General features: G+C 54.7%; 51 protein-coding genes, 1 other RNA gene and 1 pseudogene (1 of these 53 running past the window's edge). 26 read left to right on the top strand and 27 right to left on the bottom strand.

Annotated features, from left to right (window positions below):
* Together H6G52_RS15215 and menA are read right to left on the bottom strand one after the other, a co-directional pair.
* Positions 1-447, bottom strand: partial view of an o-succinylbenzoate synthase gene (locus tag H6G52_RS15215; protein WP_370567718.1) — the beginning only. The gene continues 531 nt to the left of window position 1, outside the view; 447 of the gene's 978 nt are visible here — the first part of the coding sequence; its start codon is at positions 445-447; the stop codon falls past the left edge of the window.
* 36 nt (positions 448-483) lie between these two features.
* A complete protein-coding gene (menA, locus tag H6G52_RS15210) occupies positions 484-1,422 on the bottom strand; it encodes a 2-carboxy-1,4-naphthoquinone phytyltransferase (protein WP_190529419.1) in 939 nt (312 codons plus the stop codon).
* A 289-nt stretch (positions 1,423-1,711) separates the two neighbouring features.
* On the opposite strand from menA, the gene H6G52_RS15205 reads away from it, so the two are divergent.
* Together H6G52_RS15205 and H6G52_RS15200 are read left to right on the top strand one after the other, a co-directional pair.
* On the top strand, positions 1,712-3,181 hold the full coding sequence (locus H6G52_RS15205; protein WP_190529417.1) for an isochorismate synthase MenF: 1,470 nt from the start codon (positions 1,712-1,714) through the stop codon (positions 3,179-3,181).
* Positions 3,182-3,698: 517 nt separating this feature from the next.
* Positions 3,699-3,983, top strand: coding sequence for a DUF1816 domain-containing protein (locus H6G52_RS15200; RefSeq protein ID WP_099533216.1), 285 nt, complete (start codon positions 3,699-3,701; stop codon positions 3,981-3,983).
* Positions 3,984-4,405: 422 nt separating this feature from the next.
* Here H6G52_RS15200 and H6G52_RS15195 read toward each other — a convergent pair whose 3' ends face one another.
* Positions 4,406-6,991, bottom strand: a complete 2,586-nt coding sequence (locus tag H6G52_RS15195) for a CHAT domain-containing protein (RefSeq protein WP_190529415.1) — start codon at positions 6,989-6,991, stop codon at positions 4,406-4,408.
* A 229-nt stretch (positions 6,992-7,220) separates the two neighbouring features.
* On the opposite strand from H6G52_RS15195, the gene H6G52_RS15190 reads away from it, so the two are divergent.
* Positions 7,221-7,811, top strand: coding sequence for a thioredoxin family protein (locus H6G52_RS15190; RefSeq protein ID WP_190529413.1), 591 nt, complete (start codon positions 7,221-7,223; stop codon positions 7,809-7,811).
* A 262-nt stretch (positions 7,812-8,073) separates the two neighbouring features.
* Positions 8,074-8,925 carry a DUF2927 domain-containing protein gene (locus H6G52_RS15185; protein ID WP_190529411.1) on the top strand — a complete coding sequence of 284 codons (852 nt, stop codon included), beginning with the start codon at positions 8,074-8,076 and terminating at the stop codon, positions 8,923-8,925.
* An 88-nt stretch (positions 8,926-9,013) separates the two neighbouring features.
* On the opposite strand, the gene H6G52_RS15180 is transcribed toward H6G52_RS15185, so the two are convergent.
* Positions 9,014-12,709: an AAA-like domain-containing protein gene (locus H6G52_RS15180; protein WP_190529410.1), complete on the bottom strand. Its 3,696-nt coding sequence runs from the start codon at positions 12,707-12,709 to the stop codon at positions 9,014-9,016.
* Between the two features lies 1 nt (position 12,710).
* On the bottom strand, positions 12,711-14,012 hold the full coding sequence (locus H6G52_RS15175) for an AAA-like domain-containing protein (RefSeq protein ID WP_242026420.1): 1,302 nt from the start codon (positions 14,010-14,012) through the stop codon (positions 12,711-12,713).
* Positions 14,013-14,841: 829 nt separating this feature from the next.
* Between H6G52_RS15175 and H6G52_RS15170 the strand changes: the two genes are divergently transcribed.
* Positions 14,842-17,049 carry an ATP-binding protein gene (locus tag H6G52_RS15170; protein ID WP_190529406.1) on the top strand — a complete coding sequence of 736 codons (2,208 nt, stop codon included), beginning with the start codon at positions 14,842-14,844 and terminating at the stop codon, positions 17,047-17,049.
* 95 nt (positions 17,050-17,144) lie between these two features.
* On the opposite strand, the gene H6G52_RS15165 is transcribed toward H6G52_RS15170, so the two are convergent.
* The 3 genes from H6G52_RS15165 to dnaG all read right to left on the bottom strand — a co-directional run bounded on the left by H6G52_RS15165 (position 17,145) and on the right by dnaG (position 21,480).
* On the bottom strand, positions 17,145-18,761 hold the full coding sequence (locus tag H6G52_RS15165; RefSeq protein WP_199312456.1) for a sensor histidine kinase: 1,617 nt from the start codon (positions 18,759-18,761) through the stop codon (positions 17,145-17,147).
* A 33-nt stretch (positions 18,762-18,794) separates the two neighbouring features.
* Positions 18,795-18,926 (bottom strand): hypothetical protein, encoded by a 132-nt coding sequence (locus tag H6G52_RS18835; protein ID WP_255508542.1) that lies wholly within the window; start codon positions 18,924-18,926, stop codon positions 18,795-18,797.
* Positions 18,927-19,368: 442 nt separating this feature from the next.
* Complete coding sequence (dnaG, locus tag H6G52_RS15160; RefSeq protein ID WP_370567721.1) at positions 19,369-21,480, bottom strand: DNA primase; 2,112 nt, start codon at positions 21,478-21,480, stop codon at positions 19,369-19,371.
* Here dnaG and H6G52_RS18830 point away from each other — a divergent pair.
* On the top strand, positions 21,466-21,600 hold the full coding sequence (locus H6G52_RS18830) for a hypothetical protein (RefSeq protein ID WP_255508545.1): 135 nt from the start codon (positions 21,466-21,468) through the stop codon (positions 21,598-21,600). The genes dnaG and H6G52_RS18830 overlap by 15 nt on opposite strands.
* A 44-nt stretch (positions 21,601-21,644) precedes the next feature.
* Here H6G52_RS18830 and H6G52_RS19180 read toward each other — a convergent pair whose 3' ends face one another.
* Entirely contained in the window at positions 21,645-21,803 is a 159-nt protein-coding gene (locus H6G52_RS19180; RefSeq protein ID WP_190529462.1) for a UPF0175 family protein, read from the bottom strand.
* 62 nt (positions 21,804-21,865) lie between these two features.
* On the opposite strand from H6G52_RS19180, the gene H6G52_RS15150 reads away from it, so the two are divergent.
* Entirely contained in the window at positions 21,866-22,090 is a 225-nt protein-coding gene (locus H6G52_RS15150; protein WP_190529402.1) for a DUF433 domain-containing protein, read from the top strand.
* A 113-nt stretch (positions 22,091-22,203) separates the two neighbouring features.
* Here the strand turns inward: H6G52_RS15150 and H6G52_RS15145 are convergent, their stop codons facing one another.
* The 3 genes from H6G52_RS15145 to H6G52_RS15135 all read right to left on the bottom strand — a co-directional run bounded on the left by H6G52_RS15145 (position 22,204) and on the right by H6G52_RS15135 (position 24,396).
* Complete coding sequence (locus H6G52_RS15145; RefSeq protein WP_190529400.1) at positions 22,204-22,692, bottom strand: DUF3368 domain-containing protein; 489 nt, start codon at positions 22,690-22,692, stop codon at positions 22,204-22,206.
* Positions 22,689-22,940 (bottom strand): UPF0175 family protein, encoded by a 252-nt coding sequence (locus H6G52_RS15140; protein ID WP_190529399.1) that lies wholly within the window; start codon positions 22,938-22,940, stop codon positions 22,689-22,691. The genes H6G52_RS15145 and H6G52_RS15140 overlap by 4 nt, the downstream gene beginning before the upstream one ends.
* 223 nt (positions 22,941-23,163) lie before the next feature.
* Positions 23,164-24,396: an NYN domain-containing protein gene (locus H6G52_RS15135; RefSeq protein ID WP_199312454.1), complete on the bottom strand. Its 1,233-nt coding sequence runs from the start codon at positions 24,394-24,396 to the stop codon at positions 23,164-23,166.
* 512 nt (positions 24,397-24,908) lie between these two features.
* Here H6G52_RS15135 and H6G52_RS15130 point away from each other — a divergent pair.
* Complete coding sequence (locus H6G52_RS15130; protein ID WP_190355015.1) at positions 24,909-25,943, top strand: Npun_R2821/Npun_R2822 family protein; 1,035 nt, start codon at positions 24,909-24,911, stop codon at positions 25,941-25,943.
* 9 nt (positions 25,944-25,952) lie between these two features.
* Here the strand turns inward: H6G52_RS15130 and rnc are convergent, their stop codons facing one another.
* Positions 25,953-26,789 carry a ribonuclease III gene (rnc, locus tag H6G52_RS15125; protein WP_190355014.1) on the bottom strand — a complete coding sequence of 279 codons (837 nt, stop codon included), beginning with the start codon at positions 26,787-26,789 and terminating at the stop codon, positions 25,953-25,955.
* A 24-nt stretch (positions 26,790-26,813) separates the two neighbouring features.
* Positions 26,814-27,338: RNase P RNA component class A (gene rnpB / locus H6G52_RS15120), an RNA gene on the bottom strand.
* Between the two features lie 261 nt (positions 27,339-27,599).
* Here rnpB and H6G52_RS15115 point away from each other — a divergent pair.
* The 4 genes and pseudogenes from H6G52_RS15115 to H6G52_RS15100 form a co-directional block, all read left to right on the top strand.
* Positions 27,600-28,424, top strand: a pseudogene (locus H6G52_RS15115) (Npun_R2479 family HD domain-containing metalloprotein); the annotation flags it as partial.
* 370 nt (positions 28,425-28,794) lie between these two features.
* Entirely contained in the window at positions 28,795-29,040 is a 246-nt protein-coding gene (locus tag H6G52_RS15110) for a hypothetical protein (protein ID WP_190529397.1), read from the top strand.
* A gap of 17 nt (positions 29,041-29,057) precedes the next feature.
* Positions 29,058-29,687 carry a Holliday junction branch migration protein RuvA gene (gene ruvA, locus H6G52_RS15105; RefSeq protein ID WP_099533227.1) on the top strand — a complete coding sequence of 210 codons (630 nt, stop codon included), beginning with the start codon at positions 29,058-29,060 and terminating at the stop codon, positions 29,685-29,687.
* 196 nt (positions 29,688-29,883) lie between these two features.
* A complete protein-coding gene (locus tag H6G52_RS15100; RefSeq protein WP_190529395.1) occupies positions 29,884-31,311 on the top strand; it encodes a WGR domain-containing protein in 1,428 nt (475 codons plus the stop codon).
* Positions 31,312-31,517: 206 nt separating this feature from the next.
* Here the strand turns inward: H6G52_RS15100 and rpmA are convergent, their stop codons facing one another.
* Both rpmA and rplU read right to left on the bottom strand, forming a co-directional pair.
* Complete coding sequence (rpmA, locus tag H6G52_RS15095) at positions 31,518-31,790, bottom strand: 50S ribosomal protein L27 (RefSeq protein WP_099533229.1); 273 nt, start codon at positions 31,788-31,790, stop codon at positions 31,518-31,520.
* A 124-nt stretch (positions 31,791-31,914) separates the two neighbouring features.
* Complete coding sequence (rplU, locus tag H6G52_RS15090) at positions 31,915-32,253, bottom strand: 50S ribosomal protein L21 (protein WP_099533282.1); 339 nt, start codon at positions 32,251-32,253, stop codon at positions 31,915-31,917.
* A gap of 535 nt (positions 32,254-32,788) precedes the next feature.
* Here rplU and H6G52_RS18620 point away from each other — a divergent pair.
* A complete protein-coding gene (locus tag H6G52_RS18620) occupies positions 32,789-34,501 on the top strand; it encodes an adenylate/guanylate cyclase domain-containing protein (RefSeq protein ID WP_242026419.1) in 1,713 nt (570 codons plus the stop codon).
* Complete coding sequence (locus H6G52_RS15080) at positions 34,498-36,051, top strand: serine/threonine-protein kinase (RefSeq protein WP_190529393.1); 1,554 nt, start codon at positions 34,498-34,500, stop codon at positions 36,049-36,051. Before H6G52_RS18620 ends, H6G52_RS15080 begins: the two co-directional genes overlap by 4 nt.
* A 130-nt stretch (positions 36,052-36,181) precedes the next feature.
* Here H6G52_RS15080 and H6G52_RS15075 read toward each other — a convergent pair whose 3' ends face one another.
* Positions 36,182-36,643 (bottom strand): DM13 domain-containing protein, encoded by a 462-nt coding sequence (locus H6G52_RS15075; protein WP_099533232.1) that lies wholly within the window; start codon positions 36,641-36,643, stop codon positions 36,182-36,184.
* Positions 36,644-36,936: 293 nt separating this feature from the next.
* Positions 36,937-38,115, bottom strand: a complete 1,179-nt coding sequence (locus tag H6G52_RS15070) for an acyltransferase family protein (RefSeq protein WP_190355008.1) — start codon at positions 38,113-38,115, stop codon at positions 36,937-36,939.
* Between the two features lie 354 nt (positions 38,116-38,469).
* Between H6G52_RS15070 and sipA the strand changes: the two genes are divergently transcribed.
* The 3 genes from sipA to H6G52_RS15055 all read left to right on the top strand — a co-directional run bounded on the left by sipA (position 38,470) and on the right by H6G52_RS15055 (position 39,957).
* Positions 38,470-38,715, top strand: coding sequence for a regulatory protein SipA (gene sipA / locus H6G52_RS15065; protein WP_099533234.1), 246 nt, complete (start codon positions 38,470-38,472; stop codon positions 38,713-38,715).
* 79 nt (positions 38,716-38,794) lie between these two features.
* Complete coding sequence (gene coaD / locus H6G52_RS15060; protein WP_099533235.1) at positions 38,795-39,304, top strand: pantetheine-phosphate adenylyltransferase; 510 nt, start codon at positions 38,795-38,797, stop codon at positions 39,302-39,304.
* On the top strand, positions 39,262-39,957 hold the full coding sequence (locus H6G52_RS15055) for a DivIVA domain-containing protein (protein WP_190355007.1): 696 nt from the start codon (positions 39,262-39,264) through the stop codon (positions 39,955-39,957). Before coaD ends, H6G52_RS15055 begins: the two co-directional genes overlap by 43 nt.
* Before the next feature lie 62 nt (positions 39,958-40,019).
* Here the strand turns inward: H6G52_RS15055 and H6G52_RS15050 are convergent, their stop codons facing one another.
* Together H6G52_RS15050 and H6G52_RS15045 are read right to left on the bottom strand one after the other, a co-directional pair.
* A complete protein-coding gene (locus tag H6G52_RS15050; RefSeq protein WP_347343148.1) occupies positions 40,020-40,661 on the bottom strand; it encodes an ABC transporter ATP-binding protein in 642 nt (213 codons plus the stop codon).
* A gap of 956 nt (positions 40,662-41,617) precedes the next feature.
* On the bottom strand, positions 41,618-42,859 hold the full coding sequence (locus tag H6G52_RS15045; protein WP_190529389.1) for an FtsX-like permease family protein: 1,242 nt from the start codon (positions 42,857-42,859) through the stop codon (positions 41,618-41,620).
* Positions 42,860-42,989: 130 nt separating this feature from the next.
* Between H6G52_RS15045 and H6G52_RS15040 the strand changes: the two genes are divergently transcribed.
* Positions 42,990-43,526 carry a hypothetical protein gene (locus H6G52_RS15040; protein ID WP_242026418.1) on the top strand — a complete coding sequence of 179 codons (537 nt, stop codon included), beginning with the start codon at positions 42,990-42,992 and terminating at the stop codon, positions 43,524-43,526.
* A 69-nt stretch (positions 43,527-43,595) separates the two neighbouring features.
* On the opposite strand, the gene H6G52_RS15035 is transcribed toward H6G52_RS15040, so the two are convergent.
* Positions 43,596-43,967 (bottom strand): hypothetical protein, encoded by a 372-nt coding sequence (locus H6G52_RS15035; RefSeq protein WP_190529387.1) that lies wholly within the window; start codon positions 43,965-43,967, stop codon positions 43,596-43,598.
* A 438-nt stretch (positions 43,968-44,405) separates the two neighbouring features.
* On the opposite strand from H6G52_RS15035, the gene H6G52_RS15030 reads away from it, so the two are divergent.
* The gene (locus H6G52_RS15030; protein WP_099533240.1) at positions 44,406-45,182 is read left to right on the top strand and encodes a hypothetical protein; all 777 of its coding nucleotides are present in this window, start codon (positions 44,406-44,408) and stop codon (positions 45,180-45,182) included.
* A 42-nt stretch (positions 45,183-45,224) separates the two neighbouring features.
* The gene (ruvX, locus tag H6G52_RS15025) at positions 45,225-45,683 is read left to right on the top strand and encodes a Holliday junction resolvase RuvX (protein WP_190529385.1); all 459 of its coding nucleotides are present in this window, start codon (positions 45,225-45,227) and stop codon (positions 45,681-45,683) included.
* A 78-nt stretch (positions 45,684-45,761) separates the two neighbouring features.
* Here ruvX and H6G52_RS15020 read toward each other — a convergent pair whose 3' ends face one another.
* From H6G52_RS15020 to H6G52_RS15010, 3 genes are all read right to left on the bottom strand, one after another.
* A complete protein-coding gene (locus tag H6G52_RS15020) occupies positions 45,762-46,808 on the bottom strand; it encodes a hypothetical protein (RefSeq protein WP_190529383.1) in 1,047 nt (348 codons plus the stop codon).
* Positions 46,786-47,757, bottom strand: coding sequence for a 2OG-Fe(II) oxygenase (locus H6G52_RS19175; protein WP_199291524.1), 972 nt, complete (start codon positions 47,755-47,757; stop codon positions 46,786-46,788). The genes H6G52_RS15020 and H6G52_RS19175 overlap by 23 nt, the downstream gene beginning before the upstream one ends.
* A gap of 221 nt (positions 47,758-47,978) precedes the next feature.
* On the bottom strand, positions 47,979-48,623 hold the full coding sequence (locus H6G52_RS15010; RefSeq protein ID WP_099533244.1) for a histidine phosphatase family protein: 645 nt from the start codon (positions 48,621-48,623) through the stop codon (positions 47,979-47,981).
* 178 nt (positions 48,624-48,801) lie between these two features.
* On the opposite strand from H6G52_RS15010, the gene H6G52_RS15005 reads away from it, so the two are divergent.
* Positions 48,802-49,173, top strand: coding sequence for a DUF1818 family protein (locus H6G52_RS15005; protein ID WP_099533245.1), 372 nt, complete (start codon positions 48,802-48,804; stop codon positions 49,171-49,173).
* Positions 49,174-49,441: 268 nt separating this feature from the next.
* Here H6G52_RS15005 and H6G52_RS15000 read toward each other — a convergent pair whose 3' ends face one another.
* On the bottom strand, positions 49,442-49,897 hold the full coding sequence (locus tag H6G52_RS15000) for a VOC family protein (protein WP_099533246.1): 456 nt from the start codon (positions 49,895-49,897) through the stop codon (positions 49,442-49,444).
* A gap of 25 nt (positions 49,898-49,922) precedes the next feature.
* Positions 49,923-50,429 carry a TIGR02652 family protein gene (locus tag H6G52_RS14995; RefSeq protein WP_099533247.1) on the bottom strand — a complete coding sequence of 169 codons (507 nt, stop codon included), beginning with the start codon at positions 50,427-50,429 and terminating at the stop codon, positions 49,923-49,925.
* A 139-nt stretch (positions 50,430-50,568) separates the two neighbouring features.
* Between H6G52_RS14995 and H6G52_RS14990 the strand changes: the two genes are divergently transcribed.
* The 4 genes from H6G52_RS14990 to H6G52_RS14975 all read left to right on the top strand — a co-directional run bounded on the left by H6G52_RS14990 (position 50,569) and on the right by H6G52_RS14975 (position 54,745).
* Entirely contained in the window at positions 50,569-51,123 is a 555-nt protein-coding gene (locus tag H6G52_RS14990) for a gamma carbonic anhydrase family protein (RefSeq protein ID WP_190529381.1), read from the top strand.
* A 147-nt stretch (positions 51,124-51,270) separates the two neighbouring features.
* Entirely contained in the window at positions 51,271-51,384 is a 114-nt protein-coding gene (locus tag H6G52_RS14985) for a photosystem II protein Y (RefSeq protein WP_099533248.1), read from the top strand.
* A gap of 365 nt (positions 51,385-51,749) precedes the next feature.
* A complete protein-coding gene (locus H6G52_RS14980; protein ID WP_190529456.1) occupies positions 51,750-52,973 on the top strand; it encodes a folylpolyglutamate synthase/dihydrofolate synthase family protein in 1,224 nt (407 codons plus the stop codon).
* Between the two features lie 347 nt (positions 52,974-53,320).
* Positions 53,321-54,745 (top strand): type IV pilus twitching motility protein PilT, encoded by a 1,425-nt coding sequence (locus H6G52_RS14975; protein WP_234406928.1) that lies wholly within the window; start codon positions 53,321-53,323, stop codon positions 54,743-54,745.
* Positions 54,746-54,879: 134 nt separating this feature from the next.
* Here H6G52_RS14975 and hflX read toward each other — a convergent pair whose 3' ends face one another.
* Positions 54,880-56,670 (bottom strand): GTPase HflX, encoded by a 1,791-nt coding sequence (hflX, locus tag H6G52_RS14970; protein ID WP_370567720.1) that lies wholly within the window; start codon positions 56,668-56,670, stop codon positions 54,880-54,882.
* Positions 56,671-56,951: 281 nt separating this feature from the next.
* Here hflX and H6G52_RS14965 point away from each other — a divergent pair, with 281 nt between their 5' ends.
* Positions 56,952-57,545, top strand: coding sequence for an AAA family ATPase (locus H6G52_RS14965; RefSeq protein ID WP_190529377.1), 594 nt, complete (start codon positions 56,952-56,954; stop codon positions 57,543-57,545).
* The last annotated feature ends 126 nt before the right edge of the window (positions 57,546-57,671 follow it).

Genomic DNA, 57,671 nt, shown 5'->3' with positions numbered 1-57,671 from the left:
AAAAACGCCAATTTTCCACTTGAAGGTGCGATGGCCGGCTGTCCAGGGAGTTTGCCAACTGCTCAACACCCGTTCACCGGCCGGTAACAGGGCCGCCAAGCGATCGGGCGGGAGGGTAAAGGGGGCCGGTTCCCGATCGTTGGCCAGGCTTTTGAAGGCCGATTCCAGGGCAAATTGACAACAGGGCAAAGTGTCTGGAATTTGCCACAGTTGAGCCGGTGAAATTTCCCCATCCAGCGATCGTAAAAAGGCGATCGCCTGCTCCAGGGTTTCAGTGCCAAACCAAGGCAAGGGCGCGATTTCTCCCCAACCGAATCGATCGGCTTCATCTCGCAGCCGCACCACAATTCCTTCGCGCTTGGCCCAACTGCCATAGCTGGTTTGTAACGGACGCACAAAGTTGCGTTCGTAATATCGAAATTGCACATTCAAGCGATTCGATCGCACCAATTTCCTCCTGATTTTAGGCCGGGGGGTTGGCCACTACTGTAACCAAGCCCCCAACAGAAAACCGCCACTGAGGGCTAAACCGCTCCAAAAATGAAATTTGACGGCGATGAATTTGCTGTTGCTGACCCGATCGGGCTGGTCGTGGTGTTGCCCCACATGCCGACACAAATGCAGGGCGATCGGTAGGCTCAAACCCGTGAGCAACGTCCAAAGGGGGAAAGCCCCCCACAGGACTCCCGCCACCACCACCCCAAAGGCTGTGCCACAAAACCAGGGCAGCAGGGCGGCCGATCGAGCCGTGCCCAGCCGGGCCACGGGCGATCGTTTGCCCGCCCGCAAATCATCCGCCACCTGATGGAAATGGGAACAGAACAAAATGAGGCTGGTGGTGATGCCCATAAAGACGGACGCGCCCCAATTCAACAGCGACCAACTTTGGGTTTGGCTATAGTAAGCAGCGGTCAGGGCCATGGGCCCAAAGGTGACAAAACAGATGGGTTCTCCCAACCCTAAATAGCCAAAGCGAAAGGGTGGCCCTTGATAGCTATAGCCCAAAACACAACTGGCTAAAATGATTGCCAAAACCGTCCAATCCTGTTGGAGCCAAGCGATCGCCCCAATGGATGCAATTCCAGCCACTAAGAATAGATTGGCGATCGCAAAAACCAGCGATCGGTTACCGGTTAAATTCACCACGGAATGGGCTTTATTCACATCAATGCCCGTATCAGAATCAAACACATCATTGGTTAGATTCAACCAAGCAATAATGGCAATGGCCGCCCCTAAAAACAGGGCCAAAATTCCCCCATTCAGCCGTTTGGTTTCAAAGGCGGCGATGGCGGATCCCAACAGAATCGGCATCACTGCCACGGTATACATGGGCAGTTTAATCGCCGCCTTCCAAAGTTGACGGCGGGAGGGCGCTTCGGGCGGGCTGTTGGGTGGGGCAGAAAGACTGGGAGCAGTCATAGGGCGATCACGACAGTCAACGGTGGTAGATGGTGGCTTGGGCAGCCGACAGGCCCAGAGCGGCCTCACCAATGCCCAAGGGGGTTCAGGCAGGATTCAGGCGTGGTTCAAGCAGGGCGATCGGGCAGAGCGATCGGGTGACTGCTGAATCATGCCAAATTTACCAGATGCGCCTTAGGGGGCGGGTATTATTCAGGAAACTCGATTAAGATAACCAGTAGTCGAAGCATTGCGGCAGTTCGGACGATAATTAATTTTTTTTACAGCCTTTAATCAAATCTGAATTCTAATGTTAAGCGCACTGGGTCAGCAAACAGATTTGCTCTCACCAACGCGCCTCTATTGCATACTTGAGGCAGCTCGGGACGAGTTCTTGCGATCGTTTCGATCGCAAATTGTGCGTTTAACTTTTGAAATTCCGGCGCTCGATCCCCTGGAAGTTTTTGCTGAGTTTTCCCAGGCGGATTGCCTCAGTTTTTATTTTGAAAAACCCGATCGTCGATCGGCAATTGCTGCCTTTGATCGCACGGTGGCCTTGGCGGTGGCCGGGAGCGATCGGTTCACAAAAACCAAGGCCTTTGCTCGAAAGATTCACGGCCTGTTGCGAGCGAGCGAACGGGCCTATGGCATGGCCGAGGGCGATCGCCCGGCCTCGACCCGATCGATTCCGTCGCTGCTTTGTGCATTTCCCTTCCTTGATGAACCGCGCGACCTGGGCAGTCCCTTTGGGGAGGCGTTGATTTTTTTACCCCGCTGGCAAGTGGTTCGCCGCACCACCGCCCAGGGCCCCATCACCACATTCACGGCCAATGCTTGGGTGGATGGTTGCACCGATTTGGATCAGCTCTGTGGGGAACTGTGGCAACCGCTCGATCGACTGTTGCAGTGGCGCAGCAGCAACACCAGCTTGACCGCTAGAACAGCCCGTTACCAGTCCGGTGGGTGGGAGCTGGCCGCGCCGGATGATCCGGCCTTTTTGGCGGCGGCCCGATCGGCCCTGAAAGATATTGCCGATCGGCAGTTTTGCAAGGTGGTGCTGGCCCGAGCGATCGACTGGCAAGCCCCGGAACCCTTGGATCCGGCCCTGTTGCTCCATAACCTGCGCCACCGTCACCCCGGTTGCTACACCTTTGCGGTGGGGAACGATCGGGGGCAAACCTTCTTGGGAGCCAGCCCTGAATGCTTGGTGGCCATTGATCACGGCCGGATTGCCACGGAAGCCCTGGCTGGGTCGGCTCCGCGCGGCACCACACCGGAACTCGATCGAGCCTGGGGCGATCGCCTGCTCAACAACCCCAAGGAACTGCACGAACACCGGTTGGTGGCGGATTTCATTGCCGATCGCCTCGCCCAGTTGGGGGCCCATCCCAAGGTGGCCGTCAAGCCTGGCCTGCGCAAATTGAGCAATATTCAACACCTGCAAACGCCAATCTGTGGCCGGTTGCCACGCAATGTGGATCCATTGGATGTGGTGGCGGCCTTGCACCCCACCCCGGCCGTGGCGGGTTTGTCCCGATCAGCCGCCATTGCCGCCATCGATCGCTACGAACCCTTTGAGCGATCGCTCTATACCGGGGCAATCGGTTGGCTCGATCCAATGGGGAATGCGGAATTTGCGGTGGGGATTCGCTCGGCCCTAATCCAGGGCGATCGGGCCCGGCTGTTTGCGGGCGCGGGCATCGTGGCCGGATCCGACCCCGAGCGCGAGCTAGCCGAAATTCAACTCAAGCTCCAAGCCCTCTGGGCCGCCTTAATTTGAGCATTGGCCACGCTAAGAGGTTGCAATTTTGTGGATCCAATTACCCAGCGCCACCGGACATCCGGGCGATCGCCCCCCATGGATCCCGCTTCAACCCAGCCTCTAACTCAGCCTTTAACCCAATCAAGAAGGACGAAGCGCCAAACCCAGTTTTTGATCAGTACCAAAAATCTTTGCTACGCTGCAGGAGCTTAGCAACCGGAGTCATCACCGGATCAGCCGGGATCGCCCTCCAGTCTTTACTGATCCCCATTTCCTTGACGAATCGCCATAACTTTCCTTCGGACAGTGCTTGGAAAAATGGGCTAAGCAGAGTATAACGAAGTGTAAAGATCTCGATCGAGAGACCAACCGTTTCGATGTGACTGCCCCCATCGAGCGTGATTCTGTATCCTATTGCGCTTTCCTCAAAGCCACATTCCTCCACACTGACCGGAGTGTCGTCTGTTGCAGTCCGCGTCTTTCCCGTACATCCATAGCAATTGACTTTGAATAGCGCCCGCAAGCCACAGCGCCTATGAAAGACTTCTCTGCCCGTTTAATGAATGCCCTGGGCCTGGCCTATTGGGTCGAAATCACGACCCAGGTTCCTCGGTGTACCTACTACTTTGGTCCCTTTAGCTTGGAGTCCACAGCCAAAGCATCGGTGGCCGGTTATGTGGAAGATTTGGAAATCGAAGGAGCACAGGGCATTGCGGTGAAGGTAGCCCGCTGCAAACCCACGGATTTGACCATTTTCGATGAAGCAGAGGAGGCGGCCCCGAGCGATCGCCCTTTCTCGATGGTCAGTAGCCAGGCTTAGGGCCCCTGCGATTCTCGGAAAACTCCTCGCGCGATCGCCCGGCAGCCCTCGGTGATGGGGATGATCCCAACGGGCGATCGGGAGGTGAAGAATCGAGCGACCTGGCTACTCAATTTGACTCTGAATTGAGGGATGACGTTAACATCCTTCCCGCCATCAATGGGCGGAATTTCGGCTCTAGGCAAACAGCTTCGGTTGTTTGCCTGGGCCATGGGTTAGGAGTTCATTTTCAATTTCAATCCCCTTCAATTTCAATCCCCAGCAACCTGGATCCATAGACTAGTGCGATGACGAGTTTTTGCCCAGAAGACCGTTAAGCCCGTCAGCTTGCTGCTCCGTTAACTTGCCTTGTGGTCTGCCTTGCAGCCCTAAGTTTCAGCCCTAAGTTTCTCGTTCCATTCAGTTTGTTTTGCCAATCTGGCTTACCAAGGACTGCCGATCGCCACGAAGGCAGCCCAGTAGTAGGGATGAGCCAGGGATCCGGAATTGTCGGGCAGCGACGGCAACGGGATCGGCCCCCGGGCGCTGGATGTGAGGCCGCTCCCTTCAACGCGGACTCGTCCTTCAATCATGGCCATTTGGGCCTGACGCAGGGCTTGGGACTTTGTGGGGGTGATCGAGAGTTGTCGATAAAACTCGCTCATGAGGGCTAGGGTTCCTTCGTCGCTCACATACCAAAGACTGGCGAGGGCAGATTTCACACCCGCCTGTACGGCCAGCCCTGCAAACCCCAACTCCGCATTCGCATCACCCAAGGCCGTGCGACAGGCACTCAGCACCAGCAACTCCACGGGGGGATTGTTCAAACTCAGTTCCCGCAGTCGATCGAGCGTCAGGCGCTCCTGATTCCAGAACTGAATGTAGGAATTCACCGGTTGACCGGGTTTGAATTCACCGTGGGTGGCCAGGTGCAAAATGGGGGCCGGTTGCCGTTGGCGCTGGGTTTGCAGGTTGGCGATCGTGAAGGCTTCGTTCAAGAAGGTGGTGGTTTGGGCCCGTTCCTGGGCAATGGTTTGCAGTTCCATGGGGACGGCAGGCAGGGGATTCAACCCCGCTGGAAATTCAGAAGCTCCCATGGCCAAAATGGGCGCATTTCGAAGGCTGACGTAGCGGGCATCGGTTAGGTTAACGCTGGGGGTCATGCCCAAGGCAAACCGCTGCACCAAAAATTGTTGACCATCATGCAGGGCGGCCCAGGGGAGCGATCGCAGGCCCACATCGGGGGAGATCAGCAGGGTATCGATCTTTTGGGCGGCCAGTTCTGGGGCGATTGGGGCGATCAGCCAGCGATCGAGCTGTTCTGCTGCCGTGCGGTAGGCGTTGCCCCGGCGCAACACAGGATTGGTGATCGCTTGGCGCAGGCGATCGGCGGCGGCCAACACTTCGGCCCGGCCCACGCCCGATCGTCGGTAGATCGGTTCCCCGCTGCTGGTAATCACCACCAGATCCGTTTGTTGTTCCTGCAACATCACGTAGATCAAGGCAGTTTGGCTGTTGGTCTGTTGTCGAATGTCGCTCAACAGTTCCCGTAAAGAGGCACTGCTGACGGGGTTATTGGAAATTGAACTACCCAAATAGGTCTCAATTTGCTGCGTCCAGGTGTTTTCCAGTTGATCCAAGCCCAGGTCAAAATTTCCCTGAACGAAGGTGTCGCCTAGGCTGGCATCCAGGGCTAAATCACTGGCCTCAATGTCAGCCAGCATGGCGAGACTTTCGGGGCCCAGTTTGCTGGGGTCAAATTTGCCATCGGGCCCCAACTCTCCAGGTTCTGGGCCAAATTCTCCATCGGGTCCCAGAGGGAAATCGGGGCCGAATTCCCCCGGATCAAAGGCTAGATTCCCCTCTCCCCAAGGGCCACCGGGGCCAAAGTCAGGATCGCCAAACTCCCCTTGCAGGCCGGGCGGGTCAAACTTTCCGGCTTCAAAGTCGCTGGCAATATCTTGGGCGTTGTTAGGGGGTAGCCGATCGCCCAGTTCATCGAGAGATCCGGGACGATTGGGAACGCTTGGCAGCAAAGGGAACGGCGATTGATCGCGCAACACTTGCAAACCCGCGCCCCCCTCTTGGCCATTAACCGACCCCGTCACCAAGGCCGCGCCCGGCTCCAGAGTCACCGTTGCGCCAGTACGGGTGAGTTGCACGGTTCCATCGTCCCCCACGGCAATGCTGGTGGCAACGTTTTCAGCGGGGCCGCTCAGCAGCTCTGGCAGGGTGAGGGGTGCAAAGAATCCCGTATCAGCGGGCCGAATGGGGCTGTTGTTGGGGCTGCTGAGGCCGGGAATGCCAATGTCGAAGCTGAGAATGTTGCCGATCGCCTGGATGCGCACCACCCGATCGCCCTCCACGGCGGCCACCGTGACGGCGTTGGCCCCTGAGGCGATCGATCCCGTAGAAAGCACGGTTCCCCCCAGGAGAGCCACCTGTTGATTCGCTTGAATGGTTCCATCGTGAACGATCGACCCCGCCAGGAACGGCGAAAAGGCAAAGGCCGTAGGCGTGCCGTTCAATCCCCGCAAGTCATTGCCCTCAAAGACGTTGAACCACTGGAGACCAAATTGCACAGCGTTGGCGCTGGTGGCATAAAAGCTGCCGGGTACGTTCACTTGGGCCGTGCTGCCAAAGACGATGCCCGCCGGATTCAAAAGATAAAGATTGGCGGAACCGCCGCTCATTTGCACCAGACCATCAATCACCGAGGGCTCGCCACTGGTAATGCGGCCAAAGATGTTCTGGATGCTGGGATCGATGATGAAGGTGGCTCTGTCGCCCGGTTCCAGGTCAAATTGCTCAAACCCATGGAAGAGGTTGGTTCCACTGCTCGATCGACTGCCACCCGTGATGTTGAACTGTTGATCATTGGGGCGATCCACAAGGGTTCCCAATCCGTCATCAGCCGGAACCACGTCGGCCAGCGCTGGGCCGCCGATCCAGACTGGGCCGAGGGCGATCGTGAATCCCAACCAAACTCTCAACCAGGGCCAAACTTGCGAGAGCACGCGAAAGGACATGAGGCGATCCTGAGGTAGGGGAGTGGAAATGATGGTTGGCAATCGGGCAATTTCTCGGGACTGGATGAAGCGCCTATTATTCTAGGCTTCGTCCCCTCTTCGTTCGCGGGTTGACCAAAGCCGGTTAACCCAAGCCGGTTAACTCAAGCTGGTTAACCCAAGCTGGTTAACCCAAGCTGGTTAGCCCAAGCTGGTTAATCAATTGCCTATTTCAGGAGACTAAGCCGTTATGGTGCTAACCGCTTCAATGATGTTGGAATTGGGTACTCTGGCTCCAGATTTTGCCCTGCCGGAGGTGACCACGGGCGAGACCATTTCCCTAGCAACGGTGGCCGATCGCCCGTTGCTGTTGGTGATGTTTCTTTGCCGCCATTGTCCCTATGTCAAGCATATTCAGGCGGAGTTGGCCCGGTTGGGTCGAGATTGGGGCGATCGCGCCGGGATCATTGCCATCAGCGCTAACGATGCGGTGGCCTATCCCGATGATGCGCCCGATCGGCTGGCGGACTGGGCCCGGGACTGCGGATTCAACTTCCCTCTGTGCTATGACGAAACTCAGGCGGTGGCCCAGGCCTACTCGGCCGCCTGCACCCCAGATTTCTTTGTGTTTAATCGCGATCGCGCTTTGGTCTATCGTGGCCAGCTCGATCGCAGCCGCCCCGGCAACCCAGAACCCAATGATGGAGCAGATTTGCGGGCTGCTTTGGCGGCCGTTTGGGCGGGGGAACCGGTTCCGAAACCCCAAATCCCCAGCTTGGGTTGCAACATCAAGTGGAAACCCGGCAATGAGCCGACCTATTTTGGTCTCAGTGCAGTTTAGGGGGCAGTTTTGGGGGCGGTTTAGGGGATTGCCGGTTGGTCGGATGCTGCCGCCGCCATGCGTTTGGGTCTCGGCCTGGGTTTCAATCTAGGTCTCAATAATGGGCACAAGAAGTTAGCCAACAGCTATGAGCGATCGTCCCCGTTCTCGAAAGAGTCAATCCAAGAGTGGATCCAAGAGTCGATCCAAGATTCAACCCAAGCGTCGATCAACGGGTCGATCAATCCCCCGAAATACCCTATGGGGGGCGATCGGGTTGGCGATGTTGTTGTGGGGGGTGGGTTCTTGGGGCCGCACAACCGTTGATCCGGTTTCGGGGCGATCGGTCTTGGCGAGTAATCAGCTCATTGGTAATCCGCTTAATGACCAGTTTGCTGATCAGTTTGTTGGCCGATTTATTGGCCGATTGGGCGATCAAATTAATGATCAACCCAATAATCAACCCAACGATCAGCAATATCTCAAGAATCAACCCCATCAACCGCTTGCTCAGTGGCTGATGAGCACGCGCCGATCGAGCGATCGGCGCTATTCTCGGGCCGCTTTGGACTACTTCATGGAAGTGGCGTTTGGAAACGAATTTTCCAATAATCCTGATACAAACTACATTCGCAAGTGGGCGAGCGATTTGCGGTTGGCGGTGCGAGGTGGGCCGACGGCGGCCGATCGGGAAACGCTCGATCGAATTGTGGGTGATCTCAATCAATTATTAGGTGGCGCAATTCGGATTCGCTTCACCACCCAAAATCCCAATGTCATCATTTACTTTGTGCCGGAAGCGGATTTTCCGAAATATGACCCCCACTATGTGCCCCGAAACTTGGGTTTTTTTCGGGTTTGGTGGACGGGCAATTTAGAAATTCAACGGGCCCAAATTTTAATTAGCACCACGGGGGTGACTCAACGGGAGCGATCGCACCTGATTCGCGAAGAACTGACCCAATCTTTAGGCTTGATGAACGATGCGGAAACCTATCGCGACAGCACATTTTATCAAGGTTGGACGGAAACACAGGATTTTTCACCGCTCGATCGGGATTTAATTCAAATGCTTTATGATCGCCGGGTGCGCAGTGGTCAAACCCGTGAACAAATTCGCCAACTTTTTCGCTAGAGGCGATCTAGTTGATTTTTTGTGTTTGCTTTCTTGTGTTTGCTTTCTTGTGTTTGATTTTTTGCGTTTGATTTTTTGCGTTTGCTTCTCATTTTTTTATGTCGAGATAAGGCCGACATAGGGGTAAATCAAAATCCTGTGCCCCATGTTGCAAGCGATCGGCAACCCATCGACAGCCATATTCCACAAAATTGAGCGATCGCACTTGGGACAAATTCCAAAGAGCCGCCGTTCGATCTTCGCTGCCGGAAGCGAGCTGTTGCCCATCGGGACTAAAAGACACACTGCTGACGATCGAGCTATGGCCGCTGAGGGTGGTGATCAGCTTGCCTTCGGGCGATCGCAGTTCGATCGCGCTGTTGTTTTTCGCGATCGCCAGCAACTGCCCATCGGGACTCCAAGCAACCCGCGTCAGACCACTATCACCTTGGGTGGGAATTCGGCGCAGCAGCTCGCCCCGTCGGTTCCAAATCCGCACCTCTTGGTTGCGGCTGGCGGCGGCGATCTGTTCACTGTCGGCCCGAATCGCCAAGCCCCAAATGCCGCTGCCCGTGCCCTTCAGCACTTGGGCCGGTTGTTCCTGAAGTCGGCTGCGAGCGCGATCGGCCCAAGTCCAAAGCTTCACGGTGCTATCGGTGCTGGAGGTGGCCACATAGGAACCATCGGGACTGAAAGCCACATCCCAAATGCGGGCTTTGTGGGCCGGGAACCGTTGCAACTGCACATAGCGCCCATTGTTCTCATGCCGCCAAAGGTTGAAGTGCAAATCGTCGCCCACCGCTGCCAAATAGCGCCCATCGGGACTGAAGGCCACGCCATGGATCGGCGACTGGCTGCCGGTCATAGATTGGCGGCGATCGGTGGTCACATCCACCCAAGTCAGCTTGCCGTTGGCATCCCCCGCCACCAACTGCGGCTGAGTGGGGTGCAGGGCCAGGCTGTATAGCTCTCCCTCGCTGAGATTGGTGAATTCCCGCACCGGCCGCCCGTTCCGTTGCCAAAAACGCACATCGCTGGCGGTGATGGTGGTCACTTGTGGCCACAGGGGAGAAGACTTGGCGGCATAATTTACCCGCCAAACGGTGGTGGGGTGGTCTTGCAATTGCTCAAAAAAGGCGTTTTCGGTGGCCCAAAACCGCAAAAAGCCATCTTCGCTGACGGAGGCCAGGGTTTTGCCGTCCCTGTTGAAGGAAAGGCCGCGGATGGTGGCCGCATGACCCGGATAGATCCGCAGCAGGCGACCGGTGGCTGTTTCCCACAGGCGCACGGTGCGATCGGCCGAAGCGGAGGCAAACCGTTGGCCATCGGCGCTGAATGCCACATTAATCACCGCTGCCTCATGGCGCAAAATGGTGCGTACCGGTGTGCCATCGGCCCGCCACAGCCGTAATTGATTGTCTGCGTGGGCCGAGAGGATCAAGTTGCCATCGGGGCTGAAAGTGGCATCCCAAACGGCGCTGGCTCCGGCGTTGAATTGGCGTTGGCGTTGCCCCGCGATCGACCAAAGGATCATTTGCCCATCAATGCCGGTGGAGATTACCCGTTGGCTGTTGGGGTGAAAGGCCACGGACCAAACGGTGGATTTGTGGCCCCGCAAGGTGGTTTTCAGGTTGCCTGTGGTGGCTGACCAAATTTTGGCGGTCAGGTCGCTGCTGCCGGAAACAATCCATTGCCCATCTTGGCTCCAGTCCACGGACCAGATTCCCCCTTGATGGGCGGTGAATTTCTTGAGCAACCGACCGGAGTTGCGATCCCAAATGTGCAAATTGCCGTCAAGGGAGGCGGTCAGCAGCTTTTGATTGTCGGGGCTGAAGGTGGCATCGTAAACCAAGGAACTGTGCTCCAAGGTATGAACCAACGAGCCGTTTGAGCGCCACACTTTAACGGTGCGATCGGTGCCAGTGGTCACGATCGATTGACCATCGGGGCTAAATTCCGCGGCCAACGCGCCGCCGGGGTGAGCAAAGCGCTGATTTTTCTCGTTTTCGCCATAAACCGCCTGCTCCAAAACGCTTTGGGTGCGTTGCTTCAGTTCTTGGCGAGTTTGGGCCGGCACAAGGCGCAATTGTTGGAAGCGATCGCGTGCTTGCAAAGCTTGCAACAGGGCATCCAGTCGTTGATCGGAGGCAAAACTCCCTCGAGAGGCGGCAATGGTCGATCGCACGTCGCTGATGGCGGCCTGCTGGTAGGCGTACAGGGTAATGCCACCGGAAACCAAGGAAGCGGCGAGGGTAATGCTCAGGGCCACGAGCAGTTGGCGTTGGCGCTGGACGCTGCGTTGCTCAATTTCCAAACGGGCTTCGGCCTCCCGCAGGCGATCGAGTTCTAGTTGTCGCTGAATTTCCAGTTGCTCCAGTTCCTGGCTAGCGGCCAAGTAGCGATAGTCCAAATCATCGAGACTGCGCTTTTGCATCCAATCCAAGGCTTCCCGCAACGGATTGCCCCGCAACAGATAGGACACATCGCGGTAGTTGGATTCCACCCAAGCATTCAGCCAAATGGCATAGGGGCGCAGGTCGTCTAACTGTCGATCGACCCAGGCCAGGTTAAAGACTTCCCGGTAAATGCGACATTTAACCCGCAGGTAGCCATCCCGTTTTTCCACAATTCCCGCCAACAGCAATTCCGTTTGGGCCGCAGACCCATCCGCCTGCACCAGGGGCACGGTGGCTTGGCCCGGTGGGTGGGGCGGTGGATCGGCGCTCAGTTCGGCGCGGCAAATTTGGCGATAGAGCATCAGCCGTCGCCCGGCCGATCGCTCGTCATACAGCAGTCGATCGCGGATGGTTTTCAAGTGCTCCGGTTCATCGGAGGCTTCCCAATGGTTCAGGATTTGGCTTTGAATCAGCCGATCGACAAAGGCCCTGGGCGAAAACTGGGCAGGCGGATTGGCATCGGCGGATGGGTCAGCCGCGCGATCAGCCGCGCGATCAGCCGCGCGATCAGCCGCGCGATCAGTAGTTTGGTCAACCGCTGCGGCGGGCATGGCCGCTGATAATTGGCGCGATCGCAACACCAACGCACAAATTTTTTGCACCAGAAATGGTTGCCCATTAGTCCAACGCAAAATTTCCCAAAGTACCCGCTCTGGCTGCGCAACCACATTCACCAAACCCGCCGCCAAACTGCTAACTTCTGAGTGCTGAAACCCTGTTAATTGAATTGCTTGGCCAATGTTGAAGGGTGTTCGACTTTTATCAGAAATTAGCTCGCCGGGGGTGGTGACTCCAAACAGGGCAAAGGTTAATCCTTGATAAAGATCCAACTCCGCGCGGCGGTTGTAGCAGGTGCGAATTAGGGCAAAAAAATCATCCGTGGGAAATTTTAAATTCAGAATCGTATCAATTTCATCAATTAAAATAACTAGGCGGTTTGTAATGCCCGATCGCAAAATTGCGTCAATAAATTCCCCCAAACGAGCCGCCGGAGGTAAATAGGCATATTCCTTCCACCAAGACCGCAAATCAAAGGGCAACGGCAGGGGTTTACTCAGCATGGCTGCGATCGCCGCGTACCACTGCTCAATTTCAATTTTTTGCGACCCGATCGCCGTCAGGTCGATCGCCGCGCAGCTAATGCCCTGTTGTTGAAGTTGCATCATGGTGCGCAACCGCAGGCTCGACTTGCCCATCTGCCGCGCATTGAACACATAGCAAAACTCGCCCGCCAGCAGGGCTTGCAAGAGGTAGTCGTCCGCTTGGCGCTTCACGTAAGCCTGCGATCGGGGCGGTACACTGCCCCCCACCTGGTAGACAAAATCCGAAGGAGAGGTGGGGTTGATCATGTCATGAAAGAGTTAGGAAAAACTGTCGAAACAGTTCACAACTGGGAAACGCCAAGCGCTGATCAAAAGTAACCAACCCTAATCCCTGGAGTCGAAAGGCCTGCGTGTGGGGCAGCTCTAACCCCTTGGGCGATCGCACCACCTGCTGCATGATTTCTAGGAGTTCCTGTTGTTCAAGGAGCTTCAGCAAGCGGCGTAAGTAACTACTAAAAACGCTATCGGGATTCGTTGCCTGTTGCGGCAAATCCGCCAGGGAAAGTTTTTGATGCGCCAAATAAAATAAACCAATTTGAGATAGGAAGGGATTCCCCCCTAAAAACGTGAAAATGGCATGGCCATATTCTTTGGCCGCTGTTAGTTGATATTGTTGGGCAAGGGTCACCACCTGTTCACAAGTAAATGCGGGCAGTTCCAACAACAACCCCACATTAAACGGCGATTGATTGAGACTTAAGGGCAACCAAACTTCCGTGGAGTGGATAATTGCAATGTGTAATTTATGCCAAATAGTTCGATTTTCCAAACCATAGCGCCCCTGCTCATACCAAGATCGCAATAAGCCGAAAAAATCCGTCGCTAATTCGGGATACCCAAAAAGCCGATCTAGCTCGTCTAAAACTAGGAGTAATGGCGCATCCGATTCCGCCAATAGATAGTTTTCAAAATATTCTGAGCAAGCATAACTCACCCCAAACATCGGATCCCACTGATCCGCTAGGCGATCGGCTAGCCCCAAGCTTTTGGCTGCACTGGCGCAAAACCACTTTAAAAACCAGTCTAAGTCTCCTAAAACCTGTCGATCGGCTCCCTGTAAATTCACAACTGCTGTCCGAAATCCTCGCTGCTGAACTTCGCTCAGGGTACGTGCTATTAGGGATGTTTTGCCATATTGCCGAGGAGCCTTGATCCGCACCAGTGATCCCGGCTGAACCACCTCTTCAATACAAAGACTTTCGAGGGGGGGTCGATGAATATAAAACGGAGAGTCGATCGGTAACTGCCCCCGGGGTGGAGCCACTTGCGTTGCCCAATCAGTTGATTTTTTGGTGCGTTCAAGATTGCGAACTTGCATAGAAGTTAAATAGTCTCCCTCGCTGAGATCTAAACCAAAAGCCTGAAAATAGAGAAGGAGTGATTGAAAATCCACTAATTTTTCGCGACGGCGCACCTTTGTTAAGGTATTAGGACTCAATTGAGTGAAGCAACTGAGCTGTTCTAAGGTGTAGGGCTTTCCCTGGTTTTGTTGGGTTGCAGAAATTTGCTCTGCGGACTGCAAGCGTTGCCAACCTTGAAGACTTAACATAACGCCGCGATATCGTTTACAGACTTTTGGAATTTCGGCCATTCAGCCCCCAAACCTTACAACTAACTTCGGGGAATTCTGCTGCGATCGCTGCCTTGAAACAGGGCGATCGCCTGTGAAAATAGATGATCTCAATGGATACTTCAGTCGAAAATACTATAGAATTTGTCCATTTCAGCTCCTTTGAGCTTAAGTTGTGACCTTAAGTTGCGATGTTTAGATGTCAAGCAAGCTGAACTTGTCTAGAATTAATTCTGATCACAAATATCCAATCTTGCAAATGATTGAATTTGTTCTTGAACAGTTTTCATCTGTTTTAATCACTTGATTTCAACGAACGACGATGCACAAAATTGTGTTTTAAGAGGATGTCTGAGCAGTGAATTGAAGCGCTAACTAAGCAGTAACAGCCATGGGATCAAGAAACTTAGACTCCTGATCTTTGCTGCTTGGGAAGACCCACAATGTATCAATTTTGACTTCCCAGACATCCTCTTAAAATCATGAAGACGCTTTGCAGGATTCACCATAACAAATCACCATGGCAAAGGCCAACCTAGGTTTTGGCTGCCCATAATTTTGACGCTTTGCATATTTTGATACAGCATGGGTTTTTGGTAATCTTGACCTTGCTCCCGTTATTCCTCTCATTTTCTGAGGATTGAGCTAAGATGGGGGGCTAACAAGCAATGAGCTAATAATTATTTAAACTTCATTTTTTGTTAGGATGCTTAAATGGATCAAGCAGCTCAAGTGTTGCTAATTCTCGAAATCAGAAACTTCATCTCCTGCTCATAGTGACCATCTCCCGCTACAGCGAGTACCTTCAATGGATTTGCAAAAAATCAAGGAAATTTTTGAAGCGATCGTTTTGGGCAGCCAATCTTATATGCCCCATGGTCATTGTTATTTGTGGCAAACGCCCTTAGTGGGGCTGCATGTGGTTAGTGATTCACTAATTGCGATCGCCTATTTCTCGATTCCCGCCATGCTGATGTACTTTGCTTATCAGCGTCGGAAATTTTTGCCTATCAGTATTTTTCTGATGTTCGGGGCATTTATTATCCTATGTGGCTTAGGTCATTTGCTGGAAGTTTGGACTCTGTGGTATGGGGCCTATTGGCTAGCGGGAATTGAAAAAGCTTTAACAGCTTTAATTTCTTGTTACACGGCCGTTTCCCTGGTGAATTTATTGCCTCAGTTTTTGTCGTTGCGCAGTCCGGACGAACTGGAGCGAATTAATCAACAATTGCAACAGGAGGTTAGCAGTCGGGAGCTTATTGCCCAAGAATTAGCCCAAATCAATCAGAATTTGGAGGCCCGAATTGCTGATCGCACCGTTGAGTTACAAACCAAAAATACTCAACTGATGCGAGAGATTCAGGAACGCCAATCGATTGAACAGTCTTTGGCGCGGCGGTTGGCCTGTGAACAAATTTTTTCTAAAACCTTGCAGCGTGTTTGGACAACGGCGGATTTTGAACCCCTGTTTCAAACCCTAGTGCAAGATGTTCGAGAATTTTTGCAGGTCGATCGGGTGCTGATTTTTCAGCTCAATGAGGACTTCAGCGGTGCAATTTCGGCGGAATCTGTTTCGGATCCTAGTTTGAGCCTGTTGGGACAATCCTTCACAGATCCTTGTTTTCAAGAAAAACATGCTCCTCTATATCAAGCAGGACGCATTTGCATAATTGAAGACATTGAAACCAGCCCCTTGCAAGAATGTCATCGAGAATTTTTGCGTAGTTTGCGAGTGCGCAGCAACTTAGTGATTCCAGTTTTATGGAAATCAGAATCTAGTGATTTAGATTGGCAGGAAAACCTTGGTGATCAAGCAATTACTCCGGCTCATTTTTATCTTTGGGGATTATTGATTGCCCAATCCTGTCAGAGGGCACGATCTTGGGACAATTTGGAAGTGGAAGCATTGCAACAGTTGAGTTTGCAATTGGGAATTGCCCTGCGTCAAAGTAAGTTGATGAACCGCTTGCAGGAAGAATTGCAAGAAAAACAACAAACTGCTTTGGCCCTACAAGCTTCTGAACAAGAAGCACGACAGCAGGCCGCATCATTAGCCACAACATTAAATCAACTGCAAGCAACCCAAGCTCAGTTGGTGCAGTCCGAAAAGTTGGCTTCTTTGGGCAAAATGGTTGGCGGCATTGCCCATGAAATTAATAATCCCTTGAGCTTTATTTATGGCAACTTAACCCACGCCCAAGAATATAGTCATCAAGTATTTCAAGGACTTGACCTCTATCAACAGCATTATCCTAATCCAGTAGACCCGATCGCCCAGTGGCTCTCGGAAGTGGAATTTGAATTTCTAAAAACTGATTTTCCTAAGCTTCTGACCTCTATGAAAAACGGAGCCGATCGAATTCGTGAAATTGTGTTGTTGTTGCGCAATTTTTCGCGATTGGATGAATCGGAACTCAAATCCGTTGACATTCACGACGGAATTAATAGCACACTCAGCATTTTAACTGAGCGATTTCTAGAGTCCACTTGCGGTCAAGTGATTCAGTCTCATTGCGCCTACGATCGCGATATTCCCACGGTGGAATGCTATCCCGGCTTGCTGAATCAAGCGCTGTTTAATCTGTTTAGCAATGCGCTGGATGCCATTGAGGAACGCTGTCGATTGCAAGAAATGTTTGTGCCCATGGTGAAGGTGGAAACACGCCTGATTTGTCAGCAACATGCCAATGGTTTGACCTTGCAACGGTTTGCGCAAATTCAAATTACTGACAATGGTTCAGGGATTGACCCAGCGTTGGCAGATAAGATTTTTGATCCCTTTTTCACCACCAAGCCGATCGGGCAGGGGACTGGAATGGGCCTGGCGAATGCCTACCAAATCATTGTGAAACGACATCACGGGGAACTTTGGTATCAGGTGAATGAGCAGGGACAAACCCAATTTGTGGTGAAAATCCCGATCGAGCAATATTTTTCCAGTCCTGCTGCTACCGAGCGATCGGTTTCACCGGCCATGACGATCGATTCCTTGAGCAATTTTGCACCCCGGATCTAGGAGTTAATGCTCAAGCACTCAAACCCCAGAATATTTCTAGAAAAATTTTTCTAAAATGATCAAGTGATTGGCAAAAGAGCAGCTAGCTCGAAGTTTTAGGACTCTGATTCACGAGCCGGAAACGATCGATAAATTTCCATAATAAAGGCTGTTCCCTTGCCTGGCTCCGACAAGCAGGACAACATTCCCCCGTGCAAGTTCACAATAATTTGATGGCTAATGGCTAGCCCCATACCAATTCCTTTACCCACTGATTTTGTGGTGTAAAACGGGTCGAAAGCTTGGCGGCGTAATTCGTCACTCATCCCCAAGCCATTGTCTGAAATCGCAATTCGCACGCGGTCTGGCTCAACGGTTTCAGTGCGCACGGTGATGGTTGGCAGGGTATCCGGTGGGTAGCTGTCGCCCACACCCTGATCCAACGCTTCGATCGCGTTTAAAAGCACTTGCATAAAGCATTGGTTTAACTGCCCGATCGCACAATCAACCAAGGGCAAATTCCCATAATCGCGCACCACTTGAATGGATGGACGTTTGCCATTTCCGGCTAAGTGAACCCCCATCAGACTAATAGTCGCGTCAAGGTTTTCATGCAAATCAGTAAACTTAATCGTTGACTCATCCAAGCGCGAAAACATGCGCAAGAGATTCACGACAGTTTTAATGCGATTAGCTCCCACGAACATAGAGCTAAAAAGGGGCGAAAAATCTTCAGTAATATATTCCAAATCCAACTCCGCAAGGACTGTGGTAATATCCTCGTGGGGATTGGGATAATGTTTTTTATAGAGGCTCACTAAGTTTAATAGTTCCTCTAGATAGGTTTGGCAGTGATGAAGATTGCCGTGAATAAAGTTAATGGGATTATTAATTTCATGGGCTACGCCCGCCACTAAACGCCCTAAGGCTGACATTTTTTCTGCATGAACTAAGGTGATTTGCGCCTTTTGTAAATTCTCAAGGGCTTGGGCTAGTTTTTTGCTTTTTTCGGTGGCGACTTGGGCAATTTCCTGGCGACGCTTCACCTCCGCTTCCAGTTGAAGTGCTTTTCGCCGCAGCTCCAATTGGGCAATGACCTGACGACCCAGCGCGTCTAGGGCTTCCATTTGCTGGGTTGTTAGCTGTCGGGGCGTTTTGTCAATCACGCACAATGTCCCGATCGCATGGCCATTGGTCGTAACCAAAGGTGTACCGGCATAGAATCGAATTTTTGGCTCGTTCAGTACTAGGGGATTATTGGCAAAACGTCCATCCTCCAGGGCATCTTCCACAATCAAAACTTCATCGGGCTGGCAAATCGCATGGGCACAAAAAGCCTGGCTGCGTGGAGTTTGTGTGGCATCAATTCCATGACGAGACTTAAACCATTGCCGCTCGCCATCCAGCAAGCTAATGAGCGAAATGGGAGTGCCGCAAATTTGGGCTGCAATCTTGGTCAAATCATCGTATTGACGCTCGGGAACCGTGTCCAAAATTTGATAGTCGAGCAGGTCTTGTAATCGTTCCTCTTCATCAGTGGGAAGGGGAAACAGCCCATGACCATCATGGGCTACGTCACTGGCTGGCAAATCCATGTCCAACTCCGGGGGTGGAACGCGATCGGGATTGAGATTGTGATCAGCGTGATCAGATGAATTCAGCTTCAAAGTTGGTTGCTTAGGAGTGGTGTGAATCAGGTCAGGATAGCTGGCAAAGGCGGAGTTTTCTGACAAAGGAGAACCCAACAGAGCGGTCGATCGCGCGGCCTAGGTTTCTGGAGCCATGGAGGTTGAATCATAGCCCAAAACTGCCTTAGCCTGGGCGATCACGCCCGATTGACGATTAAAGAGCAAGCGGCGCTGAAGCCACTGAAACCAAGCCTTGAAGATGCGCATCATTGGGCGTTTGATTGGCCTGCTGATTGGCCTGCTAGGTTCACTGACCTACTGACTGTCGATCGCGGAGGTGTCTTCCCAGGTTACTCTAACGTCGCAAGATGGTAAAACTCGGGAAGAGATGATGTACTGACATCACAATTTAGCAGAGCCAGGAACACAACTTAACCCCCTGAAATGTTTCCTGAATTCATTGAATATTCAATCAATGTTCATGCCAGAGGGGCTGGTTTCAGGAAACCCAATCGGTCAGGATCTTTAAGCAGCAGCTTGCGAAGATTACCAAAGCGCCAATCGTTATAGGGTCAAGGGTCTGAACTCCCTTGTTTTTATGCACTTGTCTTTGTTGATCGCTTGGGCTAGCAGTGCATTGGTTTTGGCGATTCAGACATTTTTTTAGGATATAGCTTTCACTCGGGATTTTCTAAAATTGCTTGATTTCCACTCAAAACAATTGATTAAGTGGCGAAATTGACCCATCACTAGGATTTTGCGCCAAATCTTCAAAGGTGGTGAATCGTTCCTGTTGCAGTTGTTGTAAGTAGCGGCGTTCTTGATAGTAAAGATCGTGGAAGGTTTGTTGCTGTTCGTAGGCACGATTGAGGTTTTCTTCAAGGCGTTCCAGGTCGATCGGGTCGGGAGCCAGTGCCAAATTGCCGGCCACGCCGCCACCGCCGCCGCCACCGCCGCCACTCCGCAGACTAATCACCTTATCGTTTCCGGAGCCGATCGGGGGTTCACCGGCAAAGACCCGCCGCAACGCTTCGGCAGCCACTTCCGCTTGCAGGTAATGGGAGAGCCAAGCATCCAGCAGGTGGCGGCAACGCTTGGCGCATTGCAGGCTTTCGAGGGTGGCGATCGCGGCGCGGATGGTCAGGCCGGGGCGATCAAGATCCAACAGGGTACGTTCATCTAAGCTCAAAAGCCGATCGACCATGGCCAAATCCTCATGGGAAAGGTCTGGATTCGATCGCAACTCGATCGCCAATTCAGTCGCCTCCTGACCCCATTGATCCTGGAGCTGCAAAATCTGCCGCCACAAAAAACGATGGTGTGACAGGCCAAACTCCAACTCCCGCTCCTCCAAAATGGCCAAGATTTGCTGGCGACGATCGGGGCGGTGCAAATAAATCCGCAAGAGCTGTCCCTCCGCCGACTCCCGCAGGCTGCTATCACCCAATCGTTGCCACTTGGCCGATCGCCCGTGCCAGCGCTGGCCCTGCACCTGCGATCGCAAGTCCTGCTCCAATTGCAGCGTGAAGTAGCTGTCCTTTTGGCCCAGCAGGTCGGCACAGCGGCGGATGTAGTGGCTGCGGGTGGCGGGATTGGGCAGTTGGCTCAGGAGCTTCACCGCATCGCCCACGGCCGCCTGGAACTGGTCGGCTAAGCGCAAATCCCGGGAACCGATCGCCCGATCGAGCTGCCAATCCAGCCAGAGGGGCGCATCGGCAATCAGGGTGCGGTAATGATCCGGGCTGTAGGTTTTCAGGAACTCATCGGCATCCTTGCCCCCCGGCAAATTCAACACCCGCAGTTGAATTTCGCCCCGGTAAGCCAGCCCTTCCACCTCCCCGATCGCCCGCTCCGTGGCTTTTTGGCCCGCCGAGTCCGCATCGAAGTTCAGGATAATTTGCTTCGATTCCGTGAACCGCGTCAGCAGCTTCACCTGGGCCAAGCTCAGGGCCGTGCCCAAAGCTGCCACAGCGTTTTCAATGCCCGCCGCATGGAGCGCAATCACATCGAAATAGCCTTCCACGACAATCGCCGCGTCGGTTTTGGCGATCGCCGTTTTCGCCTGATCCAGCCCAAAAAGCGTCTTGCCTTTGTCAAATAGCTCCGTTTCCGGCGAGTTCAGATACTTTGGCTCATCGCCGTTCAGCGTCCGCCCCCCAAAGCCGATCGTCCGGCCCTGGGGATCGCGAATGGGCACCATCAGCCGATCGCGGAATCGATCGTAATAGCCGCCGCCCGCCTTCCGGGGCACAATCAACCCCGCCTTTTCCACCAGCGAAACGGCATAGCGTTTTTGATCGACCAAGTACCGATAGAGGGCATCCCAGCCGGCCGGCGAATAGCCCAAATTAAACGCCTGAATCGTGTCCTGGCGCAGTTGCCGTTCTTCCAGCAAGTAATCCATGGCCCGCGCCCCCACAGGTTGGGTCAGGGCATGGGCATAGAATCCGGCCGCCACGGCCAGCACTTCATAGAGCTGCTCGCGCTCGGTGATTTGCCGCTGAATTTCCTGGCGTTGTTCCGGTTCCAGGGTTTGCACGGGCACTTGGTAGCGCCGCGCCAAATCCAACACCACGTCACCAAACGATCGCTTGTCCAGCTCCATCAAAAACTTGATGGCGTTGCCCCCAGCCCCACAGGAGAAGCAGTAATAGAACCCTTTGGTGGCGCTGACGGTGAAGCTGGGGGATTTGTCGTCGTGGAAGGGACAGAGGCCTTTGAAGTCTTTGCCGTTTTTTTTCAGCACGACCCGTTCCGAGACCACATCTACGATGTCGGCTCGTTGTTTGACGGTTTCTACGGTGTCGGGATGAAGACGCACGATCGGGCGGGGCAAGTCGAACGGCTATTGTCCTATTATCGCGACCCGATCGGGGGATTGAGCGGCCAAGGGCGATCGCGAAAGCTGAATTTTTGTGGATCTCACTCATGGCAGGTCGAATAGACCAAGGGCGAGATTTTGAAAAACAACAGGATCACGGGCAAAAATTATCGCCAGCCCCGATCGCGCAGATGTTGAACATCTTGCTCAAGGTCTTCTACGTTGTAATGAACGCAAATGCCGCGATTTGCCAGCAGCTTTTGAGAATGGATGATTTTCGTTTGTAATAGGGCGATCGCAGCGGCGTAAATTTTTCTACTATATATAGATTATATATAGATATTGTATAGACAGATATTGCTCATACACTATCTATTCCGTGAACTCAATGAATAATTTACTGTCTCGCATTACCCAAACCCCTGGTCAATGTGGTGGCCGTCCTTGCATCCGAGGCATGAGAATTCGGGTGAGCGATATCTTAGAAATGTTGGCGGAAAATGTTAATCTCTCTGAGATTTTAGAAGATTTTCCAGATTTAGAAATGGCTGACATTCAAGCTTGCCTATTGTTTGCGGCACGGCGTACTGATTTTTCTCGGCTGACTGCATGAAGATCTGGGTTGATGCTTAATTGCCCCTAACATCTGAATTTTTTTGGATCTCACCCATGCCTACTGGAGCCAATGATCGGCATTAGCGGGTGCGATCAAATAAGGGTTCAATTCTAGGGTTCTTGAGAAAGAGCCAAAACCCGTTGATAGAGTTGGGGGCTGACGCGAAAGCCTGCTTGGTTGATCAAAGCATCCATAACAGGCTGAACTCGGGTGATGAGTTTTTTCTGTTTGGCTACGAGCAAGATACCCAAAATACCAATGATAGATAGGCCGAGCCGAACAGCTTCTTGTCGTCCCAATCGTTCATCAATGAGCAAATCATCGGCTTTAATCTCAAGTGCTAAAGCAATAGCATTAGCTTCTCCTGCATCTAGTCCTCGTTCTTGCTGTAACTGGTTGGCGAGTTGAGCATCGGTGAGGGATTGAGTTTGAATCCAGTTCGATTGAAGAGTGGCTGAGATTTTGGGGTCGCTGGCAACTGCTAATTCACTGGCAACAACATCAGGAATAATCACCGTTTGGTAAATGGATTCTAGCAACCAAAGATGATCAATAAGGGCAAGATTGCAAAGGGCCGAAGTATCACTGACAACAATCATAGCCAGCCCCGATCGCGCAGATGTTGAACATCTTGCTCAAGGTCTTCTACGTCGTAATGAACGCAAATGCCGCGATTTGCCAGCAGCTTTTGAAAGCTCATGATTTCTATTCCGGCAATTTTGCTGGCGCGACCGAGGGAAATTCGCTCTTGTTGAAACAGAGCAATGGCAATTTCTCGAAGCCAGTCGCTCTGGTTAAAGGTTTCTGCCTGACTAAGGCTATCAGGTAGATTCAGGGTAATTTGCATCGAATTTTCCTCACGGATCATCTGCAGTCTGATTTACCTTTGTATACTAGCCTAAGCCGTCTTTAGTCTGTAGAGTAAGTATTGTTTACCTACACCTAATAGTCAATCACCAAAGCAATTTGATCGCATTGTGGCAAGCCGAGATCATTGTCTTGAGCATGGATACTACTTGTCTAGATAGTGGTAATTATTGCCAACCTTACTTGCTTTATTACAAAGTATTTTAATAGCTCTGGGCATTATCAATCAGAGTCTTAAGTTGTTCCTTGCTGTATGAGGTGTTTAAAAGTGGAATTAGACGATCAGGATCAAAGTATACATTGTGGGATTTGCATACATGAACGAGGCGATTAACCATTACAGCGTCTACTTTCTCTGACATTACTTGCTCAGATTCGGGTAAAACAGCAATTAGTATAGGCTCATCGTCTTGTTGCTGTAGTTGTTTCTGGCACACAAAACCCGCCTTATAAAGGATGTAGGTAACTGCTCGTAACTCTCCACGAGTCCTATTATGACCAAGCAACTCAATTAAATATTCAAACTCTTCACTCCTTGTAAAACCATCTGGAAAGCGTATTTTTAGCTGATTTAAAGAGTTCCACAAGAAAGATGGCTCACACGGTCTCCAACCACTTTTACGTAGGAAACGTCTATAAAGGTCGGTTGAAGGCTCTGCTAGAGTAGATTCTTTGCTATTATGATCAGACGGGTTTTCGCTTTGCTCTTTTCCTGCTTCTACTGCTTTTGCATACCAAACTTGTTTGACTTGATCTTGATACACTGTAACTATTTCAGGCGTACTCTGGAGGAATTTCATAAATCCAGAAAATCCTAGATTTTGCTCATCGAATGCTGAATCAAGTTCAAGCATTTCATTCTTTAATGCTGAGAGGCTAACACCATCTGGAAATTTATCAAGGACACGCTCTAGCAAGTCTAGTGCATCCTCACGTAGTTGGGTGGTTTTTAAGAAATTGGATGAACTGTCGAGTGTAGATTCTTCATCAATATAAATAAATCGATTACAAGACTTTTTGACAGCTTCACTGAGAGCCGATCTTGGTCCAACACCTACTACAGATTTACCTAATTCTCTTAAGCGTCTAAATAGAGGTGAAAAATCAGAATCTCCCGTAGCAAGAACAACCCACTCTAAATCAGGGACACGGGCTAAATACTCCATGACATCAACGACAATTTGGATGTCAGCAGAGTTTTTACCTTTCACTGGATGATAAACATGGACAAATTCAAATCCGAGCAAATTTAGCTCTGGCTGGCGTACACTGACTGATTGAATACTAAAATCTCCGTAAGCTCGACGCACTACAACACGTCCTAACTCGTTGGCGCGCTCCAGAAGTGTTTCTCCTCCGTCTGCTTTCAACCAGCCTGATAAGTTCTCAACATCCAAGAAAATGGCAACTTTATCTGCTATTGCTTTATCCGTCATTGGTTGTTCTGTCAGAGTACTAGTAATCTAATTGCATAACATCAACAAACATACTAGTCGTGCTCACAGGAATTCTCTAAGATTTTCGCTGGTTACAGCCTAGATGTTGATCACCGTCTCCAAAGATAGATTAAGGAAATAGAACCATGCCTTAAACAAAATCTTCTTATCTAAGATCAATTTGAATGGAACTCAACAAGGACTGGACTAAGCGCCAGCGATCGCTAATCGGCAACTGTAACGCCTGATTTTGCAATTCTAGTAGGGTCATCACCGCCCTCTCAATGACTCTCTATCAATTGTAATCAATTCTAGAGTGCTGCTGCCCTTGGTCTCAGGCGATCGACCAATCATCATCTCACATCCCCTTGTGGGGCCACAGCCCCCGAATGGCCAGCGCGGTGATCCCAGGGGCGATCGGTTAAACCTGAATAAGTCGCGATCGGGTGGCTTCCACAGAGTAGCGATCCCAAACGCGATCGAATTCACAAAGACCCGGGGGGGGAATTTTTATGGATGGTCTCTACACATTAGCCAACGATGTGGTTCTGGATCAGCTCATTGCCTTTTTGAACAGCGTTGAAGCCAACGGCGGCCGCTTGGCCGATGGCAGTCCTTATCCGGTGCTGGTTTGTCCCTATGACCATCGGATCGATCGCCTGAAAACCGTCTTGGCCGACTGGCCCCATGTGCAAATTTTGGAAGATTGGGACTTAATTGCCCGCTGGGATCAATTTTCCAAATCCGTCATTGAAGCCACCCCCCTGGCCTTGCAGCTTTATGAACAAGAACCGAATCTTTATGGGCGCACCATGGGCGGGCGACGGCGGTTGGCGGCCTTCGATGGCCCGTTCGATCGATTCATTTATCTGGACGCGGATACCTTAGTGCTCCAGCCCCTCGCGCCCTTGTTTGCGGCCTTGGAAACCGCCGATTGGGTCACCTACGATTTTCAGTACAAAGACCCCGCCCATGTGTATCGGGTGGCGAGTCCTCTGTTGCAATCGCTGTTTTCCCCGGAGCAAATGCAGCAATCGCTGTTTTGTTCGGGGCTGTATGCCACCAAGCGAGGCGTGCTGACCCTCGATCGCTGCGATGAATTGTTGAAACAGCTTCAGGCCGGCGAGTCAGATGTGCTCTATCCCCGATCGGCTGATCAGGCACTGTTGAACTATTTGGTGATGCGATCGAACCTCAAGGTTCATAACTGTGCGCACCATTGGCCCAAAGAACAGGTCACGGGCAATAGCGTCACTTCAAAACATTTTGTGGAGCGATCGGGGCAAGTGTTCGATCGCGATCGCCCCCTGCTTTATTTGCACTATATCGGTCTATCGTCGTCCCTATTTTCCAGGGTTTGCGCGGGCGAAAACATCACCTTTCCCTATCGCGACACCTTCTTGCACTACCGCTACCTCAAGCATCCGCAGCAGCGCCCCCGCTTGGTCGGTCGCCCCCGGGCCCATAATGCGCCTCCGAGTTTGTGGGAGCGGGCCCAGCGGAAATTCAAGCAGAAATTTAAACAATGGATGCGCAAGTCAGCCTAATGTTCGCGATCATTCGCGATCGCCGGGTGCATCACCAGGTGAATTGCTTGATTGATCGCCCGGTAAAGGGCCTGGCAAATTGCTGGGTAAATCACCGGGCAAATCACTGGGCAAATCATCCCGATCGCACAGCCATAAAAAGGCTTCTTGGGCCGCGGCTTGTTCCGCCAACTTGCGCGATCGACCGCGGCCTTGGCCCAAACAACGGCCATGGAACCAAACCTGGGCCTCAAAGCGCTGCACATCCCCATGGACGGCGCTCAGTTCCCGCACTCGATATTCCGGCAAGGATTTGTAGCGCCCTTGAGTCCATTCCTGAAGGGCTGCTTTGTAGTTTTGGCGGGCCGGGTCGTTGCGCACCTGGTGGGCGATCGCTCGAAAATGGTCATCGAGCCAAGGCCGCACCAAATCCAGCGATCGCACCGAAAGATATAAGGCTCCGATGGTTGCTTCCAGGGCATCGGCCAAGCGCGATTGCCGCCCTTCCAAATCCCGGGCCGCGCTGCCACCCATGATCAGGTAGCGCTCCAGATTATAGGTGTCGGCAATTCGCGCCAACATCCGATCGCTCACCAAAATGGCCCGCGCCGCCGCCATTTCGCCCACGGGCCAATCGGGATAGGTTTCCCACAGCAATTCGGCCGCCGCCGTCCGCACGATCGCATCCCCCACGAATTCCAACTGTTCGTAGTTGGTTTGGGAATCCGCCGTGGGGTGAGTCAGGGCCCGATCGAGCAACACCCAATCGACAGTTGCACCCTCATCCAACCCCATGCGCAATAACAGGGCTTCGAGATCCCGTTGTCGGCGGGGATAGCTTAATACGGTTGATGCCAACGAACCCATGAACGCTTCTGGACAACAAATTAAAAGGAGAGGCAGGACGTAAGCCGGGTTCTGTCCTCAATTGGCCTCGGAGCACAGCAAGCCGCACGCCAAGGGCCAATCAATGGGCGGTTATCTATCTGGGACGATCGTTACCGATCGCCTCAAGCGGTTCTCAAAGCGGGACAGGAAAAAGACCAACCCTTGCCCCTCACCTTGCTTCCGGCCGGGGTTTACCGAGCCAGCACCTCTCGATGCTGCTGGTGCGCTCTTACCGCACCTTTGCACCCTTACCGAGCCAGAGCCGTTAACAATTCAGTCACCGAAAACAATCTTCTGCCGCAGCAAAGTGGGACAGTTTGGGTGGGGAATTTTTAAGCGGCTCGGTGGCTCGGCGGTATTTTTCTGTGGCACTATCCTCACGATCGCTCGCACTGGGCGTTACCCAGCAAGCCTGGTCTTTCGGAAGCCCGGACTTTCCTCAGATGACGACCGATCGCCCCTTGAACCGGCCACAGCCAGCCCAAGCGAGCACAGGCTCATCATCCGCAACCGCCTCGCCTACACTCTCCGTCCATCCAGTTTATCGCTTGGTTGCAAAACTGACTCGTGACCCTGACTCGCGGCCCCGGATGAATGCCCGTCCCCCATGGATCTCGCACCCCCCAGGGCGATCGCCGTTGCCCCCAAACCGGTTCCCAAAGCCTTAGGCTAGGGCCGCGCTGATGGGCAAACCGTTACTCAACAACGGCAAGCCACTCTCAGACTCAGTTACAATCGACTCGGATTCCAACGGATGCGCTGCGATCGCCTCCCGCGACCCCCTCGCCTATGTTGTTTAACGCCACGGAAATTCTGATTGATGCATTTGTCGATCGCCTCAAAGAGGGCTATCGGCGTACCTACGGCGGCTGGAAACCGGAGTACGAAGACATCATTGGCTGGGCCGGCAACATGGCCCTCGAAAATATTGCCAACAGTGACGCGCTTTACCACGACGTGGAACACACCATCCTAGTCACCCTGGTGGGCCAGGAAGTGATCCGGGGCAAACATATTCGCGAAGGGGGCGTGTCGCCAGAAGATTGGCTGCATTTCATCATCTCCCTGCTCTGTCACGACATTGGCTATGTCAAAGGGGTTTGTCGCCTAGACAATGGCCGCTACTACGCCACCGGCCGCGGAGATGAGTTGGTGAAGCTGCGGCCGGGGGCTTCCGATGCCAGCCTCACGCCCTACCATGTCGATCGCGCCAAAATGTTTATAAAGGAACGCTTTGGGGGTCACAAATTAATTGACTCCGAGGCGATCGAGCGCAACATTGAACTCACCCGCTTTCCGGTTCCCAAGGAAGAAGATCACCAAGATACCTTGAACTATCCGGGCATGGTGCGGGCTTCAGATTTAATTGGTCAATTGTCCGATCCGCGCTATCTAAATAAAATCAGCGCACTTTATTACGAATTTGAAGAAACTGGCACCAATCAATATTTAGGCTATGCCCACCCGGGTGATCTGCGCAAAAACTATCCCAAGTTCTATTGGAATGGTGTTTTTCCCTATGTGAAAGATGCATTGGAATATTTGCGCCTGACTCAGCAGGGCAAGCAAGTGATTGCGAATCTTTATTCCAATGTGTTTGTGGTGGAGCATGAACCGGAAGATTCCGTGGTTCCGCCCGATTCCGGCGATCGCAAAGAGGATCCAAGCAGTCAGCGCAGTGGCGATCGAATCCCTGACCGTAATGATGATTTAAATCAGAATTTAGATCATGCCCTGAATGGCGATCTCACCGAGCTGAAACGAGAAGAACGCACTGAAGAAGCCCTAGAGGCGTTGAATAGTGCTGCAAAAATTCCGGTGATTCAAACCTAAGCTTAAGCCTGCCTAAGCTCAAGCCTGAAACCATCCGGGAGTTCTGGCCCCAATGGGTGGCGAAACTCCCTCGAACCCGCTAGGACGATTAGGGTAGGATGGCCCCAATCGATCGCCCTAGCAATAGCCCTAACAGAGGAGGTGAATTGCAATGTTTGTCGGTACGCGCATATTCATGGGTGTGGTGTCCTATCTAATCGTGTTGCAGTTGTTGTCACCGGCTTTGCAGGAATGCCCAGATGGCTCCTGCCTGTGGCGGCCGCTGCTGTGGGCTTCTGAATGCTGGCGGCCCAACAATTGCTATGCGCCCTGCGATGCCTATGAATACCGGAGCTGCGGCCCCACGACGGTGACGGAGCGGCCCCAACCGGTGCGGCCGGTGATGGTGGGTAAATAGGCGCGAATGAGGCGCGAATGATTGGATCGTTACGTGGTCAGGTTTTGGCCCTTCAGGTGCAGGGCAATCGGGCGATCGGGCTGTTGGATGTGGCTCAGGTGGGCTATGAAGTGCAACTGTTGCCCCGATCGACCATGGAATGGATGATTGGCGAAACGGTACAGGTTTTCACCCATTTGCAACTGCGAGACGATCGATGGTTGCTGTTCGGGTTTGCCACGGTGGCGGAGCGGGATCTGTTTCGTCAACTGATTGCCGTGAATGGTGTGGGGCCGCAGTTAGCGATCGCCCTGCTCGATCGCCTGGAATTACCGGTGCTAATCCAAGCGATCGTCAGCGGCAACGCCAACCTGCTGGCAAAAACCCCCGGCATTGGCCCCAAAACCGCCGGCCGAATTGCCCTAGAACTAAAGACCAAGTTGGCGGAATGGCGCGATCAGTCGGGGCTGTCCACCACGCCCGCGGCCGGGCCGGTGGGGCTGGTGCGGGAAGATGTGGAAATGACCCTTTTGGCTTTGGGCTACAGCGATCGGGAAGTGACCCAAGCCCTGGAGGCCGTGGGCCAGCAAACCGCCCTCAGCAAGGAAGGCGATCCGGAGCGGTGGATTCGCGAGGCGATCGCCTGGCTGAGTCAATCGGCCCTTTGAGGTATTTGAGGCGATCGGGTAGCGCGATCGGGTGGCGCGATCGGGTAGCGCGATCGGGTAGCGCGATCGGGGAATTCAGTCATCCTGCCGTCCAAATTGCCCCCCATTGGCAATCAGTTGATCAACCCATCCACAGAAGCTAGGTTGGAGCAAGTCTCCCCGATCGGGCAGATTTCAACTCTCCCTCAGCCACCCCATGAGCCATTCCGTCACCTACCTGGAGCTGTCAGAAGCCGACGGCGGATCCCACAAGTTCTATGAAGTCACGGTGCAAGACACCACCGTCAACATCCGCTACGGCCGAATCGGGGATTCTGGACGGCTGCAAACCCAGGACTATCCCACCCCCGAAAAAGCCCAGGCCGCTGCCCAAAAAAAGATTCAAGAAAAACTGCGCAAGGGCTATGAACCCGCCGTGCAAGGGGGCCGGCCCAAGCGTTCCGTCACGCGCCGCCAGGTCACCAGCAGCCGTTCCACCGCCCGATCGGCCCCCGTGCTGTGGCAATTCAACTCCGGAGCCGCCGCCTTTGGCATTTTCATCGGCCCCACCGCCTGTTGGGTAGGCAATCAATCGGGCCAAGTGTTTGCCCTTGACCTGGAAGGCCAAGTTCTCAATCAATTTCAGCTACCCGACGGCGTGAAATGTTTGGTAGCCGATGATTTATGGTTCTATGCCGGTTGCGATGACGGCAATGTCTATGACTTGTCGGGAAAACTGCCGCGACTGGCCTATGAAATTGAAGAAAACATCGACATTTATTGGCTCGATATCTATGACGGATGGCTAGGCGTTTCCGATCAAAATGGTCAGGTGGCGCTGTTTCACCCGGAAGATGAAGAGCGCAATTGGACTAGGCTTTCCACGGGCCAAGCCGGTTGGATGGTGCGTTGTGATGACCAAGGAATCTACCACGGCCACAGCAATGGCATCACCTGCTATGACTTTTTGGAAGGGCGCGTGCAATGGCAACAACCCACCAAAGGCTCTGTGCTATTTGGTTGGCAAGGGCGCTCCACGGTTTATGCAGGCACGAGCAGTAAATTGGTTTATGAATTCAGCAAACAGGGTGAATTATTAACCCAATGCCAGTGCGATTCAGCGGTTTATTCTTGCGCGGCTGATGCGGAGGGGCAATATATTTTTGCGGGGGATAATTGCTCGTCAATTTATTGTTTCGATCGCACCGGAACGCGGCTTTGGAAGTTAGCGAGCGGCTGCGGATCGGCCCTGTCTATGCAGTGGCACGATCGCCGGTTGTATTTGGTGACGACCAATGGCTATTTGGCTTGCTTGGATGTGAGTCCCGAGGCGATCGAGGCGGCCCAGCAGGGGCAAATTCCCGCACCGGCTGAAATTCTTGCACCCCAAGGGGAAGGCACGGCGGTTTCGGATGTGGTGGAACGGGTCAGCAGTCCCGGCGAAGGCATCGTGGTGCAATGTGTGCGCGATCGGGACAAGTTGCGAGTGCGAGTTCTGTCCCCTGGTTACCATGCCGATTGGAATGTGCAGTTTCCCCGCAATGTGCGCGAAGAGGGCGCTAAGTATGTGGTGAGCGAGTTGCGGGAATCGGCCCGGGGACAGTTTTATCGCGTTTGCGGGGAAATTAAGCGGCTGGTGGACTAGGAGCCGTGGCCTCATGCCCCAAGTTCCCGCTCGATTGCTGCAAATGGGAGCCGCAATCGATCCAGCCATGACTTAAGGGGCGATCGAGCCTTAGATCCAGAGTTCAAAAAATTCGCCCAATGATGGCTGAATGTTCTGATCTTGGATCGCTCGATCGCCCCTCAAAGGTCAATCTAATGAGCGATGCTGAGAGACGGAAAAAGTCCCTAGGCTTCGACAGCAGCAGCAGCGGGATAAACGCTGACCTTTTTGCCGCTCTTGCCGCGACGCTCGAAGGTCACCACACCATCCACTAAGGCGAACAGGGTGTCATCGTTGCCGCGACCCACATTGTTGCCGGGGTGGAACTGAGTGCCCCGTTGACGCACCAGGATGTTTCCAGCGCGGACGATTTGACCGCCGTAGCGCTTCACACCCAAGCGCTTGGAATTAGAGTCGCGACCGTTACGAGTACTACCTGTCCCTTTTTTATGAGCCATGACGAGCTACCTCTAAAAACTTCGGTTGAATTTCGCTACTGTGGGGGCTGCCACTCGATCGCGCCTTGGCCCATGCAACCACCAGCGGGCTGATGGAGATGAACCAAGGCAATTTCCAATCGATTTATTCCGCCGCAACGGTCTTGCCACCGTAGGTGATCGACTCAATCACCAAACGGGTCAATTCTTGGCGATGACCTTGCTTTTTGCGGGTTTTCTTTTTGGGGCGCATCTTATAAACAATAATCTTCCGGCCGCGGAAGTGGCGCAGCACTTTGGCGGTGACGGTGGCCCCTTCGAGGGTGGGTGCGCCGATGTCGATCGTTTCGCCGTCGCGAACCAACAGAACGCGATCGAGCGTAACGGTTTCGTCTACTTCTGCGAACACGCGGTTCACGTCATAGAAACGACCCGGTTCGACACAAAGTTGTGTGCCGCTGGTTTCAACAATTGCGTAGGCCATGGAAGTTCCGAAAATGAGGGTTGCCGTACGGGTAGCTGGCGCGGAGGCTGGCTTTTGCTCGACCCGATCCGAGCAAGATTGCAACGCGACGCGATCGCAGCCGTTTCAAACAAGTGGGGCGATCGGGGGTCGCTAGGTCGTCGTTGGCTGACTAAGCGCCGATTTACCATCATCCCCAAGGCTTGGTGTTCTGTCAACTGCCATTGAATCTGATAGCCATCCTGATTCTGGTCGTTTGGTGATGGCCATTTTGGGCGATCAGCCAATCTCAATCACCCAATCCAATCACCCAATCCAATTACTCAACTCGTGACCCAACTCATGAGACCTAGTTCATGATCTGACTAATTCATGATTGAAAATGCCCCGCTCATGAACTAATCCAGGAACTCATCGTCCTTATCCCGATTTTCCAGCGCCGGCCTTGATCGATGCTTCAGCGTTTCTCGCATTAGGATCTCCATTAGCATTGCGTCCGATCCACCCCCGATCGCTCCCTCCCCACTAGGCTCCCCAAGCAAGCGCCCAACGGATTTTGAATCATCGCTGGCTGGTTAAATTTGGGAAACTTGCGCAACCCGGCTCCCGAGGAGAACTGGTCGGGTCAATTATTGTGGTGGCGATCGCCTACGGACTCGCGGCCTACGTGGCCGTGTCCCTGCCGGGGTTGCACCAAATTGGCACGGCGGTTTGGCCCTCGGCCGGCATTGCCCAAGCGGCCCTGATGTTGGGCGGCTTTCGGCTGTGGCCGGCGATCGCCCTCGGCATCAATTTCTATGACCTGATCCACTCAGGGATCACCATTCCCCTGTTGGGACTGTTTGGCTGCACGGGCGCAACGGTTCAGGCTGTCCTTGGGGTGTGGCTTTTTCGGCGGCTGGGGGGCAGCAATGTGTTCGATCGCGTGTCGAATGTACTGAAGTTTTTGGTCAGCGGTGTGCTGATTGCCCCCCAAATTAATTGCACCTGCGGTGTGCTGGCCCTGTGCTTAACCGGCAACTTGCCTTGGTCGGAGTTTGCGACGGTGCGTTGGGGCTGGTTTTTGGGCGATGCCATGGGGATATTGGTCTTTGTGCCGCTGATTTTGATGGTGGCCCAACTCCAGCAACAAGATTGGCAACGGATCACCCGCCTGCGCCGACACAAAAGCACGCGCCGATCGCTCCTGCGCACCCTTTGGCTCGGGCTATTACTCGGCAGTAGCGGCATTGTCTTTTGGGCCCAAACGGAGGCGGATATTGCTCGCTATCCTTTGGAATATTTGCCCTTTCCCCTGGTGGTGTGGGCGGGGATGCAGTTTGGGCCAAGGGCCGCAGCGGTGGGGTCATTTCTGATTTCAGCGATCGCGATCGGGGGCACGGCCTTTGGGATGGGCCCCTTTGTGGCCAAAGCCAGCAGCACCCAACAGGCGGTGCTGTTTTTGCAGGCCTTTTTGGGCGTAATCACGATTACTTCGATGGTGCTGTCGGCGGCGGAATCCGAGCGCTCCCGATCGGCGCGATCGCTCGCGGCCCTCAACCGTGAACTAGAGCAGCGCGTGGCCCGCCGCACGGCTGAACTGGCGGCCCAGACCGATCGCATCAACGACCTATTACACAACATCTTGCCCGCTGGTGTGGCGGAACAACTGGCCAGCGGCTCCCAAACCGTGGCGGAAACCTTCAACGATGTGACCGTTTTGTTTGCGGATCTCGTGGATTTCACCAGCTTTGCCGCCCAGCACCCACCCACGGTGGTGGTGCAATTCCTGAATGATGTGTTTTGCACCTTTGATGATCTGGTGGAGCAATACGGCCTGGAAAAAATCAAGACGATCGGGGATGCCTACATGGTGGTGGGCGGTGTGCCCAAGCCCCGATCGAACAGCGCCTTTGCGATCGCCCATTTAGCCCTGGCCATGCAACAGGCGATCGGGCAATATCGCAAGCCCGATGGCAGCCCTTTTCGGTTGCGAATTGGCATCCACAGCGGCAGCGCCGTAGCCGGGGTGATTGGGATGAAAAAGCTGGTCTATGACCTCTGGGGCGACACGGTGAATGTGGCCAGCCGGATGGAAACCCTGGGGCAGCCGGGGCGAATTCAAGTGAGCCAAGCGGCCTTCGATCGCCTGCACAGCTATTTCCACTTGGAGCAACGGGGCACAATTGCTGTGAAGGGCAAAGGCGAAATGATCACCTATTGGTTAATCGGTGAACTCGGTAGCCACCAAGATTCAGATCCTGGTTTGCATCCACATCCCCCGTCATGAGCTACTGCTTAAACTCCCGTTGCACGGCCCCCGAAAATGACGATCATGCAGCGAACTGTGCTGCCTGTGGCCGACCGCTGCGGCTGGGCAATCGCTACTTGCCCCAATCCCCGATCGGGCGGGGCGGTTTTGGCTACACCTTTTTGGCCAAAGACCTAACCCAGCCCGATCGCCCACCCTGCGTGATCAAACAGTTGGTGGGTTCCTTTGCGCAAGATCCCAAGGCCCGTCGCCTGTTCACCAGCGAAGCCCGTCTGTTGGCCGATCTCGGATCCCATCCCCAAATTCCTCAGTTTTTGGACTTTGTGGAAGCCGACCAAACCATTTACTTAATGCAGGAATGGATCGAAGGGCCCACCCTAAATCGCGAAGCCCTGGGCGGCCCTTGGTCTGCTCGCAAAGTTGAAGCCCTGCTGCGGGATGTGTTGCCAATTTTGCAATTCGTGCACGATCGCGGCGTGGTACACCGGGACATCAAGCCCAGCAACTTCATTCGCCGCCTGAGCGATCGGCGGATGGTGCTGATCGACTTCGGCATCGCCAAGGTGATTGATCCCTATTGGTGGGACAAAACCGGCACGGTGATTGGCTCCCCGGAATATATCGCCCCGGAGCAACTGGCCGGCAAAGCTCTGCCCGCCAGCGATCTCTATAGCTTGGGTGTTACCTGCTTGCGGTTGCTAACGGGGGTGTCGCCCTTCATGCTGCGCGACAGCACCAGCGATGCTTGGGTTTGGCGAGATTTTTTGCCCCCAAGGGTCACGATCCCGCCCCGATTGGGGACGGTGCTCGATCGCGCCGTTACCCGAGCCACCGGTCAGCGCTACGCCACCGCCGCCGACATGTTGGCCGCTTTGGATCGATCGCCCCAGCCAGCGCCAACCCCCGAAAAGCAACGAGCACGAGTCGATCGGCCCGCCGCATCCCCCAACGACCAACCCACCATCACCACCTTTCCCCTACGACGGCCTAGCAACGAAGTGCCCACCCAAACCGGCTTGGGCAGCAGCAACCAGCCGCCCTTTCGCCCCTTGCCCAGCCTGTCCGCGCCCCAACCCCCTTGGCTAAATCGGTTGTTGCCATCCCGACTGATCAAAACTCCCCTGTGCGATCGGGGCGTGGTGGTGTCCGTGGCGGGCCTCGATTACCACCCCCTAGAGCGGCTCTTAGCCACCGGGGAATGGCAACAGGCCGACGAACTAAGCCGCCAACTGCTCTGTCAGCAACTGGACGGGCGACGGCGTTTTGTGCAAGTGGGCGACATTCCCCGCCTCAGCCGGCCCGATTTGCTGGCGATCGACCTGCTGTGGATGCACTACAGTCACGGCCGTTTTGGGCTGATGATCCAAAGCCGCCTGATCCTTCAAAGCCGGGACTATAACCAGTTTTGCCAGACGGTTGGTTGGCCCGGCAGCCGCTCCGACACCCGAGACGAGACCTTTCAGTTTCGAGCCGATGCCCCGATCGGGCATTTGCCTTCCCGCAACTGGGTGGGCGGCCCCCGATGGTGGAACCATGCCCAAGCCCTGGCCGATTACTTAATTCGTTGACGATCCATTGGCACTGGCCGCTCATCACTTGGCCATTAGCTACTTAGCCATGAGCGACATTGTGCTAAATCGCTGGATGCCAATTGGGTTGGGTGTGGCTCTGATTCACAACTTCAAAATCAACGGAATCCTAGTTCAACGTTGCGGCCCCAAAGGTGGCATTGAACTGTTGGCACCAAATGGCCACGGATTGGTATTGCGCCAAATTGAGATTGTTGGGGATCACGTAACGTTGGGAACCGGAGGTTTTTTGCAACGCACTCAACACCACGTATTGGCCTTCCGTTAGTTGCATTCCCGGTCGGGCAGATCGATGCAACACCACCCTCAGAGCTGGGCCGCTGTCACTGCGGAAGTTGTTGCCAAATTCCAGAATTTTCTGAGAGCCTTCCATCACGATTCGGGCTGTGCCTTGGGTGGGATGCTCCAGGGCCATGAAGTTTCCGGACTTGAGCACCCTGGTTGACTGTTTGGGCAGGGTGACGCGGCTTTGCTGGGCTAGGGTGGCAGAGGGGGTTTGTGCAACGGCCATGGCAGCAACCGGGGCGATCGCGCTCATAGCCAAAACCAACGCTACAACAGTCCGTTTCATAACCATTCAGTCCTTGGAACCTAAAGATTGGGTGACACTGAGAAACCTGGCGTGGCGACGGCAAGGCAGCACCCCTGAGGAATCCACAGGGTCTCTACACAACAAGGTTTGAGGCGATCGCGCTGGTTGGAGTTGCTGGGTTGCCTGTCCACATTTACCAAGGTAGGCGGGCAAGATGAGTCCCAGATGAGTGGGAAATGAGGCGCGACGATCGGGTCGATCGGGTTGCTAATTGCTCTGCAAATTCCCCAATTCTCAACGTTGCCAGCCCATACCCGTCGCGGTCTCAACCCTCAAACCTTCAGGAACCAGCCCCGGCGATAGAACCCATACATGGCCAACCACCACAGCAGCACCATCGCGATCGCAAACAGCAGCGAGCCGCTCATGGGGCCCGCCCAGGAAGCGAACAGGGTTTGATAGAGCCATTGGTAGGTGCTGGGGGCATCGGGGCCGCTGCCAATGTGGGTGCGGTTCAGCAGCCGACCCACCAACCCGGAACCCACAAAAGCCGTGATTGCGTTCATCCCAAAAATTTCAAAGGGGCGGCTAATGCCGTGGGCGCGCCGGATTTCCGTGAGGGCATAGCACCCTGCGAGCAAGACGATCGACCAACCGGCGGCATAGAGCGCATAGGAACTGGTCCAAAGTTGCTTATTCAGCGGTAGCGCCAAATCCCAGAGCCGACCCAGGGCGATCGCCCCTACGCCGGCCCCCGTCAAGCGCCAGGCGGTGAGGGCTTTGATGGGCTGGGTTTTCAGCCACTGCACCGCCCAATAGCCCGCTAGGGTAGACCCGATCGCGGGGAGGGTGCTCAACAGTCCTTCCGGGTCAAAGGCCACGGTTTGTTGATTCAGGGTGAGTTGGTAGAGATGACTTGCGCCGAGCAGGGTTCGATCGACCCAACCGACGATCGAACCATCAGGCGTGAGCGGCGTGGTGCTCAACAGGGCCCAATAGCCCAACCACAGGCCCGCCACGGCGATCGCTTGGGCCCGTCGAGAGCAGTGCAAAACCAGGAGCGCCGAAGCACCATAGGCCAAGGCAATTCGCTGCAAAACACCCAAAATTCGCCATTTTTCCCACAGGAGCGGGGCCCCTTCAAACCAAGTCCGCATCAACAGTGTGGAGGCATTCAGGGCTAAGCCTAAGCCAAATAAAATCAGCACCCGTTGCAGCAATTTGCGATGGATTTGCCGCTGTTGGGGGCGATCGAGTGGGGCCTTTTCCGCCACGCGCCCCAAGGAGAAGGCCATGGCTCCCCCAACCACGAACAAAAACAGCGGAAAGACCAAATCTGTGGGCGTGAAGCCGTGCCACTCGGCGTGGAGCAGGGGGGGATAAACCTGGGCCCAACTGCCCGGATTGTTCACCAAGATCATGGCTGCGATCGCCAGGCCCCGCAGCAGGTCTAAGCACCGAAACCTTGGGGGTTTGGTAGGTTCGGCGGGCAAAGGGCGATCGACCGTCATGGCAAAACCGGTGGGCAATCAACCGGCACAAACAACTGAAAGCAAGAATACAAATTTGCGATGCCAGCTTGCGATACCAGCTTGCGATGCCAGCTTGCGATACCAGCTTGCGATACCGGCTTGCGATACCGGCTTGCGATAGGCGCTAGGGGCGATTCGTCTGCAACGGGTCAGCCACTGAAAGCCGGGTGCTAGTCTGGACGGGGGGAAGGGGCGATCGGGTTCGGTTGAGTTTTCATTCAGCCATCCCAATTTGCTAGCTCTCGATTCCAATCCCGATTTAAATCTCGATTCAGACCTCAACTCCAGTCCCGAACCGCGTGCAAACCCGCGTCCTAACCTGATTCCTGACCTATGAGCGAATTGCAAGACTCTGACCGTTTCACCCTGGCCGCGGGCGATCGGGTACGGCTTGTGGCCCTGCCGCCCTACGTCAAAACGGCGGAACCCATGCCCATGTTGCGGCCGCCGTCGGTTTTGACGATCGGGGACTTGGGAACGGTGTTGGGTTGCCGGCCCGGGAACTGTTGGGCCATTCGGTTTGCCAATGGGGCTTATCTGCTGACGGCGCAATATCTAGAACGGGTGCAGACTCCGTGAATGCTGAACCCCAATTCCTGAAGTAAATTTGCTAAGTCCTCTGAATTTTCTGATCCAATTGAGCTAGAGCAGAGACCATATGGGTGTCAGGGCGATCTATCCGGGGAGTTTTGACCCCATCACCTTGGGGCATTTGGATATCATTGAGCGAGGCTGCCAACTGTTCGATCAGGTGATTGTGGCGGTGTTGCGCAATCCCAATAAACAACCCCTGTTCGAGGTGGCCCAACGGATTGAACTGATTGAGCGATCGACCAGCCATTTAAGCAATGTTAAGGTCGATACCTTCAATGGTTTGACGGTGGAGTACGCTCGACAACAAAAGGCAACCGTATTATTACGGGGATTGCGCGTGTTGTCGGATTTTGAGTACGAGCTGCAAATGGCCCATACCAACAAGACGCTCTCCGAGGCGATCGAGACCGTCTTTTTGGCAACGCGCAATGAGTATAGTTTTTTGAGTAGTAGCTTGGTGAAAGAGATCGCCCGCTTTGGTGGCCCGGTCGATCGCCTCGTTCCCGATCCTGTTGTTGCGGAGATTCAGCGATGTTTTCCTCAGATGCCTCTGGTTTCGCCCCCCAGCCCGTAGCGGATTCGGCAGCTTCGGCGGCGGAACCAGCAGCGAATGAGACGCAATCGGCGGCGAGTTCCCAGGGACGATCGAGCGGTTTTGATGTGCAACGGGCCCTCGATCGGCTCGAAGAAATTGTGCTGGACAGTCCCCGCATTCCCTTCGGGCGACGCACCTTGGTGGATGAGGAAGTGTTGCTGGATCAACTGGATTCAGTGCGGCTGAATTTGCCCGCCGCCTTCCGGGAGGCCGAGGCGATCGTGCGGCAACGGGAGCAAATTCTCTTTGAAGCCCAGCAGCAGGCCAAAGACATCATCGAAGGGGCCAAACAGCAGGCCGCCCGCGCCATTTCCGAAACGGAGCTGGTGCGCCATGCCCAACTAGAAGCAGACTCCATTCGGCAGCAAGTGGAAGAAGAATGCCAGGCCGCACGCGATCGGCTGCTGAATGAATTAGACCAGACGCGCCAGGCCGCCGCCGCTGAGCTGGAAGAAATGCGGCGGGCCGCCATTTCGGAATGCGAAGCCATCCAAGATGGGGCCGATGATTATGCCGATCGGGTCTTGGGCAGCATTGAGCGACAACTGGGCGACATGCTGCGGGTCATTCGCAACGGTCGCCAACAGTTACAGCAAGAAGCCGATCGCGCCATGGGCAAATTGGGCAAATAGCCAAAACCCGTGCGGAGTTGCCCCTAATTGCTCAGCTCAATTACTCAGCTTAATTGCTCAGCTCAATTGCTCAATTCGCCATCTTCCAAGTGGGCCACCCGATCGGCAATATCCATAATTCGGGGATCGTGGGTCACAATCACGATCGTGCTGCCATCTTCCTTGGCCAAACTCCGCAACAGTTCCATCACCCCATGACCATTGCGGGAGTCCAACGCGGCCGTTGGTTCATCGGCCAAAATCAGCGGTGGATGGCCCGCCAAGGCCCGGGCGATCGCCACCCGTTGTTTTTCCCCACCCGACATCACCTTGGGCAGATGATCCGCTCGATGGCTCAAGGCCACGCGATCGAGCAACTTTCGCGCCATCTTCTTGGCCTGGGGGCCGCGAATGCCCTTTAAATTCAGGGCCACTTCCACGTTTTCCGCCGCCGACAGGGCCGGGAACAGATTGAACCCCTGAAACACAAATCCAATATTTTGGAGCCGGAAATTAGCCAACTGCTTTGGAGCCAACTGGGTAATTGCCTGGCCCAGCAGATCCACATGGCCGCTGGTGGGGGTCAAAATGCCCGCCAAAATTGACAGCAGCGTGGTTTTGCCCGACCCCGACGGCCCCATCAGCAATTGAATGTCCCCCCGCTTCACCCGCAGGCTCACATCCTTCAGCACATGGATGGCTTCATCGCCACCGCTGTAGCGCATGTCAACATGCCGCGCGTCGATCGCCCAAGTACAATCGCCTTTGCCCTCATGGCAGCGATCGCGACGGATCAGGGGTGGCGACACCGGAGCGGTTAAAGCGGGCGCAGTCGTGAAATTGGTAGACGCGGTCATGGGGGAAACGGCTGGTTTAAGGATGGGAGATGATACCGATTCGATCGAGGTGGGTGGTGGGGTAGAGCTTAGTGTAAGCGGTTAACCGACCTGGCCGAGGTGACTAATCGATCAGTTCTTGGCGATCGGGAACAGGAGGCCCGTTAACCACTTCATTAATTGTCTATAGCTCTCCATTTTAGAATTGTCTATTTTCAAGGTTGCCCAGGATTGGGGGAAATTTTGGGAATTCGCGACTCCAGGCGATCGATATCTCCAGTTTCAGCCACGGGGAGTCATTTATTTCCGTCCATGACAGACAATTTCAGAAGCGGCTACAAAAATAGCCCAATGGGAAAAGCAAGCCGAAAACAGGTCAAAAATCACTCACAGGCGACTCAAAAGCAAAGTTAATCAAAACATAGAGTGATCCTCAATTGCCAGAAGATATGAAATAAATGACTAAGATGATGATCAACAAAACAATCAGAGAAAGCATTTTATTGCAAGAAAGAAACGAGAAAATATAGAAGTAATATTAAAGCAATCTTAAGCTGATTTTCAAGAAACGAGAAAACGATAATGAAGCAAAGATTGGGTAATGGGGCGATCGATTAGTTTCCAATTAATTTTTTAATTGATTTGTCTTGATTGACTCAAGAATGCTGATTGATATGAATTGCGAATCATTAAAACCGAAAACAACCACGAATGACCGATCAGTAACTCATGCAAAACTGATTCATGATTAATGAATCACTCATGAATGGCTAAGGATGGGGCACACTGGGGCGCACACTGATTGATCGCATCTTAGCGCAATCGCCGGGTCATGATGGCTCTTTCTAGGCCTTGAAAACCACGGCGGGGTCAATGCGATTAACCTTTTGAATGGCAAACAGGGCCGAGCTGACACACATCACCACCGTCACGCCAAAGGTCAAAAAGGCGCTGAGGGGCGTAATGGCAATGACGACACCGGCTGTGGTGGCAAATTGCGCCACGCCCAAACAAAGGCCCATGCCGGGTAAATATCCCAAGACGGCCATCCAAAGGGACTGTTCAACAATAATGCCGCGCAAAACCCAACTGGAAGCGCCCATGGCCTTGAGGGTGGCGAATTCGCGGACGCGCTCGCTGGCGGAGGCGTAAAGAATTTGGCCCACGATCGCGATGCCCACGATCGCCCCGACGATCGCCCCAAGGGTCAAGATAAACCCCACGCCCGTTCGATCGCGCCAGTAGGTTTGCGAGAGGCGGGACAACTCCGCGCGGGTGAAGGCTCGGGAGTCTGGCAAGGCCGCTTCAATGCGGCGCTGGAGGTCTGGGATCGAGCTGCCCGGCTTGGCCCGCACCAAAATAAAGTTCACCGGGTCGGATGCATTGAGCGATCGAGGTGGCACGGGGCGATCGGCTCCGGCGGTTTTGGGGCTGACCCGATTCACACAATCCAGTCCCCCATCGGGCTGCACACTACAGGTCAACCGCGATTCTCGCCCAGCACTCAGCAGGCTGTTGGCCGAAACGGCAGACATAAACAAAAACGGGCTGAACACGATCGATTGCAGCCCCTGGCCCACCGCGCCCACTTGCAATGGGGTGGAACCCACCGTGCCCCGATCGCCCACCCGCGACAGCCCCAACTTCCGAAGATTCGTTACGTCGGTGATTGCCCGGTAGGGTTGTTGAACTTCGGCTGCTCGGCCTTGGGTCAGGTTCCAAGGTTGAAATAACACCCCATCCGGCTGATAGCCCAAGGTAATCACCGACTCAATCCGATTGCTGGGGGCGCGCCACAGCACTTTGCCAAAAATCAGCGGCTCCGCCCGTTCCACCCCCGCCAACCGCTGGACACGGCTCAGGTGGTCAAAGGACAGGGGCAGGGTCAGTTCCAAATGCACCAAGTCCTTGGACGTGACCCAAATATCGGCCTTGGAGCGATCGACCAGCAGCGATGTGGATTCTGTGAAGCCGCGAAACACGCCCGTTTGGATCGTCACCAGGCTCACGGCAAACAGAATTCCCGCTTGGGCCACCAACAGGCGCGGAATATCTTCAAATAGATTTTTACGGGCGATCGAGGGCATAGACCACCTAAAAAAGAATCGCCAAGCAGTTCATCAGACCGAGCAATCAGTGCCGTCAGAATCGAGAGATGCGCGCCAATGACCAGAGCGGATAAGCTAGGTGTTCTAGTCAGTTTTTTGTATTGCAGTTTTGACGGTTCATCGACAGCAGATGCGTCCCAAATTAACAGATTTAAACGATTGGTATCGGGCTGAGTTACTGATGCAGCCAGCCTTCCTGCGAACGATCGACAACATTCGCAAGCAACTGGAATCTTCCGGCTGGAAAGGAACCTACGAAGAATTTCCCGTCTTTCCCTACGGCACGTCTGAAGAAATCCAAACCCGTGTCACCCTCTTGCAGCAGGAACTAACCACCGCCAGCGGCGAACGGGCGGCGGAAATTACGGCGGCGTTGGATGACTTGCCACAACCCTATCCGGGCTATTGGTTCACCCTCGAGCACGATGGCCAGTCCACGCGCGTTGACGTGTGGGAACTGTGCTACAGCATTTGCTTCCGCGACTACCAAGCCCTCAGCACCCTCAGTGCGGGCGATGAGGTGATGGTCACCATTGATTTGGATTTGATTGGGGAGGATGGGGATGTGGACTGGCATCGGCTGGATGAAAAAGCCCAGCGGGTGGTCGCGCAAGTGTTTGATCGCCTAGCAAACATCATCAACTAGCGCTCTCCGCTAGCACCCTCCGCTAGTACCTTGTTCGTGGGCTGAATGGGGTGGCAGGTTCCGCTGGCCCTAGCGCAACGAATTGAGGTCGATCGCCCCCACGCCGCCCCGTTGAATTTGGCGCAAAATAATTCCAAACTGCCACCAAACCGTCAGCGCTCCGCCCACCGCCACCGGCACGGAAAGTTTATAGGACAGGTCGATCGGGAACGCGAAGCACTGCAACGTGGCCGCCAAAAAAAAGCCAGCCCCGCCGGCCATCCCCACAAACGGGAGCCACAACTCAGGCCCTTTCATGGCCGCCGGATCCCGATCGGGTGACTTGAGCCAAACTCGCCCCTGTTCGCGCAAACTTCTAGCAAAGGCCAACCCCGACAGCGCTCCCGCCGCAACCCCGGCCGCCAACAACACGTAGGGCGATCCGCCGCTGGTGTAATCCATTGTTTCTATTAATGACGTTCAAAGCTTATATTCCAAGGCGTTTATTCTATCGTCTCTATTGCCAATGTAGACTAGATGTGAACGATGGGTGTTATCTCCAACCGAACGGGTTCAGGCTCACGGAACCCAACCCAACCAGCATGGCCCCACAGACCACAATTCTCGCAATTCTCAACGTTGCCAGTGGTCGCGGTGGGGGGTAACTTTGTGCTTGTCTGCGTCTAGGAAGTTTTGGCCCCCACCCGATCGCACCGCAGCTACGGTGATTGGCTCTAGGGGGTTAATCAAAAGAAAGTTACCGTTGACTAACAGGGGGGAAACGGGAAATTTTCTAAATTCATCGAAAAATTCATCGAATTCAACAAATTCACCGATCGCCCGTGAGGATTCGTATCTGTGAGTTGCCCAATGAGTCATTCAATGACAACATTGCCTGTCATGACGACCTCCATTATTCCGGTCATTAGCTTGCCCGCCGGGCCCCTGGCCCAGGCCCCAACCACCCCGGCTCCTGCTAATAATTTGTGGCTCATGAGCAGTGGCGCTTTGGCAGTGTTGCTGGTCGCTGGTGGTGTTTATTTCAAGCTAGAAACAGACAAGCTCCACAAGAGAATTCGTGCAGAAGAATTCCGAGTTCGTGAACTCAAAAAACGCCTTGACTTAGCCCTCAAAAGCATTCACAAGATGGAAGCAAATCCCGATCTTGTGAATTCTCGTGAGTTCAACTTGGATTACTTGCGAATGCGGATGCAGGAGGAGATCTTCCACTTCGCGATCGTGAATCAGATCAAGATGAAGATCAAAACCATGGTGTCCGTAGCCCTGCGGCCGACCCAACAACAGGCCGGCACTCAAAACAACGCACAGACCAACCAAGGCCGCCAAGTGGATCAGCTCTTTGATGTGGAGTATGAAACTTGCACCGATGGCGTGAAGCGGGTGAAGCGGGTGTTGTTTCGAGTGCAGGTGCGCATCACCAAATTGCCCACCCAGCCCACTTCCCGGACGATCGAGGAAATCATCAACTGCCTGGAGCGCTACCTCAGTTTGGCGGATGATGATGACGATCGGTGGCAACCGACGATCCAGGGGCGCATCGTCACCATCAGTTGGGATCAAAAAGCTAAACCCACGCCGCTGCTGGTGTTGGAGCAGTCCGGCGAGGGTATGAATGTCACCCTCAAGACACGGCGTGCGGCCGGTGCGGCTAAGTAGGCGGGTTGCTGTGTTTTGGTTCTGCGCAACCGATGAGAGTCTATGGCGGTTGATTTAGGGGCGGCTGATTTGAGGGCGGCTGATTTGAGGGCGGTTTATTTGGGGTTTGATCCGGGCAGCGCCAAATGTGGATTGGCGGTGCTGCGATCGAGTGGCGAGATTTTGGCCCATGAGGTGGTGCGATCGGACAGGGCGATCGAGCAATTGCGCCAATGGCAGCAGCAGTACCAAGCCACGGCCATCATTATGGGTGACCAAACCACTTCCAAGGCCTGGGTCAGCCGTCTGGAACAGGGTTGGCCCGATGCCCCCCCGATCCAACGGGTTGATGAACGCTACAGCACCCTAGCCGCGCGCGATCGCTATTGGGAACTCTATCCGCCTCGGGGTTGGCGAAAGTTGCTGCCTCGGGGCCTGCGCCAGCCGCCCCGCCCGGTGGATGATATTGCGGCGATCGTTTTGGTGGAGCGGTTTTTAGCGAATAGTTCTCCCAAGAACTGAATTTCGCAGAGAAATTCCACACAGAGAATTTCACAGAGAAATTCCGCCGGGTGCATTCAGCCTGTTAAAAGCCCAGGGCTAAATCCCGCGCGGCAGATGTCGGACGGCACGCTTGGCGCGATCGGACACGGGCCAACGCCACACATCTTCAAAGAGCCAAACCAAATTGTGCTGGGTGGTTTCGCTGAGGGCAATGATCCAGTTGTCCACGGCTGCTTGGGTGCTGGTGGCATCGGGGCGATCGCGCACGGCGACCCACAACCGCTTAGCAAAGGTGGGATCGTTAGGACTGTAGCGATCGCGCACTTCCAGCAGCATGGCCGCCCACAATTCCGGCGCGCCAATGCAAATTCCCCGCTCGGAACAGAGGGGGCTTTTGGGAGCTTGACCCGATCGCAGGGTGTTGTGCCAATTCAAAGTGCGATCGGCTTGATAGCGCCATAGGAGCGATCGCAAATCCTGACGATAGATTTCAAACGGCGTGCCATACACCGATCCCGGCTCAATTTGCAGCACGTCCAACACTTCCAAACGCATAAAAGCTGCAAATCCGGTGCGTACTGTAACGCTGGCATCAGCTCCCTGATATTCCAGTTTTTTGGCATAGGATTTCAGCCAAAAATTGCGCCCCAATTCATAAATGGGCAGGGTCTCAAACTCACCGGTTTTCTGATAGTTGCTGTAAAGATCTTGGAAATAAGGAGCCTTTACCTCAATGCCGGTGCTGGAGATATAACCACAGCCACCGCCACAGGTTTTGGGAACAATGGCCACCGTTCCCAATTGATCGCGAATGGTGGGGCCGTAGGGGGTGGGTTTGCCGGCCACGGCTTCGGCATAGAAATCATAGGCGCGATCGACCAGTTCAATCAGGGGTTGCAATCGTTCCGGCTCCCAAGTTCCCTCCGGCAATAACCACACCAAATTGCGGCCACGATAGGGATATAACTGCAACTCGGTTCGATCGAACGCCACGTAGGGAATGGGAGCCGGCCGGGCCGGTTGGGATGGCTCGATCGCCCCGGCTGCCCCGGCCGCCAACCACAGCAACCCCGCCCCCAGACAACCCAACCAAACCCGCCGGACTGATCCCCGCCGAGGACTAAGCCCGCCGAATCCAGCCATTGAGCGTGAACCGGCCATGGTCAAATTGGCGCGACGGACAAACAACGGGCAGCACTTCATGTTTACAGCGACTATCAAAAAAGACAATCCGATTATTCAGCGGTTCAATGGTCTCGAAGCGATCGGACGCGGTTACCATGGGCCCGCTGATATCCGTTTCATACATTCGCAATTCACCACCCGAAAATCGCTTCGGTTCCTGATAGAAATAGTAAACATAGGTCAGGACGCGCGTGGCCGTTTCTGGACTGCCTGAATCGTTGTGAATTTTATAAAAACAGCCATCATTGTGAGCCGTTAGCTGCATCTCAACTTGTCCCGGCTCAAAGCCAGGCATTCCCAATTGCTGCACAACCGTTGGCAATAGACCAATTAACCGTTGGCGCAAGAGTTCGTAGAGATCTGGATAGAGCGTGGCATACAAAATACTGGAGCGACGGTAATCGCTGGCGTTGGTTGTGGTTTTGGAACCAACGAATTGATCGGCCTTATTCAAGGCCGTGCTGAGGGCAAATTGATGCTCTTCATGACTTAGAAAGTTGTCAATTTCTAAAACCGTTGGCTCCAAAATTTGGTCATTGCGAGCCGCTGAAGGAGCAGTCGCAACGGGGTAAGCCAGGGACTGATATTGGGTGGTGGCGGTGCTGTCTGAATGGGGGCGATCGGGGCCGATGGCGGGCTGGCCCTTGGAAGCGGATCGCAATCTTGCGTCCAGTGGCGATGCTGACCACGATTCCGGGCCCGGGTTCGTCAGGCGTTGGGTCAGTTGCGGCAATTCCCAACCATCGGTGTTGAGACCTTCGATCGGGTCGGTTCCATGGGCCAATTCCAAAACACGCAGGGCCACCAAGGTTCGATCGCGCAATGACAGTTCAGGAGAGTCCAGCGCTTCATTGAGGGTGCTCACTGCTCGATCGAGCAGACCCTGCATTTCGTCTGATTGAGTCACCGTTTATGGGGGGAGTTAGGTTGCCAGAGGTTTATCCAGGAATCAACCATCGGCGTTGATTCCTGTGGATTCCTTCCGTCTTATCAGATCGATCGGGAATCTGAGAACTGATTGCGGCGGCCATCTTAATTCCCTGGAGGAAAAGCCATGGCGATCAATCTTGTCCAGATTTCTAACCAGATTTCTGACCAGATTTCTGGCCCAGGTTTCTCGTCATGCTCCTAAGTGGAAGGAAGGGCCCGCAATCGTTCATCCAAATAACTACGATCAGCCACGCTGTGAAACAGGGGCCCCCGATCGCTCATTTCCACCACATTCAACCCCGCCACCGGCAACGAGAAGCGATCGCGATAGCGACCCACATCAATGCCCATCAGCACACAAAGCAAAATTCGAATCGTTGCCTTATGGGACACCAACAGCACTGAACCTGTGGGGTGACGACGCTCAATTTCGTCCAAAACCAATGAAGCTCGGCGGGCAATGTCCACACCCCGCTCGCCTCCCGTGGGCGCATTCCAAGCCGGATCCGTCAGCCACCGCACATAGTCATCGTGATAGATTCGATCGACCTCGCGGGGGTGCAACCCTTCCCACTTCCCGTAGGCAATTTCCCTTAGCCCATCTCGCAACTGCATATTCAGCCCCGTCATTTCGCACAGAGGCGTTGCAGTCTGGATCGCGCGGCGCAGCGGACTGGTGTAGATGGCTGTCCACTCAAGGGAGGCATAGGCGATCGCGAACTTCTCAGCCATTTCATGCCCCTCGGGCGTGAGGCCGGGATCATTTTCAGGCGTGCCGCAATAACCACCGGATGCACTGTAGGCCGTCTGAGCATGACGCAAGAAGAAGAGCTTAAGAGCCATGGTGGAGTTCGATCGACATGGAGCTTCAATGGTTCAATCCTAGATTCAATCCTAGGACTGAAAAGGAGTAGTGGAAAAATTAGACGGTCTCCATGAAGGCACTTGTCAGACATCTACTCGGATCAGTTCAATCCGGAGATAAGCTAAATCCGGCAATTTAGGGCCAATCAACAGCGCTATGGCTAACGATCGAATCTTGAAGTCTGGCCCAGGATGGCGATTGGGCTGGCAGCCTTCGGCCACGAAATTTTCGGGATTGGTGGGCAGTGATGATTGGGCTGTGGAGCTGACGGAGCCGGAGTTAACCGACTTTTGCCGACTGCTTGATCGCCTGGTGGATTCAGTGCGGGCGATCGCCGATGAGTTGATGCCCGAGGAAAAAATTGCTTGCGAGGTGGAGAGCGATCGGCTCTGGCTGGGGGCCGAGGGCTACGCAGATGCTTTTGGGGTGCGGTTTGTGTTGCTGTCGGGGCGGGGCGCTGAAGGGGGATGGCCGCCGGAAGCGGTGGATGGGTTGGTGCAGGCGGCCCGCACGATCGGGCTGTTTTAGCACCCTTTCTCAAGGCTATCTCTCAGCACCATCTCTCAACGCGATTCCCAAACATCGTGCCTCACCAGAACGCCACGACGCTGAACGATGACTCAATAGACCTCTTGCACGAATCAGCTCGTTGCCCTCATCCCCCAACCCCTTCTCCCAAGGTGGGCGAAGGGGAGCCAGAACTGCTGGGTTACGGCGATCTCGTGGCGGGTGATCAAGTCCCTCTCCCGACTTGGGAGAGGGATTTAGGGTGAGGGTCTTGATTAATGCAAGAGGTCTAATGTTCAGCGTCGATCGCGCCCTTGGGTGGCGGGAGTTGAGATTGAAGGCGCAACAGTTCGATCGGCATTCCATCCGGATCTGCGATGAATGCCACCTCATAGACCCGATCGCCAATCATTTGCTGACAAGGGGCCAACAACAGGGGCAGGGGCTGCGGAGCCAGGCGATCGCCCATCAGACGCAACCAATCCGGCAGCGTTTCTGGGCGATCGGGCGATTGGGCCAAATCTAGCGACAAATGGTAGTAGCCCACATAATGCTCATTGCCAAAGGGATCGGGCGGCGATTGGGGTTCCGGCACTTGCAGCAGCTCAATGCGTCCCCCCCAACCTTCCATCCAACAGGCCAGGGTCATGCCCGCCGTGAACCGTTCGGCCATCCCAAACCCGATCGCCTCATAAAACGCGATCGCCCGGTGAATATCCGCCGTTTTTAAGGAAACATGGTGCATTGCGCCGCTACCGACCCCCCTTGGGCTACTCAAACAGCCGGAAATAGGGATAGCGCACCGGCACACCCGGTTCCTTGTCCAACACAAAATTAATCACATCCCAACAGGGATCCGCCGCTTCCGTGGCACTGAACTCCACCGGCAAGCCATAAAGCCGCGGCCGACCGTCGGAACTGGGATTGCGCGGGTTTGCCCGATCGAGATAGGACGCAATGAGGGTTTGGTAACGATGGGCAACGGTTACCTTCGTGGCCCGAAAGCCTTGGGTATAGAGCCGATCGAGCGCTTCATGAATTTCAAAGCGAATACCGTCGGGGTGCGTGTGCTGGCGATACCATTCACCTTCCCACTGCCGCCAATGGCGACTGGATTGCAAATGCACCAGTTCTTTGGTGTTGGGGTCGGCTTCAAAGGCCCCATGCCGGGGACAAAGGTACGTGTCCGTAAGGGTCAGGGCCGGGATCGGCTGCCGACAATGGGGACACAAAATTTCTGGGCCAAAGATGGGATATTGCAACGTCGGATTCAGCATGGGTTCGATCGAAACCTCGTGCAGGACGGCGGTGGGAGCGGGGGTTCGATCGCGGGCCGTCGCCTCGCTACCCTATTATAGCGATGGCATTTTGGCGGTCTGGGCAAAACCAACGCTTCTTGAAATATTTGTCACGTTTATGTCACGTCTAGAGGCAACAGGGGCGATCGCCCATCCCATTTTGGGCACACCGGACATCGCGGCTGCGGCCTTTATCGCTCCCAACGCCACCATTATCGGCCGGGTCACCCTGGCCGGCGGGGCCAACATTTGGTATGGCGCGGTGCTGCGGGGGGATGTGGAGCGAATTGACATTGGCGAAAACACCAATGTCCAAGATGGCGCAGTGATCCATGGCGACCCGGGCCAGCCCACAATTCTTGAGGCCGATGTGACCGTGGGCCACCGGGCCATCATCCACTCCGCCCACATTGAACGGGGCTGCACGATCGGGATGGGAGCCATCATTCTCAACGGCGTGCGTGTGGGTGCGGGTAGCATCGTAGGGGCTGGGGCCGTGGTGACCAAAGAGGTACCACCCCGATCGCTCGTGGTGGGAATTCCGGGCAAGGTCGTCCGATCGCTCAGCGATCAGGAAGTGGCGGAACAAATTGAACATGCGGCCCGCTACGTGAAGTTGGCCCTGGTGCATGGCGGCCAGGGCACGGATCTGGGTTTTCACGGGGCGCACTAGGTAACTCGGCCTACCCCAATGCCCGCCAGTGACCCAGTTCCCAGGATTCCGATCGACTGGTCGCGTTCGGGAGGCCCCAAATGCCCGACAATGGCATTTAATTAAATTGGCTCGCCTGTTTTTAGAACTGTTACGGGAGATCAAGATATGGATTGGCGCGTTTTGGTTGTGGTGTCTCCGCTGCTGCTGGCTGCTGGCTGGGCTGTTTTCAACATTGGTAAGGCAGCTCTCGAGCAATTGCGTCGTCAGCTAGACAGCTAGGTTCGTAGTAAACTCTGGCGGTTTTGTCGCGATCGCCCACAATCGATACCCAATCGCAGAATAGTAGGGGCGCTTTGATGGCGCTCCTACTTGTTTTTGGGCATTTTTGGCCCCTCGCAAGGCGCAATAGGCTAAGGAATAACACCATGACCTCGGCGATCGAACCATCAAACCCAGAGCCGCTAGATTCAGCAAATTGGGTCAGTGCAGCTCACCCGGTAACCCAGGATCATCAGGGCAATCACGCCAATCACACTCACCAGGCCAATCAGGATAATCAGACCAATCAGGTAGACCAACTAGACCAACTAGACCAGCAATTATCTAGTTTTCAACCCTTCGGCGTGCAGTTGGGTTTAGAGCGGATGCTAGGGGTGCTGGCGGCTTTGGGGAATCCTCAGCAACAGGTGTCGATCGTCCATGTGGCGGGAACCAATGGCAAAGGTTCCGTTTGTGCTTACCTGTCCAGCATTCTGACGGCGGCGGGCTATCGCACCGGGCGCTACACTTCACCGCACCTGGTGGATTGGACGGAGCGCATCACGGTGGATCAAGTCCCGATCGAACCGCAAGTTCTGGCTGAGTTGCTGCGTGAGGGGGAACAGGCGATCGCCCAAACCGGCATTTCCCTGACCCAATTTGAGCTGGTGACCGTGGCCGCTTGGCTGTATTTTGCGCGCCAGCGGGTGGATTTGGCGGTGATGGAAGTGGGGCTAGGGGGGCGGTTGGATGCGACCAATGTGGTGGACGGGCCGATCGCCTGTGCCATCACCTCGATCGGACGGGATCATTGGCAGGTTTTGGGCGACAGCTTGGGACAAATTGCCGGAGAAAAGGCCGGCATCCTGAAACCGGGGCGGCCGCTGGTGGTGGCTCCCCTGCCGCCCGAGGCCCGGGCCGTGGTGGCCGATCGCGCGGCCCAACTGGCCTGCCCGATCGATTGGGTGGAGCCGGCCGAGCCGATCGCCCCGTCGGCCGAATCTTGGCCCCACTTACCTTGGGTGCGATCGGGCAATTTAGCCTATCCGCTGCCCCTGGCCGGAACTGTCCAGCGCACCAATGCGGCCGTCGCGATCGGGCTGGTGCAACAGTTGCGAGCGGCCGGTTGGGCCATTTCCAACCCAGCCATTCAAACCGGCATGGCCAACGCCCGCTGGCCGGGCCGGTTGCAGTGGACAACTCATCAAGGGCGATCGCTGCTGGTGGATGGGGCCCACAACCATGACTCGGCCCAAGTGCTGCGGGACTATGTGGATCAGCAAAATTTGGGGCCCGTGACCTGGGTGATGGGTATGTTGAGCACCAAGGACGCGGCCGCCGTGTTGCGGATCCTGTTGCGATCAGGCGATCGGCTCTACACCGTGCCTGTTCCAGATCCCCAGTCGATCGCCCCCGAAGCATTGGTGCATCTGGTTCCCGAGGCGATCGCCCTGGCAGAGGGTCGCCCCTTTACGGATCTGTTGCCAGCTTTGGAGGCGGCCCTGGCGGGCGATCGGCCCGTGGTGCTCTGTGGTTCCCTGTATCTTTTGGGGCAGTTCTTCCGGATCAGCACCCCCACCATTTCCCCAGCCCTAGCAGCCAAAAGCTGACAAATCCATTGGTTTTGGATTAGAAACAAAGGGAGCCTGATCCGCAAAATCACGGAGTTTAGGGGAACCCTCTTTTCGGTTTCCCAGTTCTCCAGCAGCAGGCAGGTATGGGTGGGTCAGGCTGAATGCAAGGGCTTTCGACCATGGGCCAAACTGTGGATTGAAAGTCGATCGGGGCGGAAGCGGGGCGATTCATCTCGAAACGGCGGCCAGTCCGGTCTTGTCAGCCTAGGTTGCGGATGAAGCGAACTTCGCCGTGATGAAGCAGGAAGCCTCCCGATTGCAGCCTTCGCGAGCGAATGGTGGCAATTGCTAGTGAAGTAGTGACGGATTTTGGAGGTTTCTCAATGAAAATTGTTCAGGCTCCCAGCCAACCTGTGCGCCCGCTCCAGCGGTTTGTGGTGGCCGGTGTGGCAACGCCCGATGATGCGGGCAAACCGTTGGTCGTCAGTCTGAATAATGACTTCAAGATGACAGGGCCGATCGTGGCTAAGGACGGCACTTGGCGCTTAGACCTGGTGTTTCCCAAGCCCGGCAACCATCACCTGAGTGTGAATTTGGGCGATCGGCGGGCGGACTGGTCGTTTCAGGTGATTGGGGAAAATGGCGAAACGGCCCCACCGGGCCCGATCGTCCCAGAAGCCAGCCCCGTCAGCGGCCGCCGTCCCCTCCCTCGGGCGAAGGCCTCGGAAGGTGCGCCCACCCTGCGGCAGTTGGTGGAAGAAGCCTTTCGCAACAACTATTCCGATGTGCATTTGGCCGTGGGCCGAGAACCGCGCTTCCGCAGCCGGGGGCAAATGCAGCCCACCACCTACCCCACCACGGACGACAACACCTTCATGGCCTGGATGCAAGAGGTGTTGAGCGATTTGGAAATTCAGCATTTTCAAGAAAACTTAGACTTTGACGGGGCGGCCCAATATCCCTTTGCGCGGGTACGGATCAATTTGTTTGAAACCCTGAATGGGCCGGCGATGGTGTTGCGCTTGATTCCGATGGAAATCAAGACCTTTGAGCAGCTTTGTTTACCGGCGGCCTTTGCCAATGTTTGTCATGCCCACAAGGGGTTGATTTTGGTGACGGGGCCCACCGGCTCCGGGAAGTCCACCACCTTGGCGGCCATGATTGACTACATCAACCGCAACATGACCCGGCACATCATCACGATCGAAGACCCGATCGAGTTTGTCCACCAAAGCCGCCGATCGGTGATCAATCAGCGGGAGGTGGGGATTCACTCCCTACGGTTTGACAATGCATTGCGGGCTTCCTTGCGGGAAGATCCAGACGTGATTCTGATTGGGGAAATGCGCGATCGGGAAACGGTGGAAACCGCCCTGAAGGCTGCCCAAACCGGTCACTTGGTATTCGGAACGCTGCACACCAACGGGGCCGTCAAGACGATCGAGCGGATTTTGGCGCTCTATTCACCGGAAGATCGCGAGGCCGTGCGAACCCAAATTGCGGAAGCGATGGTGGCTTGCATTTCCCAAGCCCTAGTGCCCACCACCGACGGCAAACGGGCCCCAGTCTTTGAGGTGCTGATCAACACGGATGCCATCCGGGATTACATCAAGAAAGGGCAGATTGACGAGGTGGAGGACATCATTCCCCGATCGGAATACGAGGGCATGTGTACGATGAACCAAATTCTCTACAAGCTCTATCTGGAAGGGCGCATCAACGAGGAGATTGCTCTCGCCAATTCGCCCCGCGAGAACGAAATGGCGATTATGTTGCGAGGTGGCTCTCTTTACAGCTCTGCGGTCTAGGTCGGGGCGCAAGGCCCTAGGCCCGAAAGCTGCTGTTTTAACGGTTGATTAACCCATTGCGGCGGTGTGTCCCACCTGATCGATCGGGCAGGATCGATCAGGATGAATCGGGCAGGATCGATCGGGCAAGGGGCCTATTCGCCCGTGGCGTAGCGAACCAGGTTCAGCAACTGTTGCCGGAGGGTTTCGAGTCCCAAGCGATCGCCTGCGGAAATAAACACCCCGTGGGGACATTCCGCCTTGGCCTGTTCGATCGCCTCGGAGCTGGCCGCGTCGATTTTGTTGAAAACCAGCAGCTCCGGCCCCGGAACGATCGGCATTTCACCCAAAATTTCATGCACCGCCGCAATATGTCGGGGCCAGGAAGGATGGGATAAATCCACCAAGTGCAACAAGGCCTCTGCTTCCGTCACCTCCTCCAGGGTGGCGCGAAAGGCATCCATCAAGGGTGGCGGCAGCTCTTGAATAAACCCCACCGTATCCGTCAGCAGGATCGATCGCCCCTCGGTGGGTTCCGCAAATTCGGGGCTGTCTGGAAATTCCGATTCAGCGATCGGGGCGATCGGGGCGGGCGCAGTCAGGGTCAAGCGGCGAGTGGTTGGATCCAACGTGGCAAACAGTTGATCGGCCGCATAGACCTCCGCATCGGTCAGCACGTTCAACAGGGTTGATTTTCCAGCGTTGGTATAGCCCACGATCGCCACGGTCGGCACATCGTGGTGTTGGCGACGTTGGCGCAGGCGGTTGCGGTGGGCCTGGAGTTCGTTCACCTCCCGTTGCAAGCGGGAAATGCGCCGCTGAATCACCCGGCGTTCGGTTTCCAATTTGGTTTCACCGGGCCCCCGGGTTCCAATGCCGCCGCCCAACCGAGACATGGCTTGGCCACGGCCCGTCAGTCGCGGCATGAGATATTCCAACTGGGCCAGTTCCACTTGCAGCTTGCCCGCGCCCGATCGGGCCCGTTGCGCGAAGATATCGAGAATCACCTCGGTGCGATCGACCACGCGCGTGCCGATGAATTTTTCCAGGTTGCGGATTTGGGCCGGGGACAAGTCCCGATCGAACGCCACCAGGTTGGCCCCCAAGCTCTGGGCCTGGAGGGCAATTTCTTCCACCTTCCCTTCACCCACCACGGTTTGGGGATGGGGGCGCGATCGCTTTTGGCGCACCACACCGACCACGGAACCGCCAGCCGTGTCCACCAGCCGATCGAGTTCTGCCAACCCGTCTTCAAAGGCCCTGGGATCCCGATCGCTCGTTTGCACCCCCACCAACAACACCCGATCGCCCGCTTGATCAATCTCTAGGCCGGACACTTCCCGGGCAAACTCGGCCTCCAGCCCCGTCACAAAGTCCAGAAAGTCCTGTTCCGCCAAGTCCTCGATCGGGACAGGGGGTAACACCGTGGTGCTTTGGGTGACGCTTTCGGCTGTCGATTCCGTCCCTCGCACCACCAGACCCGGCAGATTGGACGGCGGCAACAGATGGGCCACCCGCGCCGATTTCACATAGCCCCCCACACCGCCGCCGCGCCGCGCAAAGCCACTGCCCGTGAGCGGCAACCAAACCAACGCATCCAACCGTTGCAGGGCCAAAGCCGTCAAGGCTCCGGTTCCCGGCTGTTCTGACTCGGGCGCGGTGGCCATGCAACGAATTCCGCACAGGCGCTCGGCCCCATAGCGCGGCAATTCCAAAGGCGGGATTTGGGTTTGGCGCGGTGTGCCCACGCCGACTCGAATCACCTGGCCCCGCCGGTTAAAGTAAACGCAAAGGGGTTTTTCCAGTTCGGTGCTGATGGCGGCCAAGCGCTGGGCAAATTCCGGCGTGGTGAAGCGATCGCCGGGCACGCGCTGATGATAAAGCCGCTTCAGTTGTTTGAGTTGGTTGGTTTTGAGACCTTTCAGATCTCCATGAATGGTTTCGATAAGCCACCTCAGAATGCGACAAAAAAATGGAAAAGAATAGAACGGCAAAATGAACCAGATCCCCAAACGGCGATCGCCGCACATCTCCCGCCTGGGAGGGGCGATCGGGCGGTGGAGAATGGTTCAATTTTAGGCGGGCCGGGCCGGCTAAGGCGAGGGTGATTCCTGATCCTTAGGCGGTTCAACGGCTCAACCATGCTCAAATCATCTCGTTAGCCGATGTCGTTAACCTACAGCGTTAACCTGTGGCGTTAACCAGTTGATTAGCCCATTCCAGCGCCATGCCACTTCCCGATCACCCCGTTGCTGATCCCCCCGCCTCTGGTCTGCCCACAACTCACCTGATCGTGCTGATTGGGCCGCCGGGCTGTGGCAAGTCCACCCTGGCTCGCCAGTGGCAAGCCGCCGCTCCCGATCGACATTGGATTTCCACCGATGCCATCCGGGCTGAACTCTTTGGTGATGCGGCTGTTCAGGGCGACTGGTCAGCCATTTGGCAGGTGGTGTGCGATCGACTGCAAACCGCGATCGTCAATGCAGCCGATGCCGTTTACGATGCCACCAACGCCGACCCGCGCCAACGACAGCGAATCTTAGAAACCGCAAGGGAATTGGGGTTTAACCAGATCATTGGCTGGTGGGTGCAAACCCCGTTGGAGCAATGCTTGGCCTGGAATGCCCAGCGCGATCGACAGGTTCCCGCCCATGTCATTGAACGGATGGCTCAACAATTGGATCGATCGCCCCCAGAACTGGCAGAAGGCTTTGACCAACTGGAAATCATCAAGCCTGAATTTTGCTATCAGATTCCCCAAAACCCTATTTCGCCGTTACGAGATTGTGGGGGACAAGATGCTCAAGCCCCTTATCTGTAGCAGTTGAGGCGTTAGAGCTGATTTATAAAGACAATATTAATCAGCCATCCCCGCTAATCGTTTCACCATCAAATGCATTAAGCAGCCGTAGATCATCCCTTCGCTCGTCTCCGAATACAACTCATA

The organism is Limnothrix sp. FACHB-881 (assembly GCF_014698135.1).
GTDB lineage: Bacteria > Cyanobacteriota > Cyanobacteriia > CACIAM-69d > CACIAM-69d > CACIAM-69d.
Note: the sequence above shows the minus strand (reverse complement) of the source record. Positions and strands in the feature narration are given on the sequence as shown.

Excerpts from the sequence above, each read along its gene's own strand:
- menA (WP_190529419.1), bottom strand. The coding sequence starts at position 1,422 with ATGACTGCTCCCAGTCTTTCTGCCCCACCCAACAGCCCGCCCGAAGCG.
- H6G52_RS15205 (WP_190529417.1), top strand. The coding sequence starts at position 1,712 with ATGTTAAGCGCACTGGGTCAGCAAACAGATTTGCTCTCACCAACGCGC.
- H6G52_RS15200 (WP_099533216.1), top strand. The coding sequence starts at position 3,699 with ATGAAAGACTTCTCTGCCCGTTTAATGAATGCCCTGGGCCTGGCCTAT.
- H6G52_RS15195 (WP_190529415.1), bottom strand. The coding sequence starts at position 6,991 with ATGTCCTTTCGCGTGCTCTCGCAAGTTTGGCCCTGGTTGAGAGTTTGG.
- H6G52_RS15190 (WP_190529413.1), top strand. The coding sequence starts at position 7,221 with ATGGTGCTAACCGCTTCAATGATGTTGGAATTGGGTACTCTGGCTCCA.
- H6G52_RS15185 (WP_190529411.1), top strand. The coding sequence starts at position 8,074 with ATGTTGTTGTGGGGGGTGGGTTCTTGGGGCCGCACAACCGTTGATCCG.
- H6G52_RS15180 (WP_190529410.1), bottom strand. The coding sequence starts at position 12,709 with ATGATCAACCCCACCTCTCCTTCGGATTTTGTCTACCAGGTGGGGGGC.
- H6G52_RS15175 (WP_242026420.1), bottom strand. The coding sequence starts at position 14,012 with ATGTTAAGTCTTCAAGGTTGGCAACGCTTGCAGTCCGCAGAGCAAATT.
- H6G52_RS15170 (WP_190529406.1), top strand. The coding sequence starts at position 14,842 with ATGGATTTGCAAAAAATCAAGGAAATTTTTGAAGCGATCGTTTTGGGC.
- H6G52_RS18835 (WP_255508542.1), bottom strand. The coding sequence starts at position 18,926 with ATGATGCGCATCTTCAAGGCTTGGTTTCAGTGGCTTCAGCGCCGCTTG.
- H6G52_RS18830 (WP_255508545.1), top strand. The coding sequence starts at position 21,466 with ATGAAGACGCACGATCGGGCGGGGCAAGTCGAACGGCTATTGTCCTAT.
- H6G52_RS15150 (WP_190529402.1), top strand. The coding sequence starts at position 21,866 with ATGAATAATTTACTGTCTCGCATTACCCAAACCCCTGGTCAATGTGGT.
- H6G52_RS15145 (WP_190529400.1), bottom strand. The coding sequence starts at position 22,692 with ATGATTGTTGTCAGTGATACTTCGGCCCTTTGCAATCTTGCCCTTATT.
- H6G52_RS15140 (WP_190529399.1), bottom strand. The coding sequence starts at position 22,940 with ATGCAAATTACCCTGAATCTACCTGATAGCCTTAGTCAGGCAGAAACC.
- H6G52_RS15135 (WP_199312454.1), bottom strand. The coding sequence starts at position 24,396 with ATGACGGATAAAGCAATAGCAGATAAAGTTGCCATTTTCTTGGATGTT.
- H6G52_RS15130 (WP_190355015.1), top strand. The coding sequence starts at position 24,909 with ATGGATGGTCTCTACACATTAGCCAACGATGTGGTTCTGGATCAGCTC.
- rnc (WP_190355014.1), bottom strand. The coding sequence starts at position 26,789 with ATGGGTTCGTTGGCATCAACCGTATTAAGCTATCCCCGCCGACAACGG.
- H6G52_RS15110 (WP_190529397.1), top strand. The coding sequence starts at position 28,795 with ATGTTTGTCGGTACGCGCATATTCATGGGTGTGGTGTCCTATCTAATC.
- ruvA (WP_099533227.1), top strand. The coding sequence starts at position 29,058 with ATGATTGGATCGTTACGTGGTCAGGTTTTGGCCCTTCAGGTGCAGGGC.
- H6G52_RS15100 (WP_190529395.1), top strand. The coding sequence starts at position 29,884 with ATGAGCCATTCCGTCACCTACCTGGAGCTGTCAGAAGCCGACGGCGGA.
- rpmA (WP_099533229.1), bottom strand. The coding sequence starts at position 31,790 with ATGGCTCATAAAAAAGGGACAGGTAGTACTCGTAACGGTCGCGACTCT.
- rplU (WP_099533282.1), bottom strand. The coding sequence starts at position 32,253 with ATGGCCTACGCAATTGTTGAAACCAGCGGCACACAACTTTGTGTCGAA.
- H6G52_RS15080 (WP_190529393.1), top strand. The coding sequence starts at position 34,498 with ATGAGCTACTGCTTAAACTCCCGTTGCACGGCCCCCGAAAATGACGAT.
- H6G52_RS15075 (WP_099533232.1), bottom strand. The coding sequence starts at position 36,643 with ATGAAACGGACTGTTGTAGCGTTGGTTTTGGCTATGAGCGCGATCGCC.
- H6G52_RS15070 (WP_190355008.1), bottom strand. The coding sequence starts at position 38,115 with ATGACGGTCGATCGCCCTTTGCCCGCCGAACCTACCAAACCCCCAAGG.
- sipA (WP_099533234.1), top strand. The coding sequence starts at position 38,470 with ATGAGCGAATTGCAAGACTCTGACCGTTTCACCCTGGCCGCGGGCGAT.
- coaD (WP_099533235.1), top strand. The coding sequence starts at position 38,795 with ATGGGTGTCAGGGCGATCTATCCGGGGAGTTTTGACCCCATCACCTTG.
- H6G52_RS15055 (WP_190355007.1), top strand. The coding sequence starts at position 39,262 with ATGTTTTCCTCAGATGCCTCTGGTTTCGCCCCCCAGCCCGTAGCGGAT.
- H6G52_RS15050 (WP_347343148.1), bottom strand. The coding sequence starts at position 40,661 with ATGCGCTACAGCGGTGGCGATGAAGCCATCCATGTGCTGAAGGATGTG.
- H6G52_RS15045 (WP_190529389.1), bottom strand. The coding sequence starts at position 42,859 with ATGCCCTCGATCGCCCGTAAAAATCTATTTGAAGATATTCCGCGCCTG.
- H6G52_RS15035 (WP_190529387.1), bottom strand. The coding sequence starts at position 43,967 with ATGGATTACACCAGCGGCGGATCGCCCTACGTGTTGTTGGCGGCCGGG.
- H6G52_RS15030 (WP_099533240.1), top strand. The coding sequence starts at position 44,406 with ATGACGACCTCCATTATTCCGGTCATTAGCTTGCCCGCCGGGCCCCTG.
- ruvX (WP_190529385.1), top strand. The coding sequence starts at position 45,225 with ATGGCGGTTGATTTAGGGGCGGCTGATTTGAGGGCGGCTGATTTGAGG.
- H6G52_RS15020 (WP_190529383.1), bottom strand. The coding sequence starts at position 46,808 with ATGGCTGGATTCGGCGGGCTTAGTCCTCGGCGGGGATCAGTCCGGCGG.
- H6G52_RS15010 (WP_099533244.1), bottom strand. The coding sequence starts at position 48,623 with ATGGCTCTTAAGCTCTTCTTCTTGCGTCATGCTCAGACGGCCTACAGT.
- H6G52_RS15005 (WP_099533245.1), top strand. The coding sequence starts at position 48,802 with ATGGCTAACGATCGAATCTTGAAGTCTGGCCCAGGATGGCGATTGGGC.
- H6G52_RS15000 (WP_099533246.1), bottom strand. The coding sequence starts at position 49,897 with ATGCACCATGTTTCCTTAAAAACGGCGGATATTCACCGGGCGATCGCG.
- H6G52_RS14995 (WP_099533247.1), bottom strand. The coding sequence starts at position 50,429 with ATGCTGAATCCGACGTTGCAATATCCCATCTTTGGCCCAGAAATTTTG.
- H6G52_RS14990 (WP_190529381.1), top strand. The coding sequence starts at position 50,569 with ATGTCACGTCTAGAGGCAACAGGGGCGATCGCCCATCCCATTTTGGGC.
- H6G52_RS14985 (WP_099533248.1), top strand. The coding sequence starts at position 51,271 with ATGGATTGGCGCGTTTTGGTTGTGGTGTCTCCGCTGCTGCTGGCTGCT.
- H6G52_RS14980 (WP_190529456.1), top strand. The coding sequence starts at position 51,750 with ATGCTAGGGGTGCTGGCGGCTTTGGGGAATCCTCAGCAACAGGTGTCG.
- H6G52_RS14975 (WP_234406928.1), top strand. The coding sequence starts at position 53,321 with ATGAAAATTGTTCAGGCTCCCAGCCAACCTGTGCGCCCGCTCCAGCGG.
- H6G52_RS14965 (WP_190529377.1), top strand. The coding sequence starts at position 56,952 with ATGCCACTTCCCGATCACCCCGTTGCTGATCCCCCCGCCTCTGGTCTG.